Annotated in this window: 54 protein-coding genes and 3 tRNA genes (1 of these 57 only partly in view); 25 read left to right on the top strand and 32 right to left on the bottom strand. The window is 73.2% G+C overall.

Annotated elements, in window-relative coordinates; genetic code table 11:
- Positions 1-150: 150 nt before the first annotated feature.
- Positions 151-1,230 (bottom strand): AraC family transcriptional regulator, encoded by a 1,080-nt coding sequence (locus ACFPCY_RS32055; protein WP_378261419.1) that lies wholly within the window; start codon positions 1,228-1,230, stop codon positions 151-153.
- Between the two features lie 91 nt (positions 1,231-1,321).
- Here ACFPCY_RS32055 and ACFPCY_RS32050 point away from each other — a divergent pair, with 91 nt between their 5' ends.
- A complete protein-coding gene (locus ACFPCY_RS32050; protein WP_378261417.1) occupies positions 1,322-2,488 on the top strand; it encodes an MFS transporter in 1,167 nt (388 codons plus the stop codon).
- Positions 2,489-2,550: 62 nt separating this feature from the next.
- Positions 2,551-2,790, top strand: a complete 240-nt coding sequence (locus ACFPCY_RS32045) for a sigma factor-like helix-turn-helix DNA-binding protein (RefSeq protein ID WP_378261415.1) — start codon at positions 2,551-2,553, stop codon at positions 2,788-2,790.
- An 11-nt stretch (positions 2,791-2,801) separates the two neighbouring features.
- On the opposite strand, the gene ACFPCY_RS32040 is transcribed toward ACFPCY_RS32045, so the two are convergent.
- Positions 2,802-3,674: a LysR family transcriptional regulator gene (locus tag ACFPCY_RS32040; protein WP_378261412.1), complete on the bottom strand. Its 873-nt coding sequence runs from the start codon at positions 3,672-3,674 to the stop codon at positions 2,802-2,804.
- Positions 3,675-3,756: 82 nt separating this feature from the next.
- On the opposite strand from ACFPCY_RS32040, the gene ACFPCY_RS32035 reads away from it, so the two are divergent.
- The 6 genes from ACFPCY_RS32035 to ACFPCY_RS32010 all read left to right on the top strand — a co-directional run bounded on the left by ACFPCY_RS32035 (position 3,757) and on the right by ACFPCY_RS32010 (position 10,066).
- On the top strand, positions 3,757-4,596 hold the full coding sequence (locus ACFPCY_RS32035) for an oxidoreductase (RefSeq protein ID WP_378261410.1): 840 nt from the start codon (positions 3,757-3,759) through the stop codon (positions 4,594-4,596).
- A gap of 140 nt (positions 4,597-4,736) precedes the next feature.
- On the top strand, positions 4,737-6,617 hold the full coding sequence (locus ACFPCY_RS32030; RefSeq protein ID WP_378261408.1) for a glycoside hydrolase family 3 protein: 1,881 nt from the start codon (positions 4,737-4,739) through the stop codon (positions 6,615-6,617).
- 645 nt (positions 6,618-7,262) lie between these two features.
- Positions 7,263-7,347, top strand: a tRNA-Ser gene (locus tag ACFPCY_RS32025).
- Positions 7,348-7,352: 5 nt separating this feature from the next.
- Positions 7,353-7,425 (top strand) — tRNA-Ile (locus ACFPCY_RS32020).
- Positions 7,426-7,472: 47 nt separating this feature from the next.
- Positions 7,473-7,545 (top strand) — tRNA-Arg (locus ACFPCY_RS32015).
- A 541-nt stretch (positions 7,546-8,086) separates the two neighbouring features.
- Positions 8,087-10,066: a tetratricopeptide repeat protein gene (locus ACFPCY_RS32010; protein WP_378261406.1), complete on the top strand. Its 1,980-nt coding sequence runs from the start codon at positions 8,087-8,089 to the stop codon at positions 10,064-10,066.
- Positions 10,067-10,248: 182 nt separating this feature from the next.
- On the opposite strand, the gene ACFPCY_RS32005 is transcribed toward ACFPCY_RS32010, so the two are convergent.
- A complete protein-coding gene (locus ACFPCY_RS32005; protein ID WP_378261404.1) occupies positions 10,249-11,208 on the bottom strand; it encodes a prenyltransferase/squalene oxidase repeat-containing protein in 960 nt (319 codons plus the stop codon).
- 47 nt (positions 11,209-11,255) lie between these two features.
- Positions 11,256-11,708, bottom strand: a complete 453-nt coding sequence (locus ACFPCY_RS32000; protein ID WP_378261402.1) for a pyridoxamine 5'-phosphate oxidase family protein — start codon at positions 11,706-11,708, stop codon at positions 11,256-11,258.
- 103 nt (positions 11,709-11,811) lie between these two features.
- On the opposite strand from ACFPCY_RS32000, the gene ACFPCY_RS31995 reads away from it, so the two are divergent.
- Both ACFPCY_RS31995 and ACFPCY_RS31990 read left to right on the top strand, forming a co-directional pair.
- The gene (locus ACFPCY_RS31995) at positions 11,812-13,461 is read left to right on the top strand and encodes a protein kinase domain-containing protein (RefSeq protein ID WP_378261400.1); all 1,650 of its coding nucleotides are present in this window, start codon (positions 11,812-11,814) and stop codon (positions 13,459-13,461) included.
- Positions 13,462-13,521: 60 nt separating this feature from the next.
- Positions 13,522-13,731 carry a hypothetical protein gene (locus ACFPCY_RS31990; RefSeq protein ID WP_378261398.1) on the top strand — a complete coding sequence of 70 codons (210 nt, stop codon included), beginning with the start codon at positions 13,522-13,524 and terminating at the stop codon, positions 13,729-13,731.
- Positions 13,732-13,865: 134 nt separating this feature from the next.
- Here the strand turns inward: ACFPCY_RS31990 and ACFPCY_RS31985 are convergent, their stop codons facing one another.
- The 3 genes from ACFPCY_RS31985 to pdhA are packed head-to-tail and all read right to left on the bottom strand — an operon-like array spanning position 13,866 to position 17,415.
- Positions 13,866-15,248 carry a dihydrolipoamide acetyltransferase family protein gene (locus ACFPCY_RS31985; protein ID WP_378261396.1) on the bottom strand — a complete coding sequence of 461 codons (1,383 nt, stop codon included), beginning with the start codon at positions 15,246-15,248 and terminating at the stop codon, positions 13,866-13,868.
- Complete coding sequence (locus ACFPCY_RS31980) at positions 15,245-16,261, bottom strand: alpha-ketoacid dehydrogenase subunit beta (protein ID WP_378261394.1); 1,017 nt, start codon at positions 16,259-16,261, stop codon at positions 15,245-15,247. The genes ACFPCY_RS31985 and ACFPCY_RS31980 overlap by 4 nt, the downstream gene beginning before the upstream one ends.
- 14 nt (positions 16,262-16,275) lie before the next feature.
- Positions 16,276-17,415 carry a pyruvate dehydrogenase (acetyl-transferring) E1 component subunit alpha gene (gene pdhA / locus ACFPCY_RS31975; protein ID WP_378261392.1) on the bottom strand — a complete coding sequence of 380 codons (1,140 nt, stop codon included), beginning with the start codon at positions 17,413-17,415 and terminating at the stop codon, positions 16,276-16,278.
- 156 nt (positions 17,416-17,571) lie between these two features.
- Here pdhA and ACFPCY_RS31970 point away from each other — a divergent pair, with 156 nt between their 5' ends.
- Entirely contained in the window at positions 17,572-18,249 is a 678-nt protein-coding gene (locus tag ACFPCY_RS31970) for a GntR family transcriptional regulator (RefSeq protein ID WP_378261390.1), read from the top strand.
- Positions 18,250-18,262: 13 nt separating this feature from the next.
- Here ACFPCY_RS31970 and ACFPCY_RS31965 read toward each other — a convergent pair whose 3' ends face one another.
- The 17 genes from ACFPCY_RS31965 to ACFPCY_RS31885 all read right to left on the bottom strand — a co-directional run bounded on the left by ACFPCY_RS31965 (position 18,263) and on the right by ACFPCY_RS31885 (position 39,360).
- A complete protein-coding gene (locus tag ACFPCY_RS31965; protein ID WP_378261388.1) occupies positions 18,263-20,104 on the bottom strand; it encodes a caspase, EACC1-associated type in 1,842 nt (613 codons plus the stop codon).
- Positions 20,097-20,447: an effector-associated constant component EACC1 gene (locus ACFPCY_RS31960; protein WP_378261386.1), complete on the bottom strand. Its 351-nt coding sequence runs from the start codon at positions 20,445-20,447 to the stop codon at positions 20,097-20,099. The genes ACFPCY_RS31965 and ACFPCY_RS31960 overlap by 8 nt, the downstream gene beginning before the upstream one ends.
- A 76-nt stretch (positions 20,448-20,523) precedes the next feature.
- The gene (locus tag ACFPCY_RS31955) at positions 20,524-22,251 is read right to left on the bottom strand and encodes an ATP-binding cassette domain-containing protein (RefSeq protein ID WP_378261384.1); all 1,728 of its coding nucleotides are present in this window, start codon (positions 22,249-22,251) and stop codon (positions 20,524-20,526) included.
- Positions 22,248-23,198: a Nif11-like leader peptide family natural product precursor gene (locus ACFPCY_RS31950; protein WP_378261382.1), complete on the bottom strand. Its 951-nt coding sequence runs from the start codon at positions 23,196-23,198 to the stop codon at positions 22,248-22,250. Before ACFPCY_RS31950 ends, ACFPCY_RS31955 begins: the two co-directional genes overlap by 4 nt.
- A 7-nt stretch (positions 23,199-23,205) precedes the next feature.
- Complete coding sequence (locus ACFPCY_RS31945) at positions 23,206-26,379, bottom strand: type 2 lanthipeptide synthetase LanM family protein (RefSeq protein ID WP_378261380.1); 3,174 nt, start codon at positions 26,377-26,379, stop codon at positions 23,206-23,208.
- Positions 26,380-26,679: 300 nt separating this feature from the next.
- Positions 26,680-26,919: a cinnamycin family lantibiotic gene (locus ACFPCY_RS31940; protein ID WP_378261378.1), complete on the bottom strand. Its 240-nt coding sequence runs from the start codon at positions 26,917-26,919 to the stop codon at positions 26,680-26,682.
- 27 nt (positions 26,920-26,946) lie between these two features.
- On the bottom strand, positions 26,947-27,387 hold the full coding sequence (locus ACFPCY_RS31935; RefSeq protein WP_378261376.1) for a DurN family substrate-assisted peptide maturase: 441 nt from the start codon (positions 27,385-27,387) through the stop codon (positions 26,947-26,949).
- Positions 27,388-27,672: 285 nt separating this feature from the next.
- Positions 27,673-28,683: a LacI family DNA-binding transcriptional regulator gene (locus ACFPCY_RS31930; protein WP_378261472.1), complete on the bottom strand. Its 1,011-nt coding sequence runs from the start codon at positions 28,681-28,683 to the stop codon at positions 27,673-27,675.
- 39 nt (positions 28,684-28,722) lie between these two features.
- Positions 28,723-30,102, bottom strand: a complete 1,380-nt coding sequence (locus ACFPCY_RS31925; protein WP_378261374.1) for a GH1 family beta-glucosidase — start codon at positions 30,100-30,102, stop codon at positions 28,723-28,725.
- A complete protein-coding gene (locus tag ACFPCY_RS31920; protein ID WP_378261372.1) occupies positions 30,099-30,968 on the bottom strand; it encodes a carbohydrate ABC transporter permease in 870 nt (289 codons plus the stop codon). The genes ACFPCY_RS31925 and ACFPCY_RS31920 overlap by 4 nt, the downstream gene beginning before the upstream one ends.
- Positions 30,965-31,930: a carbohydrate ABC transporter permease gene (locus ACFPCY_RS31915; RefSeq protein ID WP_378261370.1), complete on the bottom strand. Its 966-nt coding sequence runs from the start codon at positions 31,928-31,930 to the stop codon at positions 30,965-30,967. The genes ACFPCY_RS31920 and ACFPCY_RS31915 overlap by 4 nt, the downstream gene beginning before the upstream one ends.
- 55 nt (positions 31,931-31,985) lie before the next feature.
- Positions 31,986-33,275, bottom strand: a complete 1,290-nt coding sequence (locus ACFPCY_RS31910) for an ABC transporter substrate-binding protein (protein WP_378261368.1) — start codon at positions 33,273-33,275, stop codon at positions 31,986-31,988.
- A gap of 176 nt (positions 33,276-33,451) precedes the next feature.
- Positions 33,452-34,495: a LacI family DNA-binding transcriptional regulator gene (locus ACFPCY_RS31905; RefSeq protein ID WP_378261366.1), complete on the bottom strand. Its 1,044-nt coding sequence runs from the start codon at positions 34,493-34,495 to the stop codon at positions 33,452-33,454.
- Positions 34,492-36,090 carry a glycoside hydrolase family 13 protein gene (locus ACFPCY_RS31900; RefSeq protein ID WP_378261364.1) on the bottom strand — a complete coding sequence of 533 codons (1,599 nt, stop codon included), beginning with the start codon at positions 36,088-36,090 and terminating at the stop codon, positions 34,492-34,494. The genes ACFPCY_RS31905 and ACFPCY_RS31900 overlap by 4 nt, the downstream gene beginning before the upstream one ends.
- 92 nt (positions 36,091-36,182) lie before the next feature.
- Complete coding sequence (locus ACFPCY_RS31895; RefSeq protein WP_378261362.1) at positions 36,183-36,998, bottom strand: carbohydrate ABC transporter permease; 816 nt, start codon at positions 36,996-36,998, stop codon at positions 36,183-36,185.
- Positions 36,995-38,065 (bottom strand): carbohydrate ABC transporter permease, encoded by a 1,071-nt coding sequence (locus ACFPCY_RS31890; protein ID WP_378261360.1) that lies wholly within the window; start codon positions 38,063-38,065, stop codon positions 36,995-36,997. The genes ACFPCY_RS31895 and ACFPCY_RS31890 overlap by 4 nt, the downstream gene beginning before the upstream one ends.
- Entirely contained in the window at positions 38,062-39,360 is a 1,299-nt protein-coding gene (locus ACFPCY_RS31885) for an ABC transporter substrate-binding protein (protein ID WP_378261358.1), read from the bottom strand. The genes ACFPCY_RS31890 and ACFPCY_RS31885 overlap by 4 nt, the downstream gene beginning before the upstream one ends.
- A 181-nt stretch (positions 39,361-39,541) precedes the next feature.
- Here ACFPCY_RS31885 and ACFPCY_RS31880 point away from each other — a divergent pair, with 181 nt between their 5' ends.
- The 5 genes from ACFPCY_RS31880 (at position 39,542) to ACFPCY_RS31860 (ending at position 42,393) form a co-directional block, all read left to right on the top strand.
- Positions 39,542-40,216: a nucleotidyltransferase domain-containing protein gene (locus ACFPCY_RS31880; protein ID WP_378261356.1), complete on the top strand. Its 675-nt coding sequence runs from the start codon at positions 39,542-39,544 to the stop codon at positions 40,214-40,216.
- Positions 40,213-40,974, top strand: a complete 762-nt coding sequence (locus ACFPCY_RS31875) for a nucleotidyltransferase domain-containing protein (RefSeq protein ID WP_378261354.1) — start codon at positions 40,213-40,215, stop codon at positions 40,972-40,974. Before ACFPCY_RS31880 ends, ACFPCY_RS31875 begins: the two co-directional genes overlap by 4 nt.
- Positions 40,975-41,040: 66 nt before the next feature.
- The gene (locus tag ACFPCY_RS31870; RefSeq protein ID WP_378261352.1) at positions 41,041-41,313 is read left to right on the top strand and encodes a hypothetical protein; all 273 of its coding nucleotides are present in this window, start codon (positions 41,041-41,043) and stop codon (positions 41,311-41,313) included.
- Positions 41,310-41,597 carry a hypothetical protein gene (locus tag ACFPCY_RS31865; RefSeq protein ID WP_378261350.1) on the top strand — a complete coding sequence of 96 codons (288 nt, stop codon included), beginning with the start codon at positions 41,310-41,312 and terminating at the stop codon, positions 41,595-41,597. Before ACFPCY_RS31870 ends, ACFPCY_RS31865 begins: the two co-directional genes overlap by 4 nt.
- An 85-nt stretch (positions 41,598-41,682) precedes the next feature.
- Complete coding sequence (locus ACFPCY_RS31860) at positions 41,683-42,393, top strand: Uma2 family endonuclease (protein ID WP_378261348.1); 711 nt, start codon at positions 41,683-41,685, stop codon at positions 42,391-42,393.
- A gap of 284 nt (positions 42,394-42,677) precedes the next feature.
- On the opposite strand, the gene ACFPCY_RS31855 is transcribed toward ACFPCY_RS31860, so the two are convergent.
- Complete coding sequence (locus tag ACFPCY_RS31855; RefSeq protein ID WP_378261346.1) at positions 42,678-43,136, bottom strand: ATP-binding protein; 459 nt, start codon at positions 43,134-43,136, stop codon at positions 42,678-42,680.
- Positions 43,137-43,238: 102 nt separating this feature from the next.
- On the opposite strand from ACFPCY_RS31855, the gene ACFPCY_RS31850 reads away from it, so the two are divergent.
- The 8 genes from ACFPCY_RS31850 (at position 43,239) to ACFPCY_RS31815 (ending at position 49,015) form a co-directional block, all read left to right on the top strand.
- Positions 43,239-44,063: a helix-turn-helix domain-containing protein gene (locus ACFPCY_RS31850; RefSeq protein ID WP_378261344.1), complete on the top strand. Its 825-nt coding sequence runs from the start codon at positions 43,239-43,241 to the stop codon at positions 44,061-44,063.
- Positions 44,060-44,248, top strand: coding sequence for a DUF397 domain-containing protein (locus tag ACFPCY_RS31845; RefSeq protein ID WP_378261342.1), 189 nt, complete (start codon positions 44,060-44,062; stop codon positions 44,246-44,248). Before ACFPCY_RS31850 ends, ACFPCY_RS31845 begins: the two co-directional genes overlap by 4 nt.
- An 8-nt stretch (positions 44,249-44,256) precedes the next feature.
- Positions 44,257-44,445 carry a DUF397 domain-containing protein gene (locus ACFPCY_RS31840; protein ID WP_378261340.1) on the top strand — a complete coding sequence of 63 codons (189 nt, stop codon included), beginning with the start codon at positions 44,257-44,259 and terminating at the stop codon, positions 44,443-44,445.
- A gap of 96 nt (positions 44,446-44,541) precedes the next feature.
- Positions 44,542-44,730 carry a DUF397 domain-containing protein gene (locus tag ACFPCY_RS31835; protein ID WP_378261338.1) on the top strand — a complete coding sequence of 63 codons (189 nt, stop codon included), beginning with the start codon at positions 44,542-44,544 and terminating at the stop codon, positions 44,728-44,730.
- A 137-nt stretch (positions 44,731-44,867) separates the two neighbouring features.
- The gene (locus ACFPCY_RS31830) at positions 44,868-45,851 is read left to right on the top strand and encodes a glycoside hydrolase family 6 protein (protein WP_378261336.1); all 984 of its coding nucleotides are present in this window, start codon (positions 44,868-44,870) and stop codon (positions 45,849-45,851) included.
- Positions 45,852-46,514, top strand: coding sequence for a response regulator transcription factor (locus tag ACFPCY_RS31825; RefSeq protein ID WP_378261334.1), 663 nt, complete (start codon positions 45,852-45,854; stop codon positions 46,512-46,514).
- Between the two features lie 6 nt (positions 46,515-46,520).
- Entirely contained in the window at positions 46,521-48,041 is a 1,521-nt protein-coding gene (locus ACFPCY_RS31820; RefSeq protein ID WP_378261332.1) for a sensor histidine kinase, read from the top strand.
- Positions 48,038-49,015: a TAXI family TRAP transporter solute-binding subunit gene (locus tag ACFPCY_RS31815; RefSeq protein ID WP_378261330.1), complete on the top strand. Its 978-nt coding sequence runs from the start codon at positions 48,038-48,040 to the stop codon at positions 49,013-49,015. The genes ACFPCY_RS31820 and ACFPCY_RS31815 overlap by 4 nt, the downstream gene beginning before the upstream one ends.
- A gap of 468 nt (positions 49,016-49,483) precedes the next feature.
- On the opposite strand, the gene ACFPCY_RS31810 is transcribed toward ACFPCY_RS31815, so the two are convergent.
- On the bottom strand, positions 49,484-50,080 hold the full coding sequence (locus ACFPCY_RS31810; protein WP_378261328.1) for a TetR/AcrR family transcriptional regulator: 597 nt from the start codon (positions 50,078-50,080) through the stop codon (positions 49,484-49,486).
- A gap of 91 nt (positions 50,081-50,171) precedes the next feature.
- On the opposite strand from ACFPCY_RS31810, the gene ACFPCY_RS31805 reads away from it, so the two are divergent.
- A complete protein-coding gene (locus tag ACFPCY_RS31805) occupies positions 50,172-50,960 on the top strand; it encodes an SDR family oxidoreductase (RefSeq protein WP_378261326.1) in 789 nt (262 codons plus the stop codon).
- 89 nt (positions 50,961-51,049) lie between these two features.
- Here the strand turns inward: ACFPCY_RS31805 and ACFPCY_RS31800 are convergent, their stop codons facing one another.
- The 6 genes from ACFPCY_RS31800 to ACFPCY_RS31775 all read right to left on the bottom strand — a co-directional run.
- Positions 51,050-51,718, bottom strand: coding sequence for an SAM-dependent methyltransferase (locus ACFPCY_RS31800; protein ID WP_378261324.1), 669 nt, complete (start codon positions 51,716-51,718; stop codon positions 51,050-51,052).
- Positions 51,719-51,792: 74 nt separating this feature from the next.
- The gene (locus ACFPCY_RS31795; RefSeq protein WP_378261322.1) at positions 51,793-52,272 is read right to left on the bottom strand and encodes a hypothetical protein; all 480 of its coding nucleotides are present in this window, start codon (positions 52,270-52,272) and stop codon (positions 51,793-51,795) included.
- Positions 52,265-53,269 (bottom strand): WXG100 family type VII secretion target, encoded by a 1,005-nt coding sequence (locus tag ACFPCY_RS31790; protein WP_378261320.1) that lies wholly within the window; start codon positions 53,267-53,269, stop codon positions 52,265-52,267. Before ACFPCY_RS31790 ends, ACFPCY_RS31795 begins: the two co-directional genes overlap by 8 nt.
- 7 nt (positions 53,270-53,276) lie before the next feature.
- On the bottom strand, positions 53,277-53,630 hold the full coding sequence (locus ACFPCY_RS31785) for a hypothetical protein (RefSeq protein WP_378261318.1): 354 nt from the start codon (positions 53,628-53,630) through the stop codon (positions 53,277-53,279).
- Positions 53,627-54,013 (bottom strand): YbaB/EbfC family nucleoid-associated protein, encoded by a 387-nt coding sequence (locus ACFPCY_RS31780; protein WP_378261316.1) that lies wholly within the window; start codon positions 54,011-54,013, stop codon positions 53,627-53,629. The genes ACFPCY_RS31785 and ACFPCY_RS31780 overlap by 4 nt, the downstream gene beginning before the upstream one ends.
- Before the next feature lie 144 nt (positions 54,014-54,157).
- Positions 54,158-55,092, bottom strand: partial view of an ROK family transcriptional regulator gene (locus ACFPCY_RS31775; protein ID WP_378261314.1) — the 3' portion only. Its footprint extends 199 nt past the window's final position; 935 of the gene's 1,134 nt are visible here — the last part of the coding sequence; its start codon lies beyond the right edge, outside the window — the gene reads right to left on this strand; the stop codon is at positions 54,158-54,160.

Below are 55,092 nucleotides of genomic sequence, written 5' to 3'. Positions count from 1 at the left end.
GTGCGCGCGCGGCCGGGCGGCGGGGGTCGGGGGAGCATGATCGCCCCTGCTGCCGACCCATAGAGTGCGGTCAGTTCGGACGCCTGTCAATACCATTTTCAGGTATTTTTCAGGCGATTCAGAAAATGCAGGTCAGAGCGGGTGAAAGTCCTATCTCGGCCAGCCGTCCCGGCGGGCCGCGCCGGGGGTGTGGCCGAAGGTGCGGCGGTAGGCGTCGATGAACGCGCTCGCCGACGCCCAGCCGCAACGATGCGCGACGGCGGTGACCGGCTCGCCCTCCGCGAGCAGGATCAGCGCGTGGTGCAGGCGCAGCGCCGCCCGCCAGCGCGGGAAGCTCATCCCCAGCTCGCGCGCGAACAGGCGCGACAGCGTCCGCTCCCCGGCGCCGACGCGCCTGCCCAGCTCGGCGAGCCCGGCGGGTTCGGCCGGGTCGTCCAGCAGGATCCGGCAGGCGGCGACGAGCCGGGGATCGCGTGCCGCGGGGACGTAGTGTCCCGCCAGCCGGGGCGCGCGCCGCAGCCGATCCAGCAGGACGGCCATCAGGCGACTCCGCTCCCCGCCTTCCACCGCGCCTCCCACCTTCGCCTCGGGCCCGCCTTCATGCCCGGCCGCGGTTTCGTGCCCGGCCGCGGTTTCGTGCCCGGCCGCGGCTTCAGGTTCGGCTGCGGCTTCGTGCCCGGCTGGGGCTTCAGGTTCGGCTGCGGCTTCAGGTTCGGCTGCGGCTTCAGGTTCGGCTGGGGGTTCGAGCCCGGCTGGGGGTTCGAGCCCGGCTGCGGGTCCGGGCTCGGCCGTGATGGCGAGGATCAGTTCGCGGAGCAGCGGATCGACGCTGAGGACGGCGGGCGACGACGTGCCGATCGGGTCGTCCGCGGCGGCGACTCCGACCAGGCGCAGGTCGGCGACGCCGAACGAGCGGTGTTCGTGGACGATCCCGCCGGGCACCCACAGCGCCCGTCCGGGGAAGGCCAGCCAACTCCCCGCGTCGGTCGTCACCGCGTCCACGCCCGTCCGTGCGTAGATGAGCTGCGGGTTGTCGTGCCGGTGCGCGCTCAGCCCGCCGCCGGGCACCAGCGCGCGGATGCCGGTCGCCGCCTCGGGCAGGTACCGCGTCGCCGTAGCAGACGGGTGCCGCGTCGCCGGAACGGATGGGTGCCGCGTCGCAGGAGCGGACGGCTGTCGCCTCGCCGGAGCGGATGGGTGCCGCGTCGCAGGAGTGGACGGGTGCGGCACGCGAGTCTCCTGAGCCGTTTGGCGGGTTTCCGATACATGATGGCGTGATGCCGGAAGCGCGACAAGCGGGCGGCGGGCGACGCTGGCGGGCATGAAGCGGTCGGTCCTCCTCCTGTCCACCGGGCACGCCTGCGTGGACGTGTACCAGGGCGCGGTGCCCGCGCTCGTCCCGTTCCTGGTGTCCGAGCGGCACTACAGCTACGCGGCGGCGTCGGCGGTGGTGCTCGCGGCGACGCTGCTGTCGTCGGTCGTCCAGCCGGTGTTCGGGCTGCTCACCGACCGGTGGCGGATGCCGTGGCTGATCCCGGTGTCGATGCTGCTCGCGGGGCTCGGCATCGCGGCGGCCGGGACGTCCGGGGACCGCGCGCTGGTCTGGGCGGTCGTCGCGGTGTCCGGGCTCGGCGTCGCGGCGTACCATCCGGCGTCCGCGCGGCTCGCGCGGGCCGTCACGCGCGGCGACCACACCGCGATGAGCTGGTTCTCGCTGGGCGGCAACGTCGGGTTCGCGGCGGCTCCGCTGCTGGTCACGCCGCTGCTGGCGGCGGGCGGGCTCGGCGCGACGCCCTGGCTCGCGGTCCCGGCCGTCGCGGGCGCGCTGATGACCGTCCTGGTGACGCGGGAGCCGGCGCCCGCGCGGTCCTCGTCCGGCGCGTCCGGCGGACGGCGCGACGACTGGCGCATGTTCGCGCGGCTGTCGCTCGTCGTGACGTTCCGGTCGATCGCGTTCTTCGGGGTGAGCACGCTGCTCGCCGTGGTCGCGAAGCAGCGGATGGACGGCGGCTCGGAGGCGGGGGCGGCGGCGCTGTTCCTGCTGTTCGCGGGCGGCGCGGCCGGGACCGTCCTCGGCGGGCGGCTCGCCGGGCGCTTCGGCCGCGTCCGCTGCACCCGCGCCGCGTACGCGCTCGCCGTGCCGTCCGTCGCGGGCGTCGCGTTCCTGCCCGGCCCGCTGGTGTTCCTCGGCGTCGCGGCGACGGCGGCGACCCTGTACGTGCCGTTCTCGCTCCAGATCACCCTCGGCCAGGACTACCTGCCCGGACGCGTCGGAACCGCGGGCGGCGTCACGCTGGGCCTCGCGGTCAGCGTAGGCGGCGTCGTCAGTCCGGCGCTCGGCGCGCTGGCCGACGCGACCTCGCCGTCCGCCGCGCTCATCCCGGTGATCGCCGCGCCCGCCCTCGCCTGGGCCCTCGCGCGGACGCTCCGCGAACCCCGCCCGATCGAGACCGCCGCCGTCCCGCCACGCACCGAAGCCAGGGCTTAGCCGACGGTTAAGGGCGGCATAAAGGGCTGCCGGACGCCGACGGGGGCTGCGAGGTTCGGATCGTGGCTGTGCGATGTGGCGAACACCCCGATGCCTCCCCGTCCGGCGGCGGACGGCGTCCGGCCGCCGTGGCGCGGGCGTTCCGGTCGCTGCCCGTGGCGCATCGGGAGATCCTGACCGAGACCTACGTGCGGCGGCGGACGGTCGACCAGGCCGCCGCCGTCCTCGGACTGCCCGTCGAGGTGGTCAAGCTCCGCGTCTACCGGGCCCTCCGCGCCCTGGCCGACACGCTCGCCGGGTGACGGTCACCCGATCACCCGGCCAGGGCGCGGACGACCCGCACGAAGTCGTCCACCAGCGGCGCGGACGCGGCCCACGCCAGGGCGACGCGGAGCGGCTCGACGTCGGTGAGCGGGATCCAGGTCAGGTCGGGGCGGGTGTAGTAGTGGCCCATGCTGGCGGGCGCGAAGCAGATCGCGGCGCCCTCGGCGACCTGTTCGAGCATCTCCTCGACGTTGTCGTTGGTGGGCCCCCAGACCGGGGCCGAGCCGTCCGGGCGGGGGTTGACCGCCCACCAGTCGACCCAGGCGCGGGGCGCGCGCTCGGTCCACATGAGGGGCTCGTCCGCGACGTCCATGATCGACAGGCCGGAGCGGGACGCCAGCGGGTGCGCGACGGGCAGGCCGACCACGCGCGGCTCGGTGTGGACGATCTCCGAGCGCAGCCCGGTCAGGTCGGCGGGCAGCCAGGCGAACGCGACGTCCACGCGGCCGTCGCGGAGGGCGGGCACCTCGCCGCCCCAGTCGAAGCGTTTCGGCTCGACCCGGACGCCCGGGTGGCGGCGCGCGAACTCGGCGCGGGCGCGGGTGGTGAGCTCGCCCGCCCCGGTCGCCTCGAACCCGACGCGCAGCACGCCCGAAACGGCCCGCCGGTGCCGCTCGGCGGCGGCGAGGACCCCGTCGGCGGCGGCGAGCGTCCGGCGCGCCTCGGCGACCACGTCGCGTCCGGCGGCGGTCGCGGTCACGCCGCCCGGATGCCGGTCGAACAGCCGGACGCCGAGCTCGGACTCCAGCCGGCGCAGCGCGTAGGAGAGCGCGGGCTGGCTCACGTACAGGGACGCGGCGGCGCGTCCGACGTTGCCCGCGTCCGCGATCGCGACCAGGTAGCGCAGCTCACGCAGTTCCACGCTGGGATGATAAACGCTCTTTATGCCGTGAGTGATCTTCTGTCTTGGACGCCGGGTCCGGTCCGGGTGGATAACTCTGGGCATGAGCGAACAGCGAGTGTGGTTGATCACGGGAGCGACGTCGGGGTTCGGCCGGGCGATCGCGGAGGCGGCGCTCGCGGCGGGCGACGTCGTGGTGGCGGCGGCGCGCCGTCCCGAGGCATTGGACGACCTGGTGGCCGCGCACCCCGACCGGGTGCGCGCGATCGGGCTGGACGTCACCGACCAGGCCGCGATCACGGCCGCGGTCGCCGAGGCGGTGCTGTGGCACGGCCGCGTGGACGTCCTGGTGAACAACGCGGGGCGCGGCCTGGTCGGCGCGGTCGAGGAGACGACCGACCGGGAGCTGCGCGAGCAGATGGAGCTGCACTTCTTCGGCCCGGCGGCGCTCGTCCGCGCCGTGCTCCCGCACATGCGGCGGCAGGGGACGGGCGCGATCGTGCAGATGAGCAGCATGGGCGGCCGGTTGTCGTTCCCGGGCGTCGGTGCCTACTCGGCGAGCAAGCACGCGCTGGAGGGGCTGACGCTGGCGCTGGCGGGCGAGGTCGCGGGGTTCGGCATCCGGACGCTGATCGTCGAGCCGGGCAGCTTCCGCACCTCGTTCGCGGGGTCCGGGGCGCTGGCGCAGACGGCCGAGCTGCCCGAGTACGCGGAGCTGGTCGGACCGGTGCGGAGGGACCTGCCCGAGAGCGACGGCAAGCAGCCGGGCGACCCGGCGAAGGCCGCCGCCGCGATCCTCGCCGCCCTGGACGCGGACGAGACGCCGCTGCGCCTCCCGCTCGGCAACGACGCGGTGGACGCGATCGAGGCGTCTCTGGCCCGCGACCGCGCCGACGCCGCCGTCTGGGAGAAGGTCTCGCGCAGCACCGACTTCGAGGAATGACGGTTCGTCCCTTACCGGTGCCTCCCTCCCCGGCCGTCCGGATGTGGACGGGTGGGGAGGGAGGGGTTGCCGGGGTGCGTGGGCGGGCTTAACGTGCGCTTGTTGTCGGGGGCAACAAATCGAACCGCGCGGAGGTCTCTGTGCGCAGCTTCCCACCCCGAACCCTCGTCCTCGGCCTCGCGACGGCGCTCGGCGCCCTCGGGGCCGCAACCCTCCCGGCGCAGGCCACGACGGTCCCCGGACGGCTCCACGAGCGGCCCGCACCGTCGAACGCGCCCTACCTCGACGCTCGACGGCCTGTTCGAGAACGCGTCGAGGACCTGCTCAAGCGGATGACGCTCGACGACAAGCTCGGCCAGATGACGCAGGCCGAACGCGGCGGCGCCACCCCGCAGGACGTCACCACCTACCGGCTCGGCTCGATCCTGTCCGGCGGCGGGTCGGTGCCCGCCGAGAACACCCCGCAGGGCTGGGCCGACATGGTGGACGGCTACCAGCGCGGCGCCCTCGCGAGCCCGCTCCGGATCCCGATGATCTACGGCGCGGACGCCGTCCACGGGCACAACAACGTGTACGGGGCGACGATCTTCCCGCACAACATCGGGCTCGGCGCGACCCGCGACCCCCGGCTCGTCCAGCGGATCGGGCGTGCGGTCGCCGAGGAGGTCGCGGGCACCGGCGTGCAGTGGACGTTCGCGCCCTGCCTGTGCGTCGCGCGCAACGACCGCTGGGGCCGCACGTACGAGTCGTTCGGCGAGGTGCCCGAACTGCCGTCCGCGATGACGACCGAGATCGTCGGGTTCCAGGGCCGGCGGCTCGGGTCCGGCCCGGCGTCCATCCTGGCGACGGCGAAGCACTACGTCGGGGACGGCGGGACGACCGGCGGCAAGGACCAGGGCGACACCCAGGTCTCCGAGGCCGAGCTGAGGAAGATCCACCTGCCGCCGTTCCGGGAGGCGGTGCGGCGCGGCGTCGGCTCGGTGATGATCTCCTACAGCTCGTGGAACGGCGTCAAGATGCACGGCAACAAGTACCTGATCACCGACGTGCTCAAGGGCGAGCTCGGGTTCAAGGGCTTCGTCGTCAGCGACTACAACGGCATCGACCAGATCGGCGGCGGCACGCCCGGCCTCACGCCGGAGCGCGTCACGGCGGCGGTCAACGCGGGCATCGACATGTTCATGCAGCCGTGGGACTGGAAGCAGTTCATCGACATGCTGCGCGGTGAGGTCGCGAACGGGCACGTCCCGATGTCGCGCATCGACGACGCGAACCGCCGCATCCTGACGGTGAAGTTCCAGATGGGGCTGTTCGAGCACCCGTTCGCCGACCGCTCGTTCCAGCGCACCTTCGGGTCGGACCAGCACCGCGCGCTGGCGCGGCGGGCCGTCGCCGAGTCGCAGGTCGTGCTGAAGAACGCGGGGAACGTGCTGCCGCTCTCGCGGTCCGCCGGGAAGATCTTCGTGGCGGGCAAGAACGCCGACGACATCGGCAACCAGACCGGCGGGTGGACGCTGACCTGGCAGGGCTCGTCCGGGCCGATCACGAAGGGCACCACGATCCTGCAGGGGATCAGGCAGGCCGTCCGGCCGGGCACGAGCGTCACCTACAGCAAGGACGGCACGGGCATCGACAGGTCGTACAAGGTCGCGGTCGCGGTGGTCGGCGAGACCCCGTACGCCGAGTACATGGGCGACCGGCCGGACGGCATGGGCCTGGACGACCAGGACCTGAGCACCCTCGCGAACCTGCGCGCGTCCGGCGTCCCGGTCGTGGTGGTGCTGGTGTCGGGGCGTCCGCTGGACATCGCGGCGCAGCTCCCGCAGTGGAACGGGCTGGTCGAGTCGTGGCTGCCGGGCACCGAGGGGCAGGGCGTCGCGGACGTGCTGTTCGGGACCGTCCGGCCGACCGGGCGGCTGCCGGTCAGCTGGCCGCGCAGCGCCTCCCAGGAGCCGGTGAACAGGGGCGACGGCAAGTCGCCGCTCTTCCCTTACGGGTTCGGGCTCACTTATCGCCACTGACTGGCCTATAAAGGTCATATGTCCGCATGGCCGTGGCCCCGGGGAGAGGCCGCCGGTGATAGTGGAACGGTCAAGCACATTTGTTGCCGAAGGGGCGGGTGAGATGAAGAAAGTCGTCATCCACAAGACGGGACCGGTCGCGCTGCGCGGCGCGGCGAGCGCCAAGCACGCGGGCTGACACCGCGCGGCGGTACCGGCCGGAACCGGTACCGGCCGGAACCGGTACTGGCGAAGATCGGCACCGGCGAGAATTGGCACCGGCGGCCCGCTGGACGCGAAGGGCGTCCGGCGGGCCGCCGCCCTTCCGAAGCGGCGAATGCACGGGAAACACGAGAAAGTGCGGGGAAGCGCTGGGAAGCGCGGGGAGGCGGGGGGAGGCGCGGGGAAGTGCGGGGAAGCTTGCCGGAAAAAGAGTTGCGGCGGCGGATGCCGCCCGGCAGAGTGGCCATTGTCAGCGACGGACGGACCGTCCCGGCGGGAAAGGAGAGCAGGACCATGCGACGTCATAGCCGAATGCCGCACAGTCGTCATCTCTCCGGTTCCGGGAGCGGTGCCCGACGGACGTGAAACGCGCGTCCTGACGTCCATCGCCGCCCGCGGGCCCGGAGGCCCGGCGGGCGGTTTCGCTTTTCAGAGGCCGCCCGGGGAGGGTTGGCCGAGTGGAAAGGCAGCGGCTTGCTAAGCCGTGGTCGGGGAATTCCCCGCGCGAGTTCGAATCTCGCACCCTCCGCGCCCGGCGGATAGGAGAGCTGGTGCTCTCGGCGGCCTCATGAACCGTTCCAGGCGGGTTCGATTCCCGCATCCGCCACGCGGACACCGCATCGAGGAAACGATTCACGCACGACCGGAAAACGAGTCTCCGTGGCGCAGGGGAGAGCGCGTCGGGTTGCGGACCCGAAGGCCGCAGGTTCGAATCCTGCCGGAGACACGGCCTCCATGGTGTGGCGGTCCGCACACCAGGTCGTGGCCCTGGAGGGTCCGGTTCGACTCCGGATGGGGGCCCGCGGGACGAGTGGCCGGGCGGCACCCGCCGTCCGGCCACTCGCGTGTCCCGGACCGCACGGGCCACTACACCCGCACGCGGAACGCAAGAGGGGACGGCGATGTCCGGCTGTCCGTTTCAGGTCACGGAGCGTCGGGGCGTTGTGAAGGACGTGCCGCGCGAGATACGGATTGAAGACGACGGCTAACACCGAGTGAGGGGCGGACGATGAAGCGGATCCTCGTGCACAGAACCGGGCCGGTCGCGCTGCGCGGCGAGGCCAGTTCCAGGCACGTCGCCCTGTGACCCCACGTCTGTCCGCCTCCCGGACGCGGCGGACGGGTCGCCCATGAACACCCCGGACCGGTCACCCGGGAACACTGCGGACGGGCCGCCCAGGAACACTGCGGACGGGTCGCCCGGGAACGTTGCCGACGGGTCGCCCGGGAACATCGCGGACGGGGCGCCCGGGAACACCGCCGACGAGGTGCGGATCTCGGCGGACCGGCGGATCGGCGGGCCGTACACGGCCGGCGCCGCGCTGCTCGGCGTACTGGTGCCGGAGGCCGCGGCCGAACGGCCCGACCTGACGGCCGCCTACGACATCGAGCTGCGCGCCGTCGCGCCCGACCTCGGGGACCTGGTCCCGGCGCGGCGCGTCCCGCTGGTGGACCGGGTCGGACGGCAAGAGCGCGTCCTCGTCCCCGCCGCCCGCCGGACGCTGCGCGTCGCGAACGGAGTGGCCGAGTTCGTCCGCGAGTGGCTGCGGGCCTCGGGACGTCCGCGCACGGTCGTGCTCGAAGGGTTCGCCGAGGCCGACCCCGCCGACGCCGAACTGTTCGCCGTGCTGCGCCGCCGCGTCGACTCGGGGCTCCTCGCCGTCCGGATCGACGACGGGCCGGTGCCCGAGCCGTCCGGCGACGACCTCGACCCGTCCGCGCACGCCGCCCGCGCGGACGAGCTGGAGGCGTCCGGGCTGGTCGGGCCGCGCCTCGGCGCCGTCCTGCGGCACCGGGACCGGGCGGGCGACCCGGCGCGCGCCGCCGCCTCCTACGCCTACGCCGTCGCCTGGTGCCTCGACCACGGATGCCACGACGCCGCCGTCGAGCTCGGCCGCCGCGGCCTCGACCACGCCACCCCCCACCCCGCCACGGCCTCCCGCTTGGCCGCCTCCGCGCCCCCGGAGGCGGAGGCGGAGGCGAGCACGGACGTGGAGGCGGAGGCGGGCGCTGAGGCGGGCGCGGAGTCGGGCACGGACGTGGAGGCGGAGGCGGGTGCTGAGGCGGGCGCGAAGACGGGTGCTGAGGCGGGCGCGGAGGCGGGGGTTTGGTGGGAGCTCGTGCACGCGACCGCCATGGCGCTGGCCGCGCTGCGGCGCGAGGACGAGGCCGAGCGGCTGCTGCACCACGCCCGCGCGACCACCGACTCGCCCGTCTGGCACTCCACGATCGCGTACTCGCTGGCGATGCTCGCCGTCCGCCACCACGACCCCGGACGCCGCGACCTCACCGCCGCGCTGGCCTGGACGAACACCGCGATCGCGCTGTGCGGGCTGCTGCCCGACCGGGCCGAGCGCGCGGTCAAGCTCGGCTTCGACCTGAACGGGCGGGCGCTGGTCGAGTCCCGCCTCGGCCGGGACGGGACGGCGCTGCGGCTCGTCCAGGAGGCGATCGACCTCGCCGAACGCGACCTGCCGCCGGGCGCCCAGCCCGTCCACCGGATGGTCCTGCTCGCCAACCGCGCCACGGTCCTGGACCGGCTCGGCCGCACCGCCGACGCGCTCCGCGACTGGACGGCCGTGATCGACGCCGACCCCGTCCATCCCGACTACTACATCGACCGGGGCAACCTGCTGCTGCGCCTCGGCCGCGCGGACGAGGCCGTCGCCGACTACGAGACCGCGATGCGCGTCGGCCCGCCGTTCCCCGAGCCGTACTTCAACCGCTCGGAGGTCCGGTTCGCCGCCGGCGACCACGAGGGCGCGCTCGCCGACCTCGACCGCGCGCTGGAGCTGGACCCCGCCTTCGCCGAGGCCCGGACGAACCGGGCGGGCCTGCTCGTCGCGCTCGGCCGCACCGCCGAGGCCCGCGCGGACTGCGCCGCCGGCCTCGCCCACCATCCCGGCGACGCGCACCTGCTCAGCGTCCTCGGCCAGATCGAGGCGGCCGAGGGGCACGGCGACCGGGCCCGCGCCGCGTTCGACCAGGCCCTGGGCAGCGATCCGACGCTGGCCGCCGCGTGGGCGAGCCGGGGCGTCCTGTTCTACGAGATCGGCGACGCGGAGGCGGCGGCCCGCGACCTCACCCGCGCGCTGGAACTGGCCGATGACCCGGCCGTCCTGTTCAACCGCGCCGTCGTCCTGCTCGCCCTCGGACGCCCCGACCAGGCCCGCGCCGACCTCGTGCGCGCGCGGGACCTCGCGCCCGGCGACCCCGACATCGAGAAGGCCCTGGCCGACTTCGGCTAGCCCGCGATCCGGCCCGTGAGCTAGCCGGCGATCCGGCCCGCGAGCCCGCCCGCGATCCAGCCTGCGATCCTGACCGCGTTCGGTCCAGCGATCCGGCTCAGCGATCCGGCTCAGCGATCCGGCCCAGCGATCCGGCCCAGCGATCCGGCCCAGTGATCTGGCTCAGCGATCCGGCTCGCGATTTAGTCGGTGGTCCGGCGCGCGAGTTCGCCCGCCTCGCGGAGGGCGGTGAGGACGCGGAGGGTCTCGTAGCCGCGCCAGTCCATCGCGCCGGCGGGCGAGATCCTGGCGTACTCGACCGTCCAGCCGCCGTCCTCGCGCTGGCCGGACGCGAGCTCGGCGAGGTCCGCCCGGACGATCTCGGGCGCGAACAGGCCGGCCGGCGGGCGGCCCGGCACGGCCGCGAAGTCCAGCGGGCGCAGGAACTCGTTCTCGGTGCCGCCCTCGACCCGCACCCGCCCGTCGCCGGGAACCTGCTCGGCGAGGCGCTCGAGCAGCGCGGACGCCTCCGGATGATCGTCGCGCAGCGAGTCCAGGACGCGGACGGAGAACGCCAGGACGTACGCGTGCGGCCGTCCGTCCAGGGAGCCGATCGCGTCCAGGCAGTACCGGGCCGCGCGTTCGAGCCACCGATGCGCGGCGACCGCCGGGTCCACCCGAGCCGCCCGGCGGGCCGCGACCAGCGTGAACGCGGTGATCTGGAGCGACGAGACGGACGTGTCGGCCTCGGCCCACCACGGCGCGTTCCCGGCCTCGCCCGTCGCCGGCAGCGCGAACGGGACGCCGCCGTCCGGCAGCGTCACCGAGTCGAGCCAGTCGCAGAGCCGCGCCGCGTGCGGATGCCCTCCGACCTCCGCGAACACCTCGAACGCGTGCGCGGCGGTGGCGGGCTGGCTCTCGGGGGAGCGCAGGTCGGGCTCCAGCCCCCAGCCGTAGCCGCCGTCCGGGTTGCGGTACCCGTCGAGCGCCGCGACGACGCCCTCCCGGACCCCGTCGAGAACGCCGTGCCTGGCGGGTCGGCCGAAGAGGAGTTCGAAGCGCCGCCGGTCCAGGACGCGCGCGTGCGTCGCCATGAAGTCGGCGGCCTTGTCCATGTCGATGTTCAGGTCAGCGTTCAGGTCAGTGTGCAGGTCAGTGGCCATGACGCCATCCTGGGCGCGTGCCGGGCCGCCCGTCTTGTAGCTTTCGGTCACCCGTGCCCGAGCCGGCGGCCGGTGATGTCCATCGCGGTGAGCCGGATCCGGGCCGGACGCGGGTCCGCGGGCCACGGCTTGACGTGCGCGGCGGACTCGTCGTCGTCCAGCTGGCGGGCGCCGCCGCGCACCAGGACGCTCCAGCCCTCCTGCCGGTCGGTGTCGAAGTCGTCCACCTCGAACGCGATCCGGACCTCCGCGCCCGACAGCAGGCCGGCGAGGTTCTGGTTCAGCCGTCCGGCCAGCGAGGTGCGGAACACGATCGTCTCGCCGTCCAGGACGTAGTTGACCGGTGTCACCGTCGGCCCCTCGCCGTCGTCGTAGGCGACCCGGCCCACGCCGCCCGGAGCGATCAGCCGGAGACACTCGTCGCGGTCGAGTTCCGACAGCGTCGAAGATCCCTGCGGTTCGGTCATGCCGGTGCCTTTCTGCTGGTGGGTCTCGATCACACCCTTCCCCGTTCCCGCCCGCGCCACCCCGCGACCTTGATCGCGCCGGCGGGGCGGCCCCGGTAGGGTCAAGGGCGTCCCAAGGGAGAGGTGGGAGCGCCCGGTGGACGATCCGCTGCGCCCCGGACTGCTGCTCGGCGGCAGGTACCGGCTGGAGGCCCGCGTCGGCGACGGCGGCATGGCGTCGGTCTGGCGCGCCTTCGACGGCGTGCTGTCGCGTCCGGTCGCGGTGAAGGTCCCGCGCGCGGACGGTCCGGGCCGGTCGGCGCGGCGGCTGCGGCGGGAGGCCACCGCCGCGGCCCGCCTCACCCATCCCGGCATCACCGGCGTCTACGACTACGGCGAGGCCGAGCTGCCCGGCGGCGGACGCGTCCCGTACGTGGTCATGGAGCTGCTGGACGGCGAGACCCTCGCCGCGCGCCTGGCCCGCGACCCGCTGGCTCCGCAGGAGGCCGCCGCCGTCGGCGCTCAGATTGCCCGCGCGCTGGCCGCGGCGCACGCGGCCGGCGTCGTCCACCGGGACGTCAAGCCCGCCAACGTCATGCTCACCCCGACCGGGGTGAAGGTCGTGGACTTCGGGCTGGCCTTCGGAGCCCGCACGTCCGGCGGCGCGCTGCTCGGCACGCCCGCCTACGTCGCGCCCGAGCTCCTCGCCGGGGACGACCCGACCCCCGCCGCCGACGTCTACGCCCTGGGCGTCCTGCTTCGCGAAACGCTCCCGGCACCCGTCCCGCCCGGCCTGGCGGCGCTGGTCGACCGCTGCCTGGACGCCGATCCCGGCCGCCGTCCCGGCGCGACCGAAGTAGCCGACAAGCTGGAGCAATCCGGGCATCTCGCCCCGATCCCGCCGGTCCCCTCCGCGCCCGCCGCACCAGCCGGACCGCCCGTCGACCCGACGCGAATCCTGGACGACCCCGTCCCCCCGCCCCCCGCCGCCGACACGCCCCCCGCCGCAGGCGCACCGCCCGCCGCTGCCACGCCCCCCGCCGCGGATGCGCCGCCCGCCGGGGATGCGCCGTCTGCCGCGGATGCGTCGCCCGCCGCGGGCGCGCTGCCTGGCGCGGGTGCGTCGCCCGCCGCGGGTGCACGATCTGCCGCGGATGCGCTGCCCGCCGCGGGTGCGCTGCCTGGCGCGGGCGCGCTGCCTGGCGCGGGTGCGCCTTCTGCCGGGGCTGCACGGTCTGCCGCGGATGCGCTGGCTGCCGCGGGTGGGCCGGCCGCGGGTGTGGCGCCTGGCGCGGGGGTGTCGCGGCGGGGGCTGCTGATCGGCGGGGGAGTGGCCGCCGTGGTGCTCCTGCTGCTGGTGCTGGTCGCGGCGCTGTCCGATCAGCGGCGGCCTGCGGCGTCGTCCGGCCCTGGGCCGACGTCCGCGCCCGTGTCCCCGTCTTCGGCTCCGTCCGGCAGCCCGTCCACGCCCGCCGGCAGGACGTCGTGTGCGGTCGCGTACGCCGTCACGGGGCAGTGGCCCGGCGGGTTCCAGGCGCAGGTGCGGATCACCAACCTCGGCCCGGACGCGCTGGACGGCTGGCGTCTGAGCTGGTCCTTCCGGCGCGGCGAGCGGATCACCCAGCTCTGGAACGGCAGCCGCGAGCAGGGCGGCCCGGACGTCACGGTCGTCGCCGCCGACTACAACCGGCGCATCGCGCCGAACGGCAGCGTCGAGTTCGGCTTCCTCGGGACGGCCTCCGGCGGCGCCCCCGAGCCCCGTCCGGACGCCTTCACCCTCGACGGGACGCCGTGCAAGCAGGCATGAACCGGTGCGTACGGGGCCCCGCCCTTGTGGGCACCGCCCCCGGACCTGCACCATGAGCCCATGCGGATCTCTTCGATCGTGCTGATCCTCTGGCTCCTCATCGGCGCCATCGCAGCGGGCCAGCGCCACTACTACGACAAACCCGTCAAGGACCAGCTGAAGGACTGCAGCCGCAGCGGCACGATCGCGGTGACGGTGATCGCCGGGCCGCTCAACTACCTCGGCCTCAACCCCAAGATCTCCTGCAAGATGCCCGAACCCAGCAGGTAGCCGGGAAGCGAGCGACCCCGCGCCCGCACCGGGGTCACCGGATGCGGGCACGGGGCCGGTGCCGTCCCACGGGGTGCGCCATGGACGGCAGCTCAGGGGCGCGCCGCGGGCGGCGCGCTCGGCGGGGACCGGCGCTACGCGACGATCAGGAGCGGGTTCTCCAGCAGCTCGGCGAGCCGGGCCAGGAACTGCGCGGCGGTCGCGCCGTCGGCGGCGCGGTGGTCCACCGAGAGCGTGATCGACATCCGCTGGCCGGGGACGACCTGGCCGTCCTTGACCACCGGCTCCGCCCGGACCGCGCCGACCGCGAGGATCGCCGCCTCCGGCGGGTTGATCACCGCGGAGAACGAGTCCACGCCGAACATGCCGAGGTTGCTGACCGAGAACGTGCCGCCGGTCATCTCGGCGGGGGACAGCTTGCCGTCCCGGGCCTTGGCGGCCAGCTCGCGGGTCTCGGCGCCGATCTGGGACACCGACTTGCGGTCCGCGTCCCTGATCACCGGGACCAGCAGGCCGTCCTCGACCGCGACGGCCACGCCGACGTGCACGCGCTTGTGCACGAGCAGCGCGTCCTCGGTGTAGGACGTGTTGACCTGCGGGTGCTCGCGCAGCGCCCGCGCGGACGCCTTGACGATCAGGTCGTTGACGCTGACCTTGGCCGGGGCGAGCGCCTCGTTCAGGGTCTTGCGGAAGGCGACCAGGGCCTCGGCGTCCACGTCGCGGGTGAGGTAGAAGTGCGGCGCGTTCTGCTTGCTCTCGACCAGGCGGCGCGCGGCGACCTTGCGGAAGCGGTTCAGCGGGACGCGCTCGACGTCCTCGTCGGCGACCTGGGGCGCGGACGCGGCGGCGGCCTTCGGCGCGGACGCCGCGGCCGGAGCCGGAGCCGCGGCCGGGGAGGCCGGCGCGGCGGCCGGGGCCTGCGCGGGCTGGGCCCCGCCGCGGATCGCGGCCTCGATGTCGGCGCGGATGATCCGTCCGCCCGGGCCGGTGCCGGTGATCGAGCGCAGGTCGAGGCCGTGGTCGCGGGCCAGGCGGCGCGCCAGCGGGGACGACGGCGGGCGCGTGCCCGAGACGCCGTTCGCCGACGGGCGCTCGTCAGCGCCGACCGTCGCCGGAACCTTCTCCGGCTCCCCGGCGGCGGGCGCCGAAGCCTCCCCGGCGGCGGGCGCCGAAGCCTCGGCGGGGGCCTCGGCAAGGGCTTCGGCGGGCGCCTCCGCCTCCGCCTTCGCCTCCGCCGGCGCGGAAGCCCCGGCCCCGGCCCCGGACGGCGCCGGAGCGTCGCCCTCGCCGCCGATGATCGCGATCGGCGCGCCGATCGCCGCCGTCTCGCCCTCGCCGACGAGGATCTCCGTCAGGACGCCGGCCTCGTAGGCCTCGTACTCCATGACGGCCTTGTCGGTCTCGATCTCGCAGAGCACGTCGCCGACGGCCACCTCGTCCCCCGGCTTCTTCTGCCAGGCGGCGATGACGCCCTCCTCCATCGTGTCGGAGAGGCGGGGCATCAGGATCTCGGTCATCGGACGGTCTCCAGGGTGGGACGGCCGGTCGCGCGGAGCGTTTCGCGAACGGCGGTGAGCAGGGAGTCGGCGGACGGCAGCGCGGCCAGCTCCAGCGGCTTGCTGTAGGGCAGCGGAACCTCGGCCATGGCGACCCGGCGGACCGGGGCGTCGAGCCAGTCGAAGGCGCCCTCCTGGATCGTCGCGGCGATCTCCGCGCCGATCCCGTAGGTCAGCCAGTCGTCCTCGGCGACGACGGCCGAGCCGGTCTTGCGGACCGACGCCACGATCGTCTCGCGGTCCAGCGGGCGCAGGCTGCGCAGGTCCACGACCTCGGCGGACACGCCCTCGGCGGCCAGCTTCTCGGCCACCTCGGCGGCGACGTGCGCCATCCGCGAGTAGCCGATGATCGTGATGTCGGTGCCCTCGCGGGTCACGGCCGCGCGGCCGATCTCGGCGGGCGCCACGTCGGCGATGTCGTCCGGGACCTCGCCCTTGGTGTTGTAGAGCGCGAGGTTCTCCAGGAACAGCACCGGGTCGTCGTCCCGGATCGCGGCCTTGAGCAGCGCGGCGGCGTCCAGCGGCGTGGACGGCGCGACGACCTTCAGGCCCGGCACGAACGAGTAGTACAGCTCGACGTTCTGCGAGTGGGTCGCGCCGAGCTGCTGCCCGCCGCCGCCGGGCGTGCGGATGACCATCGGGACGGGCTTCTGCCCGCCGAACATCCCGTAGATCTTGGCGGCGTGGTTGACGATCTGGTCCAGCGCCAGCAGCGAGAAGTTGATCGTCATGATCTCCACGACCGGGCGCAGGCCCAGCATGGCCGCGCCGATCGCGGCGCCGACGAAGCCCTCCTCGGCGATCGGGGTGTCGCGCACGCGGCGCTCCCCGAACTCCTTCAGCAGCCCTTCGGTGATCTTGTAGGAGCCCTCGAAGACGCCGATCTCCTCGCCCATGAGGAGGACGTCGTCGTCGCGGAGCATCTCGGCCCGCAGCGTGTCGCGCAGGGCCTGGCGGTAGGTGATGGTTGCCATGGGGTCTCGGTCTCTCAGACGCGGAAGAGCGGGTCGGCGGGCAGCCGGTGGGAGTCGTTCGGCACCGGGGTGGCGTAGGTGTAGTCGAACAGCGTCGACACCTCGGGGTGCGGGGACTCGTCGGCGAACGCCGCGGCGTCCGCCACGGTCTCGGCGACCTCGGCCTCCAGGCGCTCGACGTCCTCGGCGGTCAGCAGCCCGGCGTCCTCCAGTTCCAGCCGCGCCTTGGCCAGGGGGTCGGCGGCCTTGAGGGCCTCCTTCTCCTCCTTGGTGCGGTACTTGGCCGGGTCGACGACCGAGTGGCCGCGCAGCCGCGGGCTCGTGCACTCCAGCAGGTACGGGCGGCTCTCCGCGCGGGCGCGCTCGACGGCCTCGCGGGCCGCGTCCCGGACGGCGACGACGTCCGTGCCGTCCACCCGGGCGCTGGCCATCCGGTACGCCGCGCCGCGCTTGTACAGCTCGGGCTCGGCGGCGGAGTGCTCGACCGTGGTGCCCATGCCCAGGCCGTTGTTGATGATCACGAAGACGATCGGCAGGTTCCACAGCGCGGCGATGTTCAGCGACTCGTGGAACGCGCCGATCGCGGCCGTCCCCTCGCCCATCTGGACCATCACCACGTCGTCGCCGCCCCGGTAGGAGACGGCCATCGCGGCGCCGGTCGCGAGCGGCAGCTGGCCGCCGACGATGCCGTAGCCGCCGAGCAGCCGGGCCTCGGTGTCGAACATGTGCATCGACCCGCCCCAGCCCTTGGACACGCCGGTGGAGCGCCCGTAGAGCTCGGCCATCACGCGGCGCGGCTCGATGCCCTTGGCGATCGCGTAGCCGTGCTCGCGGTAGTTGGTGAACAGGTAGTCGGTGGGGCGCAGCGCCGCCATCAGCCCGACGACCGTGGCCTCCTCGCCGAGGTTCAGGTGGCAGTAGCCGCCGATCTTGGCCTCGGTGTAGGCCCGGGCGGTCCGCTCCTCGAACCGGCGCACCAGCAGCATCTGCCGGAAGTACTCAACCCGCGCGTCGTCGTCGGCCCGGCGGCGGGCGACGGCGCTGGCGCGGTTGTCGGCGGGCTTGGGGGTGCCCTTGCCCGCCGTGCCCCGTCCGCTCGCGGCGCGCGTGGTGCGGCGGGCGCGGCCCGGGGCTGCCTTCGTGGTCTCAGCCATCGGCGTTCTTCCTCCGTACGTGGAGCGTGCCGCGGGGTCGCCGCGCCACTCATCACCGATCATCATTGATCAATGATCGATCATATGCCCTCGGTCAAGAGGTCTGGACCAGTGCCGCACCGGTGGCCATTCCGGTACTCCCCGTACGATGGGGGCGTGAACGCCCCGTCCGTCGCCCCGTCCGAGGACCAGCCCGCGCCGCTGCGCCGCACCGGCCTGGTCGACCAGATCCGCGAGTTCATCGTGGACGGCATCTCCAGCGGCCGCTGGCAGCCCGGCGAGCGCATCGTCGAGCGCCGCGTGGCCGCCGAGCTCGGCGTCAGCCAGGGCCCGGTCCGCGAGGCGTTGCGCCTGCTGGAGACGTTGCGGCTGATCGAGACGCTGCCCAACCGCGGTGCCCGCGTCCGCCCGTTCGGCGAGCGCGACCTGGCCGAGATCTTCCCCGTCCGCGCGGGTCTGGAACGTACCGCCGTCGAGCTGGCCCTGCCCCGCCTGGCCGACCACCTGGACGAGCTGGAGGCCCAGAACGCCCGCCTCGCCGAGGCCGCCACCGCCGGGGACCTGGACGAGCAGATCCGCGAAAGCATCCACTTTCACCGTCTCGTGGTGAGCTACAGCGGTAACCAGTTGCTTACCTCGGTCTGGGAGGGCCTCGGCATCGAGGTCTGGACGACCCTCTCCCTCCGCCTCCACCGCACGGAGATCTACTCCAAGTCCGCCGAGCACGCCCGCATCATCGAGGCCTTCCGCCAGCACGACCCGTCCGCCGCCCAGATGCTGCACGACCACGTCATGAACTACGCCCCCCTGACCTGCCGCCCCGGCCCCGCCTGAGCAGGCCCGCCGCCTAGCCCGGACGCCACAACCGCACCGCCCACTCGGCGTCCCCCACGACGAGCGACGCACCGTCCGGCGCGAACGCGACCGCCTTCGTCTGCCCGCTGAACGGCATCGGCGCTCCGACCTGCTCCAAGGTGTGGAGATCCCACACCCGCAACGGCTCGCCCGGCGCCCACATCGCCGCCACGCGTCCCTCCGGCCCGACGACCACGGACGTGGCGTTCGTGCGCGGGCCCAGGACCGCCTTCCCCGGAAAGCCGTCCTCGGTCGCGTGCCAGATCCAGGTCCAGCCGGGGCTGGTGGTGACGACCGTCCGACCGTCGGGGGAGAAGGCGGCGGATTCGAACCCGGTGATGGTGCCGGTGTCGGCCGGCGGCGCGTCGATCAGGGCGTCGCCGTCGTCGCCGGGCCGGTACGTCGTGACCCCGGTGCGCGAGCCGCCGTGCTGGAAGACCTGGAGCCGCCCGTCCGGCAGGAACACGAGGGCGTGCTCGTTGGGGTGCGTCAGCGGCCCCCGTCCGGTCTCGGGAGGTTCCGCGAGCGTCTCGAGGCGCCGTCCGTCCCGCGTGTTCCAGACGTGGCACCTCCCGACCACCGATTCCCAATGGGAGTGGCCGGCCGCGAGGAGGCGTCCGTCCGGGCTGAAGGCGAGCGAAACGACGTTGAGGCGTCCCAGCGACGAAACGGAGTGGTTGCTCAGGAACCGGTGCCCGGGAGTCCCGCCGTCCAGGGACCAGAGCCCCACGTCCCGCTTGGCCGCCGCGTAGGCCACCTGCCGTGCGCCGGACGTGACGGCGATCGCGGTCACCGCGACCGGCCCGCGGTCCCGGTCGTCCTCCGGTGGCGTGTAGGGCGCCGGAGGAAGGGGCGTCACGCCTCGGAGAAGGCGGTTCCAGAGGCGGACCGTGCCGTCCGAGTGCCCGGTGGCCAGCACGGCGCCGTCCGGGCTGAACGCCACGGCCGTCGCGCCCGCGCTCTCCTCGGACAGCAGCATGGGGAGGCCCGGAGCCACGGACCACGGTCCGTGCGGTTCGGCGGGCGTGAACCGGGGCCGGTCGGCCGCGAGGCCGGGTTGCGGGCGCAGTCGCGGGGACGGGGAGGGCTCGGGTTCGCGCCGGTGGGCGGGGTTGCGGGTGAAGGGGTGGCGGTCGGCGGTGTCGGTGCCTCGCTGGTTGGGGGACGGGAGGCCGTGCGCGGTCAGGCGGCGGCGCAGGTGCAGGTACAGGTCGCCCAGGGTGAGGGTTTCCGGGCCGTCCTTGACGCCCTCGCGGATCAGGGTGAGGAACGCGCCGGTGAAGGACGTCGGGACCTCGGCCTGCTCGGCGAGCGGGACGACGTGGGCGGTGTGGTCGCTGGCGGTGAGCGTGTAGACGCCGCGCACGTCGGTGGTGTCGGCGACGTTGTCCAGGGCCGCGAGGGTCTCGATCGCGCGGCCGGAGTAGCAGCAGTCCAGCATGACGATCTTGGTGGCGGCGGGGCTGTCGCGGAGCAGGTCGCGGACGCGGCGGTATTCCAAGCCGGTCAGGTCCGGGTCGGCCGGGTCGGTGTCGGACACCGCGAGGCACAGTTCGCCGTTCGGGAGCAGCACGCCGTGCCCGACGAAGTACAGGAGCAGGACGTCGTCGGTCTCGCGGGCGAGCGCGCGCAGGCGGCGCGCCAGGCCCCGCCAGTCGGACGGGTCGGACTCGACGGTCACGCGCTCGTCCGGCCACCCGCACAGGGCCGGGTCGGTGAGGACGGCCCGCATTCCGGCCAGGCTGTTCGCGGCGGCCGGGAGCTGGGGGAACGCGGCGTCCTCGTACTTCGCCGTGCCGATCAGGACGGCGCGGGAGCGGGGCGGCTCAGGCATCGTCCTCGTGCAGCGCCTCGCGGAGCAGGGGGAGGACGGCGTCGGCGGGCAGGTCCTTGGTGTCGATCTTGACGCTCGCCTTCGCGGTGGTCACCGTGACGCTGACGTCGGGACGCCGCGACTTCACCCAGGCCACCAGGACGTTCGTCAGCGCCGCCGCCGCGCCGCCGGAGCCGAGCGCGACGACCAGCACCTCCGTCGCGCCGCCGAGCTCGCCGTCGCGGGGCGGCGCGGGCTCGGCGCGGACGCGCGCGGCCAGCGTGCGGTCACCGCGCAGCCACTCGTACAGACCGGCCGTCTCCTGGACGGGGTCCCCGCCGCTGACCTTGATGCGTGCGTCCATGGCCAACATGGGAGCACGGAACGTCCGCGAGAGCGAGGTATTTGGACGGGTTGAAGATTTTCGGCGCGGCGCCGGGTCAGTCGTTGCGGGAGAAGCGGCGGGCGGACCAGACCAGCGGGACGGTCGCCAGGAGCGCGAGCAGCGTCCACTCGGCGGCGAGCGGCGGGTGCCAGGAGCCGACGGCGAGCGGCTGGAACAGGTGCGGCGGCGGGGCCGCCAGCCGGGACGCGACCGTGCGGCGCAGCGCGTCCACCGCGTAGGTGAGCGGGTCGGCCAGCGCGACCGTGGAGAGCCAGGCGGGCGCGCCGGCCAGCGGGAACATCGCGCCGGACAGGAAGGTCAGCGGGGCCATCATCACCGCCAGGGCCGTCCCGTAGGTCTGCGGGCGGCGGACGAACGTCGCGATGAGCACGCCGAGCGCCGTCATCGCCAGGGACGCGAGCGCGAGCTGCGCGGCGAGCAGGACGAGCAGCACCGGGTCGGCCGGGACGCCGATCAGCGGCCCGGCGGCCAGCAGCAGCGTCCCCTGGACGGTCGCGACGGTCGCGCCGCCCAGGCACTTGCCGAGCAGCAGCGACTCGCGCCGCACGGGGCCGGCCAGCATCTCCCGCAGGAACCCGTTCTGCCGTTCCCACAGCAGGGACGCGCCGACCGCGACGGCCGGTCCCAGGGCGGCCGTGACGAGCGCGCCGGAGAACACGAAGAGCTGGTAGGAGCCGCGCCCGATGCCGGGCATCAGCCCCGACAGCCCGACGCCGAGGACGAACAGGAAAAGCAGCGGCTGCACCATCGACAGCGTCGCGCCCATCCGGTCGCGCCGGAAGTGCAGCAGGTCGCGCCGCCACACCATCCGGACGGCCCGCAGTTCCGCCGCGAGCCGCCGCGCCCGGACGGATTCCGCGCCGCCGTCCGGGCCGTCCGGGCCGTCCGGGCCGTCCGGGCCGTCCGGGCCGTCCGGGGCCTCCGGCCGGGAGGCGGGCGCCGCGTCGGGCGGGGCCAGTTCCGGATTGTCGTGCAACGGACGCCCGGTGTGGTGCAGGAACACCTCGTCCAGGCTCGGCGGCGCGGCGTCCGGCCCGGTCAGCTCGGCCTTCAGCGCGGCGGGCGCGCCCTCGGCGACGATGCGCCCGGCGTCGATGATCGCGATCCGGTCGCACTGCTCGGCCTCGTCCAGGTAGTGCGTGGTGAGGAAGATCGTGACGGCCTCCCGCTCCCGGACGGCCCGCAGGTGCTCCCAGACGCGGGCGCGCGCGTGCGGGTCGAGGCCGAGCGTCGGCTCGTCCAGGACGAGCAGGCGCGGCCGGTGCAGCAGCGCGCGGGCGATCTCCAGCCGGCGCCGCATGCCGCCGGAGAACGTCCCGGCGATCCGGTCGCGCTGCCCGGCGAGCCCGACGAGGTCGAGCGCGTGGTCGATGCGTCCGGGCACCAGCTCCGGCGGGACGTCGTAGAGGTCGGCGTGGAAGCGCAGGTTCTCGGCGGCGGTCAGGCCGAGGTCGAGCGTGGATTCCTGGAACACCAGGCCGATGTGGCGGCGCGCCTCCAGCGGGTCGGCGCGGGTGTCGTGCCCGGCGATCGCGACCCGCCCGGCGGACGGCACGGCCAGCGCGCACAGCATCGCGATCGTCGTGGACTTGCCCGCGCCGTTCGGGCCGAGGAACGCGAAGCACTCCCCGGCCGCGACGGAGAGGTCCACGCCGTCCACGGCGACCACGTCGCCGTACCGCTTGCGCAGCCCGGACGCGGCGATGGCGGGGGGCGGGGCGGCGGGGCTCGGCGCGTCCGGGACGGCGTGGGCCGCGGTCACGCCGCCGCCTCCAGCGCGGCCTGCCAGTCGTCCGGGACGACGAAGCCGAAGCTCCACCGGTGCCGGTCGGTCGGGTTGACGATGCAGTGCCAGAACAGCTTCGCCGGGTCCTGCTCGATCCGGAAGAAGCGCGCGATGCGGGGCCGCTCCCGGAGCGTGACCAGCTCCTCCGAGCCGGGCCGCTGGTACCGGAAGAACGAGGTCCGGGACGGGTCGTCGAAGTCGCCGTCGAAGTCGATGAGGTACATCCGCCAGCCGGGGTGCTCCTCGTTGGTGTGCCAGAGCCGGTACCCCGACGGCGGGTACCACATGCTCCCGGAGAACCGGACCTCCGGCCCGAACACGCCCTCCAGCTCGCGGACGAGCGAGGTCTTGGCGTCCAGGTAGTCGTCGTAGCCGGGGTAGGCGACGTGGTCGTCCAGGTTGACGAGGTGGAAGTCGCGGCGGGCGGCGCGCGGCTCGCCCGCCGTCCCCTCCTTCCAGCGCCGGTACTCCGGGCCGCTCGGCGCGAGGCCGGTGGACGCCAGGTCGGACGGGCTGAACGCCGCCGCGAACCGGCCCATGTCCACCGTCGGCGGCTGCACCTTCACCCGCTGGAGCAGCTCGGCGACGCGTCCGAAACCGGGCAGGTCGTCCAGGGAGTACTCGAAGTGCAGGATGCTCGTCTCACCCGCCGTCCCGGAACCCGGGCGAGCCGGTTCCGCGGCACTCGCCGCACTCGCCGCGGCCGGCGTGCCCGGCGCGGCCGGTGTGCCCGGCGCGGCCGGCGCTCCGGGCTCGGCGGACGCGGCGGAGACCGCCGCCAGATCGGGCACGGAGAACTCGTAGCCCCGGGTCCGGCCGAGCCGGACCAGCTCCGCCACTCCGGTCATCGCCCGGATCCGCAGCCGCAGCTCGGGATCGTCGTCGGCGGCGCGCAGGAACTCGGCGCAGGCGTCCACGGACATCGGGTCATCACTCCTTCGGTCGGGCGGGCGGGTCGAGCAGCAGCACGGAGGGGACGCGTTCGGGACGGGCCAGCCGCAGGAAGTGCATGCCGAAGCCCGCCATGCCGAGCATGAGCCCCGGGAAGAACCCCGACTCGGGCCCCGGCCGGGCCTCGTCGAGGTTCCGCCACTGGTTCTGGACGTGCAGGTTGGCCTCCACCCGGAACGCCGGCTCCTCGCGCAGCAGCGCGTACCGCAGCAGCAGCTCGGCGTTCCCGGACCGGCCGTGGCAGAGCGTGTCGTTCATCAGGCGGGGGAAGTTGCGGACGGTCGCGGTCAGCCCGCGCCGCGCGTCGCGCAGCAGGTCGTCGTCGGCGCGGCCGAGCAGGTCCCAGGTGGCGAGGCGGGCGAGGCCGATCCCGGCGGCGCCGTTGCACCAGGCGTTGGCGAAGTGCCGCCCGTTCCAGATCGGGCCGCCGGGGGAGGCGCGCAGGTCGTACCAGTCCTGGAGGTCCTCGTCGAAGTGGCGCATCTCGTAGGCGAACGCGCGGTGCGCCGCGTCCACGTACCGGTGGCGGCCGAGGCGGTGACCGAGCGTCGCGAGCGCCCAGCCGATGCCGCCGGAGCCGTGCGCGAAGCCGGTGAGGTCGGCGAGCGCGGCGCCCGCCTCGTCGCCGGGCCAGGACATCGCGTCGTCGTCGGCGTTGGCGCGGGCGAGCAGGTGCTCGCCGCAGCGGCCGGCGAGGTCGGCGCCGCGCCCGCCGGTCGCGTCGGCGAGGTCGAGCAGGACGGGGATCAGCCCGGCGACGCCCTGGTGGACGTCCAGGTGCCGGTCCTCCGGGATGCGGGCGGCGAGCCCGTCGGCGAGCGCGGCGGCCCGGTCGAGCAGCGCCCGCTCGCCCCACAGGGCGTGCAGGTGGACGAGCGTGTAGATCATGCCGCCGACGCCGGTGTAGGCGCCGATCCGGTCCCGGTCGAAGGACTCCAGGGCGTGCGCGAGGGCCGTCCGGGCGGTGCGCTCGAACTCCGGGCGCGGGCTCACCTCGTTCAGGTACGCCAGGAACAGCGCGACGCCCGCCGACCCGTTGTAGAGGTCGCCCTCGATGTCCATCGACTCGGGGCCGTCGGGGGTGATCAGGTAGGACGTCCAGGGCGCGCCGTCCGGCCGGGCCTCGCCGCACAGCCGCAGCGCGACCGCCTCGGCCTGCTGGACGCAGGTCGCGGCGAGGTCGGCGCTGGCGACGTCGCCGCCGGCGAGCCCGGCCGCGATGTACTGCCGCTGGCGGCGGCGGTTCTCCTCGGTCAGCGCGGCGATCCGCTCGGCCGCGACGTCCAGGGGGCTCGCCGCCAGCCGCATCGCGACCGGCGCGCGGTGGTCGTGCGTGAGGGTCGTGCCGTCCGCCGGGGCGTTGAACAGCGGGACGTCCATCCGCCACAGCGACTCGGCCTCGCGGTCGGGCAGCACGAGCTCGCCGTCCCAGGTGCGCGGGAAGTGCCGGACGGTGTCGATGAGCAGGTCCACCTCGATCGGGTCCATCAGGCAGCGCGGGTGCCGTGCGGCGACCAGCAGCTGCGCGTAGACCTGGGTGCTCCAGTTGATGAACCGGACGCGCGCGCCCGCGAAGAGCGTCCGCAGCAGCGCCGTCGCCTCGTCGCCCTTCTTGGCGAACCATCCGTACACCTTGTCGAACCCGGCGCCGATGTCGGCGGCGAAGTCCTCCGCGCCGGTCAGCTCGTCGCCGACGAACACGCGGTTCGCCGCGCCCGGATCGACCCGGACGCCCGACACGTGCCGGACGGCGGCGGTGAACGACAGCCGCTCGCCGTCCATGCGCGGCACGCGCAGCGGCAGCTCGTACTCGCCGCCGCCCGCGTAGCCGCTGAGCCGCAGCGAGCCGGCGTCGGCGCGGGAGGTCGGCCACTCGATCAGGCCGGTCCGGAACACCGAGTCCATCAGCGTGCCGGACGCGTCCGGGCGCTCGCCCGGCACCGCGCCGAGGATCGTCTCGCCGTCGCAGACGTACGCGTGCCCGTCCGCGACCAGGATGTTCTCGAAGTGCAGGTCGCCGCCGCCGAGCACGTAGAACAGCGCGAGGTAGCCGCCGAGCTCGGCGTACACGGCGGCAGCGGCGGCGCGGTCCGCGACCCGGTTCCGGCCGGGCGGGATCATCTCCTCGTACCCGTAGCCGTCCTTCGGCAGGACGGTCCTGGGCGCGAACCCGAGCACGCCGTCGTCGCGGAGCCGCGCGAGCAGCCCCTGGAGGGCGGCCTCGCCCTGGACGCTGCGCGGCTTGTAGACCAGCTTCCGCGGGCCGGCCGCGGTCGCGACGTCGAGGATCACCACGCTGCGCGCCCCGGCGTGGTCGTCGCCCCGGCCGAGGGACGCGCGCTCGACGGCCGTGATCGGCTCGCCGAACAGGGCCGTCCCGACGTCCGCGGCGTCGGCGCGCAGCCGCGTCACCAGCTCGCGGCCGTGGTCGGCGAGCAGCGCGGTCACGTGCGCGAGCCAGCGCGCGAGCACCGGGAAGTCGAGGAAGAACCGGTGGTAGCCCTCCGCGTCGGCGAACGTCTTGTCCAGGTAGGCGGTGAACTCGGCGGCGGACGCGGCGTCCGGGTCGATGCCGTTCGCGGCGCAGTGCGCCTTCGCGTCGGTCTCGACCGCCCAGGCGAGGGCCAGCGCGAACCGGTCGAGCAGCCGCCGCTGGAAGTCGGCCACGAGCCCGCGGCCGAACGCGGGACCGCCGGCGTCCTCGGCCAGGACGGCGTCGAGGCGGCGGCCGAGCTCGGCGAGGAACGGGGCGCAGACGATCGCGCGCCGCCCGTAGTAGACGTCGTCCTCGCGCCACCAGGCGTCGGCGTCGTCGCCGGCGGGCAGGGCGTCCAGCGCGGCCCGGTAGGCGGGCAGCCACTCGGCGTGCAGCTCCTCCAGCATCCGGCCGAACGGGTCGTCCGGGCCGGTGAGGCGCAGCTCGTGCTGCCGGTAGGCGGTCAGCAGCGCGGCGGGGACGGCGCACTCGGACGACTCGGCCCGCCGCCCGCGGGCCGCGCGCTCGGCCAGCCGCGCCGCCTGCCGCCCGATCCGCCATGCGTCGAACCGCGACAGGTCGGGCGGGTCGGGCGGCGGTCCGAGCGCGTCCACCACCTGCCGCCGTTCGGCCCGGTCGGCGGCGCGGGCGGCGAGGTCGAGACGGTGCGGGTTCACGGGCGTGGCACTCCTCGGGAAGTCGAGGGCCGCGTCGAGAGGACGCGGCGCGGGTCGGCGAGGCGAGGCGAGGCGAGGCGGGGCGGGGCGCAGTACGGGACACGAACGGTGCGGGTCGGCGCGGGCGAGGAGCAGGGCGAGGCGTTGAGGCGGGACGTCGAGGCGGGACGTTGAGACGGGACGTTGAGACGGGGCGCGGGGACGGTGGGCCGAGCAGGGTCGACCCACCGTCGTGTCACATCGGTCCGCTCAGCGGGACGCGGGCCGTGCCGGATGACCCGGCGCTAGGCCGGGACCTCGTCAGAACGGCTTGGTGCCGCCGTCGCAGACGATGGTGAACGGTCCGGCGCTGCACGAGGTGCCGCAGGCGTACACGTCCACGGCGGCGACGCCCTCGGTCCAGTAGCCGAGGGTCTCGGTGTCGGGCTGCTCGACCGTCGAGGGGACGGCTGCCACGCCGAAGTCGGCGGGGCTCTCGAGCAGTTCCGCGCGGAAGTCGGCGTCGGCCGCGGCCTGCCGGAGAATGCTGGTGGGAGACATTTTTATTCCTCCTGTATAGGGCTTCGGCTAATCGCACAGTTCCGTGGTCAGCCGTATTCCGATAAGCTTTTCTATGGCGTGGATCTCGTCGATGGCGACGAGGATTTCAGCGGGATTGTTCTGCCAGGCGACCACCTCCATCTCGTCGGCGGTGAGAGTGGCCGGGTCCCACATGGACTCCAGCCAGGCTTTGGTGACCTGCGGGTGCAGGTCGGGCACCGCGGCGGCGCGCTCGGCGAGCGGCAGCGGGTCGACGGCCAGCGCCTTGGCCAGCACCCGGGCGAGCGAACCGTCCGGACGCAGCATCCAGCACAGCACCATGAGGTGCTGGATGCGGCGGACGGTGTCGATTTCTCTGTGCTTGGTCAGATCACTGGGCGGTTTCGGCCCGGTACTCCACATCGCGACTCCCGTGTCTTCCGGAGCGGTTTTCCCGCTGCCCGGGCCGCCAGGATAACCAGCGGTCATGACAGGAGTGAAGACGCGTGTGGGCGACGAATCCATCACTGGACGGAAATGTTTCGGCCGCGTTTTGTCCGGCCGCAGAGGTATTTGCGCTTCGCTCGGAAGCTTCCGATTTCGCCGCCGCTTTTCGACCCGCCACGAATCGTCCGGCGGGCCGTCCGGCGGGCCGTCCGGCGGGTCCGCTCGGCGGCCCGCCCGCGGCCCGGCCGACGGCCCGCCGAAGGCTCCGGACGGCGGGGCGGCGCGAGGGGGCGGCGCGAGGGGCCGGCGCGCGGGCCGGCTCGCGGGTCAGCTGGACGCGCGGACGACCAGGTGCGGCGGCAGGATCACGACCGGCTCGGCCAGCGGTTCCCCGTTGATCCGGGCGAGCAGCAGCCGGGCCATCTCGCGGCCCATCTCCTCGGCCGACTGGTGGACGGTGGTGAGCGGCGGGTCGGCGAGCGCGGCGGACGGCGAGTCCTCGAAACCGACCACCGCGACGTCGCCCGGCACGTTCCGTCCGTGCCGCCGCAGCACCCGCATCGCGGCGAGCGCCATCGGGTCGTCCGCCGCGAAGATCGCGTCGATCGCCGGGTCGCGGGCGAGCAGCTCCTCGGCCGCCTCGATGCCGCTGGCCTCGCTGAAGTCGCCGTAGGCGACCAGCTCGGGCAGCCCGGCCTCGGCGAGCGCAGCGCGGTAGCCGGTCAGCCGGTCGATGCCGACGCCCATGTCCTGCGGCCCGGCGATGGTCGCGATGCGGCGGCGGCCCCGGTCGACCAGGTGCTCGACCGCCTGCCGCGCGCCGCTGCGGTTGTCGACGTCCACGTACGACACCGGCTCGACGCCGGGGGGACGGCCGCCGAGGACGGTCGGCACGCCGCTCGCCTCCAGCCGTCCGGGCAGCGGGTCCTCGGCGTGCAGGGAGGTGAGCAGCACGCCGTCCACGTGCTGCGCGGTGAGGTACTGCTCCAGCCGCGCGTACTCGGCGGGGGAGCGGGCGAGCGCGAGCAGCAGCTGCAGCCCGGTCTCGGCCAGCGCCGCGCTGACCCCGCGGATCATGCCCGCGAAGAACGGCTCGTCGAACAGCCGCAGCTCGGATTCGGCGACGACGAGCGCGACCGTCTCGGTGCGCCGGGTGACCAGGGTGCGGGCGGCGCGGTTCGGGACGTACCCGAGCTCGTCGATCGCCGCCAGCACCGCGTCCCGGGCCCGCGGGCTCACCCGCGGCGAGCCGTTGATCACCCGGGAGACGGTGCCGCGGCCGACCCCGGCCAGGGCGGCGACCTCCTCCAGCGTGGGGCGTGTTCCCCGTCCGGCCATCCGCCCGCCCTCCCGCTCGACTGCCACCCGCGCCACCCGTTACTCGGACGCGCCGGGCCCGCCCCTGCGGATCACCTCGGCGTACCAGCGCGCGCTGTCCTTGGGCGCGCGGCGCAGCGTGGCGTAGTCCACGTGGACCAGCCCGAAGCGCCGTGAGTACCCCCACGCCCACTCGAAATTATCCAGCAGCGACCAGGTGAAGTAGCCGCGAAGCGGCGCACCCGCGTCGATCGCGTCCCGGCACGCGCGCAGGTGCCCGTCGAGGTACCTGATCCGCTCCGCGTCGTGGACCGTTCCGTTCGCGGGTTCCTCCTGGTAGCCCGCCCCGTTCTCGGTGACGTACAGGTCCACCGCGGGGTACTCGCGGTGCAGCCTGACCAGCACCTCCGTCAGCCCGGACGGGTCGATCTCCCATCCCATCCCGGTCGTCGGGCGGCCGGTGGACGGGAACCGCACGTGCTCGCTGCCCACCCACGGCGAGTGCTCGGCGAACGGCGACGACGCCGCCTGCGGCGCCGAGTCGGGGTCGCCGCTGACCGTGTGCCGCGAGTAGTAGTTGACGCCGAGGTGCTCGATCGGCTGCCGGATGGTCGCGAGGTCGGCGTCGGACGGCGCGAACCCGTACCGCTCCACGTCGGCCAGCACGTCCTCCGGGTAGCGGCCGAGCAGCAGCGGGTCCAGGAAGAACCGGTTCTGGAGGCCGTCCACCCGGCGCGCGGCGTCCACGTCGGCCTCGGCGTCCGAGGCGGGCGACACCGCGTACAGGTTCACGGCCGCGCCGAACCGGTTGTCCGGCCGCTGCGCCCGCATCGCCTGGACGGCCATCCCGTGCCCGAGCATCAGGTGGTGGGCCGCGCGCAGCGCCGCCGCAGGTTCGCGGCGTCCCGGCGCGTGGTCCCCGGACGCGTACCCGAGGAACGCCGCGCACCACGGCTCGTTCACCGTCAGCCAGTTCCGCACCCGGTCGCCGAGGACGGCGTGCACCTCGGCCGCGTAGTCGGCGAACCGGTGCGCCGTGTCGCGCTCGGGCCAGCCGCCCGCGTCCTCCAGCGTCTGCGGCAGGTCCCAGTGGTACAGCGTCGGCCACGGCTCGACGCCGGCGTCCAGCAGCGCGTCCACCAGCCGGTCGTAGAACCCGAGGCCGCGCCCGCCGGGCGCCTGCGCGCGCGGCCACGACACCGAGAACCGGTAGGACGTCAGCCCGAGGTCGCGCATGATCGCCACGTCCTCGCGGAACCGGTGGTAGTGGTCCACCGCGACGTCGCCGGTGTCGCCGCCCAGCACCGCGCCGGGCCGCCGGACGAAGGTGTCCCACACCGAGGGCGCCCGCCCGTCCGCGTCGGTGGCCCCTTCCACCTGGTAGGCGGCCGTGGCCGCGCCCCACCGGAACCCGTCGGGGAACCTCGCCTGCTCGCTCACGCCTTGACCGCGCCTTCCATGATTCCTCCGATGATCTGGCGGCCGAACACCACGAAGACGACCAGCAGCGGGAGCACCGCGACCGAGGTCCCGGCGAACATCAGCGTGTAGTCGTCGAAGTGGCCGTTGGCCAGGTTGTTGATGGACAGCTGGACGGTCGGGTTCTCCGGGTTGAGCACCGCCAGCGGCCACATGAAGTCGTTCCAGGTCTGCATGAACGTGAACAGGCCGAGCACGCCCGCGGCGGGGCGCAGGGCCGGCAGGACGACCCGCCAGTACACGCCGAAGGTCGTGCAGCCGTCCACGCGGGCGGCCTCGACCAGCTCGTCCGGGACGGCCTGCGCCGCGTACTGCCGCATCATGAACACGCCGAACCCGGTGACCATGAACGGGACGATGACCGCCTGCAGGTGGTTCTGCCAGCCGAGCCTCACCATGATCATGTAGAGCGGGATGATGCCCATCTGGACCGGGATCATCATCGTCGCCACGATCGTCAGCAGCAGCGCGTTGCGGCCGCGGAAGCGGAGCTTGGCGAAGGCGAACCCCGCGAGCGAGGCGAAGAACACCGTCGAGACCGTCACGCAGGACGCGACGATCGCCGAGTTCAGCAGGCCCTTGGCGAAGTAGGCGTCCTGGTTGGCGAACAGCCGGTGCACGTTGGAGCCGAGGTGGCCGCCCGGCAGCACCGGCGGCGGGACGTCGGCGACCACGTCGTTGGTGCGGGTGGCCACCACGAACATCCAGTAGATCGGCGCGATCGACAGCGCCGCCGCCACGATCAGGGTCAGGTAGGTCAGCGGACTGGCCTCCCAGAGCCCGTGCAGCCGCTTGGCGGGCCGGGCCAGGGGAGCGGGGATCGTCATCGGGTGCCTCCCGCGCGCCGGACGAACAGGAAGTTCAGCAGCGAGAAGGCGATGATGAGCAGGAACAGCGCCCAGGCGACCGTTGCGCCGTAGCCGTACCGGTCGTGCCCGAACGCGCTGTCGTACATGTACATCGTCAGCGTCTGGAACTGGTGCGTCGCGCCGCCGTCCATCTTGTTGGACGTCCCGCTGCCGAACAGCACCGGCTCGGTGAACAGCTGCAGCCCGCCGATGGTGGAGATGATCACCGTGAACAGGATCGTCGGGCGGAGCAGGGGAACGGTGATCTGCCAGAACTGCCGGAACCGGGACGCGCCGTCGATCGAAGCGGCCTCGTAGAGGTCCTTCGGGATCGCCTGCATCGCGGCGAGGAAGATCAGCGCGTTGTAGCCCGTCCAGCGCCAGTCGACCATCACCGAGATGGCCGTCCACGACCAGGCGCGGTTCGCGTGCCAGTCGATGTGGCTGTGCAGGATCCAGTTCACGAACCCGTAGTCGGTGTCGAAGAGCTGGCCGAACACGATCGCCACGGCCGCCATCGACGTGATCAGCGGCGCGACCACCGCGATCCGGAACGCGGTCGCGGCGCGCATCCGCCGGTTCAGCGTGTTGGCGAGCACCAGCGCCAGCAGCAGCTGCGGGACGGTCGAGAGAACGAAGATCCCGACCGTGTTCACCAGCGCGTGCCAGAACTGGTCGTCGCCGAACAGGTAGCTGTAGTTGCCGAACCCGGCCCACTTGCGCGTCCCGGACGCCAGGCCCCAGTCGTGCAGCGACACCCACAGCGTGTAGACGAGCGGGTAGCCGCCGAACACCAGGAACACGACGAAGAACGGCGCGACGAACGCGTAGGGGCTGGCCTTGAGGTCGAGCCGCGCGAGCCGCGAGCGCCAGCGGCTCGGCGGCGGCGCCCCGCCCGTCCCGGTGGCGGGACGGGCGGGACGCGTGTCCACGCTGGTCATCGGGGGGCTGCCTTCCACCGGACGCGCGCCTCCCCGCGGGGATGGGCCGGCACGGTCATCGGGCGGCCTTCTTCGCGGCGTCCACGGCCTTGGACCAGGCGTCCTCCGGCTTGACCTTGCCCTGGCCGACCGCGAGCAGGACGTTCTCCACGGCCTGGCGGACGTCCTCGTTCTTCGGGCCGAGGTAGACCGGCTTCACCGACGAGACGAGCTGGCCGAAGATCTTCCCGGTGGGCGCGTTGTTGAAGTAGTCGTTCACCGCGCCGGAGACGGCCGGGTCCTGCTCGGCCTTCACGTTCGCGGGGAAGGGGTTCTGCGCCTTGAACGCGCCGACCTCGCCCTGCGCGCTGGTCAGGAACTTCGCCAGCTCGGCGGCCTCCTTGGCGTGCTTGCTCTGCTTGGGCACCGCCAGCCACGAGCCGCCCCAGTAGCCGGCGCCGCCGGGCGTGGTCGCGACGTCCCACTTGTCCTTGCCGAAGTCGCCGGAGAACTGCTTGATGCCGCCGAGCATCCAGGACGGGCAGGGGACGGTCGCGAACGTGTCGCGCTTCAGCGCCGTCTGCCACGGCGGCGTGAAGATCGACATGTCGGCGGTCATCTTGTTCTGCTCGAACTTCAGCGTCGTGTCGAACGCCTGCCTGACGGCCGGGTTCGTGTCGAAGACGAGGTTGTTGTTCTTGTCGAAGTAGCTGTAGCCGGGGCCCGAGCCCGCGTTCTGCAGGACGGTCGCGCGGAGGATGGCGGTCGGGCCGTCCAGCCACTTGGAACCGGGCACCTTGCTCTGGAACTTCTGGCCGGTCGCGAGGAACTGGTCCCAGGTCGGCCAGAGCTTGCCGACCTGGTCGCGGTCGGTGGGCAGCCCGGCCTTCTTGAACAGGTCCTTGCGGTAGCACATGGCGAGCGGGCCCACGTCGGTGCCGAGGCCGACGAGCTGGCTGCCGTCCGGGCTGACGCCGAGCTGCCACTTCCAGGGCAGGAAGTCGCCCTGGAGGCCGCGCGCGCCGTAGTCGAAGAGGTTGACGAACTTCGTCCGCTGCTGCATGTAGGTGGGCAGGATGCCCTCCTCCAGCGCGACCACGTCGCCCGCGCCGCTGCCGGTGGCGATCCACTGCTGGAGCCGCGGCTTGTAGTCGTCCAGGGACGAGACCTTGCGCTGCCGGACCGTCACGCCGGGGTGCGACTGCTCGAACTGCTGGTAGAGCCCTTCGTAGCCGAACTCGCCGAACACGTCGACGGTCAGCTGGATCTTCTTGTCGGACTTGGAGTCGCCTCCGCCTCCGCATGCCGCCGCGAGCACGCCGGCCGCCGCGAGTACGGCGACGGCCCTCAGCCGGTTACCCCTCATCGTGGGTCCCTCTCGTTGGGGTGGAGTCTGGGTGGGGAGTGGATCGAGCAGGTGTGTGGGAGCGCTCCCACGAAGGAAAGAACGTGAGCCCGCTCACTGTCAATCCTCCGCAACGCAACCGTTACCAAGACGGGCGCCCCGATCCGCGCGGACCGGGGCGCCCGGACGGCCCCCTCCTACCGCGCGGCGGGCACCGGAGCCGGGGCCGTCGAACGGCGGACGACCAGCTCAGGACGGTACAGCAGCTCGGTGCGCGGCGGCCGGCCGCCCCCGATCTCCTCCAGCACGGTGCTCACCGCGGCCAGCGCCATCTCCCGCACCGACTGCCGGATCGTGGACAGCGGCGGATCCAGGTAGGCGGTCAGCGGCGAGTCGTCGAACCCGACCACCGACACGTCCTCCGGCACCCGCAGCCCGCGCTGCCGGACGGCCCGGATCGCGCCGAGCGCCATGATGTCGTTGCCGCAGCAGATCGCCGTGCAGCCCCGGTCGAGCAGCCGCTGCGCGGCGGCCTGCCCGCCCTCGACCGTGTACATCGTGTTGACGACGAACTCGTCCGCGGCGTCGGCGGGCGGCCCGTCGGAGGACTCGGCGAGGAGCGTCCGCAGGCCGCGCAGGAAGCCCTCGGTCTTGCGCCGCGTCGGGACGTACACGTCCTGCCCGATCGCGAGCCCGATCCGCCGGTGCCCGAGCGAGCCGAGGTGCGCGACCGCGGCCTCCAGCGAGGCGACGTCGTCGTTGGAGATGAACGGCGCGTCGATGTCCGGACGGTAGCCGTTGACCAGCACGATCGGCAGGCCCTGCTCGGTCAGCCGCGCGTACCGGGCCCGGTCGGAGTTGGCGTTGGCGTGCAGGCCGTTGACGAAGATGATCCCCGCGACGCCGCGCTCCAGCAGCATCTCCAGGTAGTCGTCCTCGGCGACGCCGCCGGGCGTCTGCGAGCAGAGCACCGCCATGTAGCCGTGCCGCGCGAGGGCGCTCTCGATCACCTCGGCGAACGCCGGGAAGATCGGGTTGGTCAGCTCGGGGATGATCAGGCCGATCAGCCCGGCGCGCTGCTGCCGCAGCCGCGCCGGACGCTCGTACCCGAGCACGTCCAGCGCGGCGAGCACCGCCTGCCGGGTCGTCGCCGACACCCCCGGACGGCCGTTCAGCACCCGGCTGACCGTCGCCTCGCTGACCCCCGCGTGCTCGGCGATGTCGGCCAGACGCGTCGTCATGACCACGAATTTACCTTCCACCAGACGGTCGTGTCGGGCGGTACGACGAGGGTTCCGTCGTCCGCGCGCTCCACGGTCCCGCTGGCCAGGATCGGCTCGTCATCGGCAGGGAGGTTTACGGGCTCGTCGCCGGTGTTGACGGCGCACGCGACGGCCGTCCCGTCGTCCGCCGGCCGGACGAACGCGAGCGTGCCGTCCGGGACGTCCAGCCAGGTCAGAGGCCCGTCGCCCAGCGCGGGCTCGGCGCGCCGGACGCGCAGCGCGGCCTTGTAGAGCGCGAGCATCGAGTCCGGGTCGGCCTGCTCGGCGGCGACGGTCAGGGTGCGCCAGGCGGACGGCATCGGCAGCCACGAGGACGGTCCGTCCGAGAACCCGAAGGGCGGCTCGTCGCCGTCCCACGGGATCGGGACGCGGCAGCCGTCGCGGCCCGCGTCCTCGCCGCGTCCGGCCTGCGGGTCCTTGCGGAACTCGGCGGGCAGGTCGAGCACCTCGGGCAGGCCGAGCTCCTCGCCCTGGTAGACGTACGCCGAGCCGGGCAGCGCGAGCGTCAGCAGCGCGGCGGCGCGGGCCCGGCGCAGGCCGGTCTCGCCGCCGCCGAAGCGGGTGACGTGCCGCTTGACGTCGTGGTTCGACAGCACCCACGTCGCGGGCGCGGACTCGGCCGTGCGCAGCGTCTCCTCGATGACCGCGCGCAGTTCCGCCGCGTTCCACGGCGTGCCGAGGTAGTGGAAGTTGAACGCCTGGTGCAGCTCGTCCGGACGGGTGTAGGCGGCGAGGCGGGCGGTGCTCGGCGCCCACGCCTCGGCGACGCCCACGCGGTCGCCGGGGTAGGAGTCGAGCAGCTTGCGCCACGCGCGGTGGATCTCGTGGACGCCGTCCTGGTCGAAGTAGGGCAGCGGGGCCCGGCCGAGCATCTCCGCCTGGCGGTCGCGGCCGACGTCGGGCAGCCCGGCGGCTTTGACCATGCCGTGCGCGACGTCGATCCGGAAGCCGTCCACGCCGAGGTCGAGCCAGAACCGCAGGATGTCGTCGAACTCGGCGCGGACCTCCGGGCTCTCCCAGTTCAGGTCGGGCTGCTCGGGCGCGAACAGGTGCAGGTACCACTGGCCGTCCGGGACGCGCGTCCAGGCCGGGCCGCCGAACACCGACTCCCAGTCGTTCGGCGGCAGCTCCCCGCTCTCGCCGCGTCCGTCGCGGAAGACGTACCGGTCGCGCTCCGGCGATCCGGGCGCGGAGGCCAGGGCGGCCTGGAACCACGGATGCCGGTCGGACGTGTGGTTCGGCACGATGTCGACGATGACGCGCAGCTCGTGCGCGTGCGCGTCGGCGATGAGGGCGCGCGCGTCGTCGAGCGTGCCGAACAGCGGGTCCACGTCCCGGTAGTCCGCGACGTCGTAGCCGAAGTCGGCCATCGGTGAGACGTAGAACGGGGTGACCCACAGCGCGTCCACGCCGAGGTCGGCCAGGTACGGCAGGCGGGCGCGGATGCCCGCGAGGTCGCCCACGCCGTCGCCGTTCGCGTCGGCGAAGCTGCGCACGTAGACCTGGTAGATCACCGCGTCCCGCCACCAGCCGGTGGTCGGCGATTCGGTCATGGCTTCCTTTCGGATGGTCACTTGCCGGGTGGTCACTTGCCGGGTGGTCACTTGCCGGGTGGTCGCTTGCCGGGTGGTCGCTTGCTGGGTGGTCACTTGACGCCGCCGGCGGTGAGGCCCGCGACGATCCGGCGCTGGAAGACGAGCACGACGACGATGAGCGGGACGGTCACCACGGCGCCCGCCGCCATCTGCGTACCGAACGGCTGGTCGAAGCCGGACACGCCGGTGAACTTGGAGATCGCGACCGTCGCGGTCTGCATCTCCTTGCGGTTGACCATCGACAGCGCGATGAGGAACTCGTTCCACGCCGCGATGAACGTCAGGATCGCGGTGGTGAACACGCCGGGCGCGGCGAGCGGCACGATGATCTTCCGGAACGCCTGGCCGCGGGTGCAGCCGTCCACCATCGCGGCCTGCTCCAGCTCGAACGGGAGCTGCCGGAAGAACGCCGTCAGCAGCCACACCGACAGCGGCAGCGCGAAGCCGAGGCTCGGCACGACCATCGCCTGGTAGGTGTTGATCCAGCCGATGTCGGTGAACAGCTTCAGCAGCGGGACGAGCTGGGACACGCCCGGGAACATCGTCGTCGCGATCACCAGCCCGAGCACCGCGTTCTTGAACCGGAAGTCGAGCCGGGCGAGCGCGTAGGCGGTGAACACGCCGATGACGAGCGTGAGGGCCGTGGTCGTCCCGGCGACGATGACGCTGTTCAGCAGCGCGCGGCCGAAGCCGTTGTGCCCGCCGAACACCGCGCGGAAGTTCTCGGTCGAGACCGGGGACGGCACGGGCGAGTTGTCGAACTGGTCCTGCGGGCGGCGCAGCGCGGAGGCCAGCATCCAGTAGAACGGCGCGAGGCAGTACACCGCGACGGCCGCGAGGCCGAGGTAGGAGAGCGCGCGCTTCACCGTCCGGCCGCCTTCCCGGTCAGCCCGCGTGCGCCGGTCCTCCGCGCGCCTCGGGCGTCGCCCTTGCCGGATCGGCGCGCGTCGGTCTTGCCGGGTCGGCGCGCTCCGCCCTTGCGGGTGCGGCGGGCCTCGCCGATGATGTCGGCGCCGAGCAGCCGGACGAACAGGTAGGCGATGAGCGCGATGTAGGCGAACAGGATCGTCGCGTACGCCGCCGCCGAGCCGTACCGCAGGTTCGTCGCCTCGAACCAGGCGAGCATGGTCAGGGTCTCCACGGATCTCTGGTTGACGCCGACGAGGACGGCGGGCAGGTCGAACATGCGCAGCACGTCCAGCATCCGGAACAGGACGGCGACGAGCAGCGCGGGCTTGATCAGCGGCAGCGTCACGTAGGCGAACCGCTGGAGCGCGCTCGCGCCGTCCACCTTCGCGGCCTCGTGCACCTCGCGCGGGATCATCTGGAGCCCGGCGAGGACGAGCAGCCCGATGAACGGGGACGTCTTCCAGACCTCGGCGATGACGACCGCGACCTTCGCGGCGAACCCGTCGGCGGTCCACAGCACCTGGTGGCCGAGGACGGCGTTGGCCGCGCCGTCCGCCTGGAAGATCCAGCGCCACAGCAGTCCGGAGATCGCGGTGGGGATCGCCCACGGCACCAGGATGCTGGCCCGCACGAGCGCCCGGCCGCGGAACGCCTGCTGCATGATCAGCGCCATCCCGACGCCGATCACCGTCTCCAGCGTCACCGTCGTGACGGTGAAGAACGTGGTGTTGCCGAAGGCGTTCCAGAACGCGTCCGCGCGGTCGCCCTGGAAGACGGCCTTGTAGTTGTCGAGGCCGACGAACCGGTCGCCCTGGACGACGAAGCCGTCCGCGTCGAGGCCGTTGCCGCGCGCGTACAGCGACTCGCGGAGCCCGGCGAGCACCGGGTAGCCGACGACGAGCGCGAGGACGAGCAGCGTGGGAGACAGGAGCAGCGCCGCCATCCGCCGCTCCCCGCGCGCGCCGCCGGTGCCGCGGCGCTTGCGGAGGGGGCGGACGGCGGTGCTTTCGGAGACGGTGCTCATTGCGCGGCGGTCAGGGTGGTCAGCTTGCCCTGGAGGTCGGTGACGGCCTGGTCCACGGTCGTCCGGCCGTTGACCGCGTCGTACACCGCGCCCTGGATCGCGGCCGTGACGTCGCCGTACTTCACCACGACCGGCCGCGGCTTCGCCCCTGCGATCGCCTGCTTCAGCACCGGCAGGTACGGGAACCGCTTCGTCAGCGCCGGGTCGTCGTAGAGGGACGCGACGGTCGGGGCCTGCGACGTCGCGAGGAGGTTCGCGCGCTGCGCCTGCTCGCCGGTCAGGTACTTGATGAAGTCGAACGCGGTCGCCTTGTTCTTGGCGAACGCCGAGATGGCGAGGTTGTGCCCGCCGAGGTTCGCGACGCCGGGACCGTTCGGCCCGGGCAGCGGCGCGACGGCGAACTTGCCCGCCACCTTGGACGACCCGTCCGCCTTGTCGGCCAGCGCGTACTGGTACGGCCACTGCCGCTGGAACAGCAGCTTGCCGCCCTGGAAGTAGCGGCGCCCGCCCTCGGTGTCGAGGGTGACCGCCTCCTTCGGCATGTGGGCCTTGCGGGCGTCCGCGAGGAACTGGATCCCGGCCTTGACCTGCGGCGTCGTGACGGTCGGCTTGCCGCTCGCGTCGAGCAGCGACCCGCCCTGGCTGGAGACCGCCTCGACCGCGCTGATCGTGAGGCTCTCGGTCTTGTTGACCTCGGTGAAGTAGCAGTCGACGCCCTTGCCCTCGGGCAGCGCCTTCACCTTGTCGCAGTCGGCCCACATCTCGGCGTAGGTCTTCGGCGGCGCGGAGATCCCGGCCTTGTCGAGCAGGTCCTTGCGGTAGTAGAGCATCCCGGCGTCGGACGTGGACGGCACCGCGTACAGCTTGTCGCGGTACTCGCCGGTCGTGACCGTCGCGGGCAGCATCTTCGACAGGTCGATCTGGTCCTTGGGCAGCGGCGTCAGCCAGCGGTTCGCGGCGAACTCGGCCGTCCAGACGACGTCGAGGTTGAGCACGCCGTACGCGTCGGACTTCGTCTGCGCGTTCTGGATCATCTGCTGCCGCTGGTCGTTCGGCTCGTCCGGCAGCTCGACGACCCGGACCTGCTCCTTCGGGTGCGCCGAGTTCCAGCCGTCGATCTGCTTCTGCAGGTTGCCGGACCGGTCCTTGCCGGTGACGAAGGTGACCGGGCCGCGCCCGTCCAGCGCGCCGGACGGCGCTTTCTCCTTACCGCTGTCGCCGCCGCTGCCGCCGCAGGCGGTGAGCGCCGCGAGCGCCAGACAGGTCACCGCACCGGCCGTGATGGTACGCCGCATGGGGGGTCCTCCTCCGCGAAACGGGATGACGTGGAGAGCAGCCCGTTTCACCTGTTCCTCGTGGGGGTGGTGCGGTGACGCTAGCAACGAGCCGCAAGGACCGTAAAGACCTTGCAGAAACTTTCTGCAAGCCGACAAACGGTTCGACGACCGGGCGGCGGCTGCGGCACCCTGCTGGGTTGTGACCGCATTCGACCGGCTCGTCCCCGACCACACCGTCCTCGCGGTGGTCGTCGGCTCGCGCGCCTACGGCCTGGACACCGCCGCCAGCGACACCGACCGGCGCGGCGTGTTCGTCGCGCCCACCGAGCTGTTCTGGCGCTTCGACAAACCGCCGACGCACCTGTCCGGGCCGCTGGACGAGCAGTTCTCCTGGGAGTTCGAGCGCTTCTGCGAGCTGGCGCTGGCCGCGAACCCGACCGTCCTCGAATGCCTCTGGTCACCGCTCGTCGAGCACGTCACCGAGATCGGCTCGGAGCTCCTGGAGGCCCGGGCCGCGTTCCTCTCGCGGCACGCGCACCGGACGTTCCTCCGCTACGCCGACGGCCAGTTCCGCAAGATGGAGAACCACGGCGCGCGCAACCCCAAGCACGTCATGCACATGCTGCGGCTCCTGCTCAGCGGGCTTCACCTGCTGGAACACGGCGAACCGATGGTCGAGGTCGGCGAGCACCGCGACCGGCTCCTGAGCGTCCGCCGCAACGAGATGCCGCTGGACGAGGTGGCGGCCTGGCGCGCGTCCCTCACCGCCCGCATGGACGGCGCGCTCGCCCGCTCGCCCCTCCCCGCCGAACCCGACCGCGCCCGCATCGACGCGCTGCTCCACTCCGTCCGCCGAAGGAGCCTGACCGCATGAACCTCCCCGAGGGCCTCATGGCGGACGTCGCCGCATGGCATCCGCACCCGCGCGCCTTCATCACGATCTCCGGCGCGCACCTCTACGGCTTCCCGTCGCGCGACTCCGACATCGACCTGCGCGGCCTGCACGTCCAGCCGCTGCGCGAGGTCGTGTCGCTCGAACCCGGCCGCGACACCCACTCGCGCATGTGGTTCCGCGACGGCCTCGAAGTGGACGTCGTCACCCACGACGTCGCCAAGTACTGCCGCCTGCTCCTCCGTTGCAGCGGCGAGATCCTCGAACAGCTCACCTCGCCCCTCATCGTCGAGACGTCCCCGCTGCACGACGAACTCCTCGCGCTGACGCCGTCCCTCGTGTGCACCGGCTACGCGCGCCACTACTTCGGCTTCAGCCGAGGCCAGTGGAACCAGTTCGGCAAGGAGAACCGCCTCAAGCCGCTGCTCTACACGTTCCGGACGCTGCTCACCGGCATCCACCTCATGCGCGCGGGCGAGGTCGAGACCGACCTGACGGTTCTCGCGGCCGAATACGGCCCCGCGTACCTCCCGGAGCTGATCGAGGCCAAGCGCAGCGCCGAGCACGGCGGCACGCCCGCCGACCTCCTCGACCGCGACCGCTTCACCGCCGACTTCGAGAAGCTGACCGCGCGCCTGGAAACCGAACGCGACACCTCGCCGCTGCCGGATGTTCCAACCTGCCGGGACGAGCTGAACGAACTGGTCATCCGAACCAGGCTCGCCGCCGTCCGGGAGTAGTGAAGAATGTCGGCGCCGTCCCGTAGCGTGGGGCACGTTCGTCACACGCGTCCCGGAGGGCTCCGCATGGCCGTGCCAGACCGTCCGCTCCTGCCCGGCCAGACCCGCGCGATCCCGCGCACGGTCAGCGCGATCGCCGACGCGCTCAGCCCGGACAAGCGCGCCCGGTTCATGGCCGAGACGTCCCGCGCCGACGACCTCGACGCCGTCCTCGACCGCTGGTGGAGGGACGCCATGCTCGACCAGGTCCCCGGCCGCGAGAAGCGCGTCACCGACGCCCTCGCCGGCCGCGGCCTGGTCTCCCTGGAGGATCTCGCCGCCGAGCGCAAGCCCCGGTGACCGACCCCGACCGCGGCTGGACCGTCTTCTGCCAGGAGGAGGCCGCCGCCGACCTGCACGCCATGCCCCGCCCCCTCTTCGACGCGGTCCTGCGCTACCTGATCCGCTTCGCCACCGAGGCCGGCGACGCCATCGACCTGGGCGCACCCCCGCCCGGCTCCCCCCGCGACCCCGAGCACCTCCGCTACGACCACACCATCCCCGGCCACCCCGTGATCATCGAGTACCTGGTCGTCCGCGACATCCGAGAATTCCGCATCACGACCGTCCTCTGGCTCGGCTGAGGCCCCCTCCGCCCGCCACTATCGCCGGACTCATGACAACGCCGCCGCCTAGAGTGATGCCTGCACGCGTGGAGGGGGAGTGCGGATGACGATCACCAAACCCGTCCCCGGCAAGCTCCGCCGGACAGCCGACGACATCGAGCGTGAAAGCGGCGGCACCTTGCGTGTTGAGATCATCGAAGGCGCCCCTCTGGCGACCCCCACCCCGAGCGGACGGCACGCTCTCACCACCGCCCGGATACGTGACGCGCTCAGCGCTCGTGCGGCGCAGCACGGCCTCACGACCGCCGACACGATCTCCATCCCGCTTCCTGACGACCCGGACGACTACGCGACCCCCGACCTGGCCGTGCTGCCTCCGTCCAGCCTGGACACCGATGAGCGGCTGATCCCGGGGGAGGAGTTCATTCTCGCGGTCAAAGTTGCGTCCCCGTCCGAGTCCAGGCCGTCAATCGAGGTGAGGAGCGCCTGGTATTCGCGTGCGCTGGTACCCGCCCTGCTGTACGTCTCGCCCGGTGCAGGCGAGTGGATGCTCAGCAGTGACCCGCGCGGCGACGGGACGTGGCTGACCACCTCGACCGGGGGGTACGGCGAGAAGATCACCCTGCCAGAGCCACTCGGCGTCCTGCTCACCGCCGACCTGCCCCGCTACGGCCGCGTGCTGGTGATCTCGATGGCCACGAGGACGTCCGCCGACGTCATCTTGCTGCCGCGCTCGATGCAGCGCAGCACGCTGAGGTCCGGTCGGCGTACCGTGAAGCGTTTGCGCTCGTCAGTGATGTGCGAGTTGACGTAGGCGTACTTCATGTCGGTGTCCTGGAACACCTGAATGCGCGGCTCGGCAGTTCGCGCATCCATGAGGGCGGCCTGAAGCCGGAACGCGACCATCCGACGTTCAGGGCTCGGCGCTTCGCAGAAGATGGCGTTGCCTTCGACGACTTCGATGCTGTGCGCGACGTCCTCGGGCAGCGCCTCGTATTGCTGCTCGGAGATGAGCAGGCTGGACGGGGCAACGGCCCACGGCGGATGAGACACGTGCTCCCCTGAGCGGCTGCCCGATGCGTGAGGTCAGCCTATGTGTCAGCGAGACCGGTGGCCGGGGTCTTCACGCGAGACGCCGTCTGGCCAAGGGTTCGCGGGCATCAGGGCCCAGACGACCTTGCCGCGGCCGTTGGCGGACGGACGGACGCCAGAGTTCTCGGCGTAGGCGGCAACGATCAGCAGTCCCCGGCCCGATTCGGCTTCCGCGGTGACACCGCGCTGGACGGGCAGCGCGGGGGACGGGTCCCAGCATTCGAGGAGCGGAGCGCCCTCGTAGACCGCCGTCCGGATGCAGATCTCCTTGCCGGGGGCGGCGTTGAGCGCGTTGGTGACGATCTCGCTCATGACGAGCGTGGCGTCCTCGATCACCGGCTTGCCGAACCCCCAGTTGACGAGCGCGTAACGGACCAGTTCCCGAGCGAGGACGACCGAGGTCGGCGTCGCCAGCAGCGCCATGCGGATCTCCGGGTGCCCCGGGGCCATCATCTGAGCGTCCATCGCCACCACCGTCCATGAGTTTCCGGAACCGGCTCCCAGGTTCACGCTCCGTGAGTTAGCGTGCACGCATTGACAGACATGCCATACACCTGTGGGTGAGCGATGAGTGTCAGAGAGTCGATCGACCCGAAGTCTTCGATCTGGGGCTGGCTGGCCTTTGACCTGTGGTTCTGGCGGACGCAGCGAGGGTTGTCACTCGCCCAGGTCGGCCTGATCGCCAAGGTGACGCGCGGGAGCGTATGTAACTGGGAAGCGGGCCGGGCCCGTCCCACCAAGGAGCACATGTGTCGGCTGGACGACGCATGGAAGACCGGCGGCCACTTCGAGCGGCTGCTCTTCTACGCCAAGACCGGCCACGACCCCGACTGGTTCAAGCAGTACCTCCAGTACGAGGCCGCCGCGACGATCATCAAGCTCTACCACGGCAAGATCATCCCGACGTTGCTCCAGACCGAGGACTACATTCGGGGCGTGCTGGCCGGTAGCGAGCCGGCGGTCGTCGAGGCGTCCATCAAGTCGAGGGCGGAGCGGCAGCGGCGGCTCGCCGGGGTGGACTGTCCCTACCTCTGGGTGCTCTTGGACCAGGAGGTGCTGGAGTGCCCGGTGGGATCGTCGAAGGTGATGATCGGTCAGTTGGACTACTTGCTCGACATCTCGTCCGACCCCAAGGTGAGTGTCCGGATTGTGCCGCGGGCGGCGGGGCATCACCCTGGACATGACGGGCCGATCCAGATCCTCAAGGTCGGTTCGGAGCGTCTCGGCAGTCGCGAGGTCGCCTATGTGGGGGCGCAGCTCGGCGGCCGGTTGATCGAAGGAGGGGACGAAATCGGAGCCCTGACGATACGCTCCGACCAGATCGGGGATCTTGCTCTTTCCAAGGGAGATTCCCGCTTGTTGATCTTGGAGACCAAGAGGGGTTACCAGTGATCCAGTGGCGTAAGAGCTCCCACAGCGGCGGATCGAGCGACGAGGCGTGCGTGGAGGTTGCGCGGTTGGGCGGCGAGGTCGGTGTGCGGGACTCGCGGGACCCGGACGGGCCGCGCCTGGCAGTGGCTCCCGCAGTGTTCGCCGGGTTGCTGGCCCGCGTCCGGCGCGACGAACTCGACCGGTAGCGGCCGAAATGAGTCGCTGGCGCAAGAGCCGTTATTCGGGCGGTGGGAACGACGACGCCTGTGTGGAGGTCGCGCGGGTGGTCGTGGGGGGCGGGGTTCGCGACTCCCGGGATCCGGATGGGCCGCGCCTCGCGGTGCCTCTCGCGTCTTTCGGTGGATTGCTGGCGCGGGTGCGGCGTGGTGAGCTCGACCTGTAACGGTCGGCTCTGACCTGCGGCCTCTGGGACTACGCGCGGTGCATGACTGACGGTCTCGGGCGCTGATGTCGCGGGGCTGGCTGGAAGGAGTTCCGGATGGTTCGGTGGCGTAAGAGCTCCTTTAGCGGCGGGGGAAGTGACGAGGCGTGCGTGGAGGTCGCGCGGCTGGGTGACGGGGTTGGGGTGCGGGATTCGCGGGATCCGGGCGGGGCGCGGTTGGTGGTCAGTTCGGCCGCGTTCGGGGGGCTGGTGGGGCGGGTTCGGCGGGGGGAGCTTGGCCGGTAATGGTCGGGGCGTTGCAGCCGGTCTCCGGGGTGTGGGGGCCGGCTGATCGGGTGATCTGGTGGTTCGGGGGACGGGGGTGGGGGGTTCGCGCCAGAATGTCGGCCGTTCGAGCCGATCATGCCGGGGCGAGGAGAGCGATGATGCGCGCGGTGATTCCGCTGGTGGTGGCTGTTGCGGTGGGGGCGGCGGGGTGCTCCTCGGGTGGGGCCAGCGCGGCCAGGGTGAGTGCGGATCAGGTCGAGGGGGCTGCGGCCAGTCCGTTTTACGTGGATCCGGGGACGCAGGCCGCCGCGTGGGTGAAGGCCCATCCGCGGGACGCTCGGGCTCCGAAGATCAAGACGGCCATCGTGGCGCGGCCGGGGGCCCGGTGGTTCGGGAACTGGAGCGGGGATATCTCGCGGGCGGTTTCCGGGTATGTCGGTGCCGCTAAGAGCAAAGGTAAGACGCCCGTTCTGGTGGCCTACAACATTACCGACCGGGATTGCGGTGGGGCTTCGCATGGCGGGGCGGGGTCTTCGGCGGCTTATAGGACGTGGATTTCCAAGTTCGCGGCGGCTGTCGGGAACCGTCCGGCGATCGTGGTGATCGAGCCGGACGCGGTCGCGCAGCTCGACTGCCTGCCCGCGGCGGCGCAGAAGACCCGGACGGCACTGCTCAAGTACGCGACCGAGCAGTTCAAGGCCAAGGCCCCGAAGGCGCGTGCTTACCTGGACGGCGGCAACGCGCATTGGGTGGCGCCCGCGACCATGGCGACGCGGTTGAACGCGGCCGGGGTGAAGAATGTGCGCGGGTTCTCGGTCAATGTGTCCAACTTCTTTACGACGGCCGAGTCTTCGGCTTATGCGAAGAAGGTTGATTCGGCGCTTTCGTCGAAGTACCGGTACACGCGCGGGTTCGTCATCGACACCAGCCGGAACGGGCATGGCGGGACGCCGGGCAAGTGGTGCAACCCGGCCGGGGCCAAGCTCGGGACCGTCCCGCAGGTCGGCGGGTCGGGCGCGGACGACCTGCTGTGGGTCAAGACGCCCGGCGAGTCGGACGGGCCGTGCGGCGTCGGTCCCGGCGTCCCGGCGGGGACGTTCAGCCCGGACCTCGCCATGCGGCTGATCAACGGGCGCTAGATGGCGCGGGCGCTGCTCGTCGAGGACGACCGCCGGTTCGCGGCGGCGCTGGTCAGGGCGCTGGGACGGTGCGGGTACGAGGTCGAGCACGCGCCGGACGCCGCCGCGGCGCTCGCCGCGCCGCCCTGCGACATCGTCCTGCTGGACCTCGGGCTGCCCGACCTGGACGGCCTGGAGGTCTGCCGCCGGCTGCGGGAGCGCGGCGAGGTCGGGATCATCGTGCTGACCGCGCGCAGCACCGAGCGGGACCGGGTCACCGGGCTGCGCGCGGGCGCGGACGACTACCTGGTCAAGCCGTTCGGCATGGCCGAGCTCCAGGCGCGCATGGAGGCCGTCCTGCGGCGGGCGCGGCCCCGGCCGGACGGCGGCGTGCGGGTGCTCGGCGCGCTCGCGGTGGACCTCGCCGCCCGCGTCCTCACCCTGGACGGCGTGCCGGTGCGGCTGACGCCGAAGGAGTTCACGCTGCTCGCGCGGCTGATCCGGGAGCCGGGCGCGGTGGTGGAGCGCGAGACGCTGCTGCGGGAGGTGTGGGGGACGTCCTGGCAGGGCCGGTCCCGGACGCTGGACGTCCACGTCTCGACGCTGCGCGCCAAGCTCGGCGGCGCGGCGCGGATCGAGACCGTGCACGGCGTCGGGTACCGGCTCGCGCCGGGCGGGGGCTGAGCCGGGATGCGGCGGCGGCTGTACCTCACCTACCTGCCGCTGCTCGCCGCCGCGCTGGTGGCGCTGGCGGTGCCGCTCGCGACCGGGTTCGCCGCCCGCGACTCGCAGGAGATGTACATCGACCGGGCCGGGGACACCGCCCGGTTCGCGTCGCTCGCCGAGACCGCGCTGCGCACCGGGCGCACCTCGGCGCTGCACTACGAGCTGGAGCAGTACGACGCGGTGTTCGGCATCCCGGCGGCGGTCGTGGACCGGGACGGCACGGTCGTGATCAGCTCCCGGTCGGACCTGGACCTGCGGTCCGGGCACGTCCGGGAGCGGGTGCGGGAGGCGCTGTCGGGGGAGGCGGCGCGCACCACGCCGACCGTGTGGCCGTGGCAGCGCGGCCCGATGGTGGTCGTCGAGCCGGTCGGGAGCGGCGGCGAGGTGATCGGCGTCGCGGTGACGGTGTCGCCGACCGGGCGGCTGCGGCAGGCCCTGCTGGACGCCTGGACGCGGCTGCTCGCGGGCCTGCTGCTGGTCGTCCTGGTCGGGGTCGTCGTGGTGGCGCTCGTCGCGCGCTGGGTGCTGCGTCCGGTCGCGGAGCTGGACCTCGCGGCGCACGCGCTCAGCGAGGGACGGTTCGACGAGCGGGTGGCGAGCGGCGCGGGACCGTCCGAGCTGCGCCGCCTCGCCGAGTCGTTCAACGCGATGGCCGTGCAGGTCGCGGTGCTGCTGGAGCGGCAGCGGTCGTTCGTGTCGTACGCCAGCCACCAGATGCGCACGCCGCTCGCCGCGCTCCGCCTGTGGCTGGAGAACCTGGAGCCGGCGGTCGGCCCGGACGGCCGGACCGACCATGCGATGGCGCTGGAGGAGGTCGACCGCATGGCGCACCTCTACGACGCGCTGCTCGCGTACGCCTCGGCGGAGGCGAGCGCGGTCAAGGCGGTGGACGTGGACCTCGCGGCGCTCGCGCGGGCCCGCGCGGACGGCTGGCGGGACGTCGCGGCCCGGCGCGGCGTCGAGCTGACCGGCCCGGACGGCGGGACGCTGTCCGCGCGCGCCGCGCTGGACGGCGGGACGTTGTCCGCGCGCGCCGCGCTGGACGGCGGGACGTTGTCCGCGCGCGCCGCGCCGGATGGTGGGTCGTTGTCCGCGCGCGCTGCGCTGGACGGTGGGTCGTTGCTCGCGCGCGCCGCGCCGGACGCGCTGGACCAGGCGCTCGACGCGATTATCGACAACGCGGTGAAGTTCTCCGGGGCGGGCGGACGCGTCCGGATCGACGTCCAGAACGTCCCGCCGGACCTCGCCGCGATCGTCGTCACCGACAGCGGGCCGGGCATGACCGAGCCGGAGGCCGCGGTCGCGCTCCAGCCGTTCTGGCGGCGTCCGGCCGACCAGAACGTCGAGGGCTCGGGCCTGGGCCTGACGATCGCGCACGCGCTGATCACGGCGTCCGGCGGACGCCTGGAGCTGTCGCCCGCCGAACCGTCCGGGCTGCGCGTCCGGATCGTCCTTCCGACGGCCGCACGGGAGGCCGAGCGGTGAGGCGGCGGCTGGCGGCGCTGGTGGTGCTGCTCGCGTGCGTGCCGTTCGGGGCGTCGGGGTGCCGCTCGGACCGGCCGTCGCTCCCGCCGGTCGTGATCGCGACCGGCGGCGAGGGCGGCGTCTACCACGCGCTCGGCGACGCGTTCGCCGCGACGCTGCACGACCGGTGGAAGGTGCGCGCGACGGTGCTGACGACAGCCGCGTCCATCGAGAACCTGCGGCTGCTCGCCGCCCACAAGGCCGATCTCGCGTTCACGACGGTCGACTCGGCGGATCTCGCGACGCGCGGCGCGGGGCCGTTCGCGGGGAATGTCCGGATCGCCGCGCTGTCCGGGCTGTACGACGACTACCTCCACATCGTCGTCCGCGCGGACGGGCCGATCAGATCCGTCGCGGACCTGCGCGGACGGCGCGTCTCCACCGGCGCGGCCGGATCCGGGACCGAGGTCCTCGCGGGCCGCGTGCTGGCGGCGGCGGGCGTGAGGGTGAGCGGGCGCGACGCGATCGTCCGGTCACGGCTGTCGGCGAGCGCGTCGGGCGAAGCGCTCCGCGCGGGACGCATCGACGCGTTCTTCTTCAACGGCGGCCTGCCGACGCCCGCCGTCACCGACCTCGCCCGGACGGTCCGGGTGCGGCTGCTGCCGGTCGGGTCGCTCGTCGCCGGCCTCCAGCGCTCGTTCGGGGAGGTGTACCTCGCCCGCTCGATCCCGGCCACGACGTACGGGATGGGGCGGGAGGTGCCGACGGTCGCGACGCCGAACGTCCTGGTCGTCCGCGCCGACATGCCGGCCGCGGAGGCACGGGAGCTGACCGCGCTGCTCTTCGCGAGCAGGTCCCGGCTGGCGGCGGTGCACGCCCAGGCGCGGCGGCTGGACCGGCGGGCCGCGCTGGTGACCTACCCGCTGCCGCTCCATCCGGGCGCGGCGCTGTACTTCCGCGAGACCAAACCCTGGGCGGACGCGAAGGGCGGCTGAAACCGCGAAGCGAAGCCACCGGGCGGCGGGGCTGAGGCCGGGCGGCGGGGTTGAGGCTCGGACGCGGGGTTGAGGCTGGGACGCGGGGTTGAGGCTGGGACGCGGGGGTGAGGCTGGGACGCGGGGAGGCCGGGACGCGGGGACGCGGGGAGGCGGGGGTGAGGCACGGCGGCGAAGGGGAGGACCGGGAGGCGTCCTGAGGGAAGGACGCCTCCCGGCCTTCGGGCCGTCGGCGGGGGTGAACGGGCCCGGGGGAGCGGGACGGCCTCGGGGGCGAAGCGTCCCTGGGACGGTCGGCGGGGCTTCCTCCGCTGTGCCTCGCCGGCCGGGATCGGCACGGTCGCGCGTGCCGGAGTCGCCCCACCAAGGTAGGAAGGCCGGGCGCGGGCGGGCGAGCGTCCCCGGCTTTCCCTTACAAATCATTTACATGTCGGCGCCAGCCGACCGGGAACTGAAATACCGGCGGCGTCAGCGGGCCGCGGCGAGCGCCTTGACGGTCTGGACGACGACCTCGCGGCGGCGGGCGAGCGCGGCCTTCGCGTCCGGCTCGTCCAGGACCAGGGCGCGCATCTGCGGGACGCAGAAGTTCCAGGCGACCAGGCCGAGCACGGTGAACAGCCAGTCCTGGGCGGCGCGGATCCGGGCGTCCTCGTCCGGCTCGCCGGCCGCGTAGCCGCCCTCGGTCATCTCGGACGCGTAGGCGCGGTAGGTCCGCCGCCGCTCGTCCGCGGCGAGCGGCTCGTCGGGGCTGAGCTCCAGCGCCTCCCACATCAGCAGCCGGACGAGCTCCGGGTGCTCGTGGTACCAGTCGAAAAGCTGGCCCACGCTCTCGCCCATCGCGTGCGGGTCGAGCGGGCCCTCGTGGCAGACCTCCTCCATCTTCGCCTTCAGCACCGCGCCGAAGAGCTGCTGCTTGTTGCCGAAGTAGAGGTAGATGGCCTGCTTGTTCGCCCGGGCGGCGGTGGCGATCCGCTCGATCCTGGCCCCGGCGAGACCGCGCTCGGCGAACTCGTCGGCGGCCGCCTCGAAGATCCTGCGCCGGGTGGCGTCCGCGTCGTAGCTCATGCAAGAAATTAAACCATCCGGTTGACAAGCCCGCCCGGCGCGCTCCATGATCTAAACCAACCGGATGGTTTATTTCGAACGGAGCCCCACCATGTCCCAGGTCACTTCCGCGCCCCTGCCCGTCCGCTCGCCGCTGCCCGCGAGCCTCGCCGGATCGAGCGTGCTCATCATCGGCGGCTCGTCCGGCATCGGCCTCGGGGCCGCCCGGCTGCTGCACAGTCTCGACGTCCGCGTCGTCATCGCCGGGCGCGACAAGGCCCGCCTGGACGCCGCCGTCGCCGACATCCGCTCGGGCGACGGCGACGCCGAGGTCCTCGGGACGGTCGTCGACGCCGCCGACGAGGACTCCATCCGCGCCGCCGTCGAGTTCACCGGGACGCTCGACCACGTCCTGCTCACCGCGGGCGGCTACGTCGGGGCCGGGCCGATCGAGTCGATCGACCCGAAGGACGCCCGCACCGCCTACGAGCAGCGGGTCTGGGCGGCGCTCGCGATCGCCCGCGCGTCCGTCGGGCGGCTGCCCGCCGGCGGCTCGATCACCCTCACGTCCGGGCTGCTCGTCACCCGGCCGCGCCCGGCGACGGCGGGCGCGATCGCCGTCGCCGGCGGGGTCGAGACGCTCGTCGGCTCGCTCGCCGTCGAGCTCGCGCCGCGCCGGCTGCGGGTCAACGGCGTCCGCTACGGGCAGTTCGACACGCCGCTGCTGCGCGGCGTGGGCGGGCTCCCCACGGACGAGGCGGTCGCGGCGGCCGGGGCGAACGCACCGCTCGGCCGGTTCGGCACCCCGGAGGAGGCGGGCGCCGCGTCGGTGGTCCTGATGGCCAACCCCTACTTCAACGGCCAGGTGATCACCATCGACGGCGGCCAGTCGCTCGTCTGACCCGGCTCCTCACGCTCGTCTGACCCGGCTCCTCGCGCACGGCTGACCCGGCTCCTCACGCGGACGGCACCCGCCGGTCACTCCGCGGGTCACTCCGCGGGGCGCCGGCGGGCCTTCACGGTGCAGTCGAGGCGGGTCATGACGGTGCCGTCCGGCGCGGTCTGCCGCCGGTCGTGCTCCTCGGCGCGCAGCACCTCCCACTCGTCCGGGTCGAGGTCGAGGGACACCACGACCTCGGCCGCCGTGGGCAGGACGTAGCCGGACTCCGGCTCCCACGGCGGCGGGCCCGCGTGCCCCTCGACCAGCAGCGTGCCGCCCGGCGCGACCGCGTCCCGCGCGGCGCGCAGGATCCGCTCGGAGATCGGCTCGGCCGGCGAGTGCAGGAACTGCGAGGTCACGAGGTCGTAGGAGCCGTCCGGGAACGACTCCGACAGGTCGCGGCGCTGGAAGTCGATCGCGTCCGCCAGCCCGGCCTCGGCCGCGTGCTCCACGGCGCGGCCGATGGCGACGCCCGAGACGTCCACGGCCGTGACCTTCCAGCCCTGCCGGGCCAGCCACACCGCGTCCGCGCCCTCGCCGCAGCCGAGGTCCAGCGCCGTCCCGGGGGTCAGCCCGGAGACCTCCTCGACCAGGGCCGCGTTCGGTTTGCCGCTCCAGATGTGGCCGTGACCGTGGCCGCTCCCGTCCCCGCTTTCGTTCCCGTCCGCGTGCTTGGGGCCGCTCGTGTAGCGCAGGTCCCAGAACTCTTCGTTCGTCATTCCCTCTTCCATGGGACCAGCATCGGCACCGCGCCCCGGAAAAGGCAAACCCTGTTGCCGGTTCGGCAACAGGGTCAGTGAGCTGCGGCTTCCTCGTCCTCGTAGGCCATCGGATCGGCCCCGCTCGCCCGCGTCACGGCGTCCCGGACCGTCCGGACGATCCGCTCGTGCTCGCGTCCGAGGCTCCACGTCCGGCACGTCCGCCCGCCCGTGTCGCGGATCAGCAGCTTCGGCCACTGCGGACCGATCCCGCCCGGCCGGTTCTCCTGAAGGAAGCCGATCTCGCTCAGGCGGAACGCGGCCGTGCCGAACGTCCGGTGGACGATCAGCTCGTCCGCCGTGAGCACGATCCGGCGATGGAACGCCGCCCGCACCGGCAGCCCCACCAGCACCAGCGCCCACAGCGCCAAGGCGGCGGCGGGAACCGGCTCGGTGAAGTCGACGCCCAGATTGACCGACTCGGCGACGACCGCGAGGAAGAGCGCGGTCGCGAAAAGCGGGCCCTGCCTGAAGCCGGTCCAGGCGTGGAGAGGAGCGTCGGGAGGCTCAGGCACCGAGGTTCAGCTTCCGGTTGATCTCGCCGGGCGGCGGGACGTTGTCGTTGTCGTCCTCGCCGGACTGGGCGAGGCCCGAGCCGAGCTTGGTCCCGGCCGCGACGGCCGGGTCCTTCGGGTCGTACTCGAAGGGTTTGGTGGCGCCGTTGCGTCCGCCGAGGGCGCGGCGCGCGTCCCGGCCGTCCGAGACCAGGTCGCGGCCGAGGCCGCCGGGGCCGAGGCTGCGGTTGCCGCCCTTGCCGGTCAGCCGCCACACCGCGGTGTCGCGCATCGCCTTGATCTTGGTGATGATCCGGCGGACCACGGCGGCGAGCTTCTTGAAGACCTGCACGACCTTCTGGACGATCCGCGCGCCGCGGGTGGTCGCGACCGCCGCCTCGGCCTCGGTCGCGGCCGCGGCGGCGGCCTCGCTGCCGCCGAGGGTGGGGATCGCGGCGGCCTGCGCGGCCAGCCAGGTGATGATCAGCCACTCCACGAACTGCGAGATCAGGTCCTTGAGCGTGGACATCGCGGTGTCGCAGAGCGCGGCGGTGAGCGCGAGCAGGCCCTTGATGTCGCCGATCGCGTTGGCGGTGTCGCGGGTGCCCTGGATGAACTCGGCGATCCGCGCCTTGCCCTGCTCGCTGGCCGGGCCGAGCCAGTCGGTGAGGTCGTGCTCCAGGTCGGTGGACATCTGGTCGGCCAGGCCGTTCAGGTCCTTGGCGACCTTGTCCCACTCGTCCCGGTGGTCGCTGATCGCGCCGTCGTCGCCGGTGACCCAGGTGAGCATGTCGTGCAGCGGCTTGATCACGTCGATGAGGAAGCCGACGCCCGCCGAGACGAGCGCGCCGAGCGGGTCCATCCAGGCGGTGAAGCCGGTGTAGCCGATGTCGGCGACGTCGCCCGCGAGCGAGCTGAAGTCCTCGTTCTCGTAGTGCTTGACGCCCTTGGCGACCTGGCTCCAGCCGGGGACGTTGCCCTCGCCGGCCTTGTACGGGTCGCTGAAGATCTCGACCATCGCCGCCTCAGCCCTTCTCGCCCGGCTTGCTCGGCGCCGGCCCCATCTCGACCGCGTCCTTCTCCAGCGCGTTGATCTTGGCGAGGATGGCCTGGTTCGCGCCCGCGTAGTTGCGCGCGGTCTGCTCGATCCCGCTCTCGATCCCGGTCAGCGACTTGACCATCAGGTCCAGGTGCTCGTTGATGTCCTTGGACGCCGAGTCGTAGTGCACGCTGAAGACCATTCCGACCAGGCCCCACTCGTGCCCGGTGACGTTGATCGCCTGCGCCGCGGACTTGATCGCCTGCGCCCGGTCGTTCAGCCGGTCCACGCTCTCGGCGGCGCTGACCAGCTTGGTGACGTCGTGCCCGGTCTCGGTCATCGGCGCGGTCCCTCGTCCTCGCGGGGCGGGGCGGGCAGCCGGGACTCCACCAGCGCCTGGACGTCCATTCCGGCGGGGGCGAGCGGCGCGACGACCGCGGCCATCCGGCGGGACGCGTCGGCGCTCGCGGCGGTGATGGTGCTCATCAGCGTCGCCGACAGCTGCGCCGCGCTCTGCCGCATCGCGCGCTCGCTCAGGTGGATGTCGGTGATGGCGCCGCCGGGGGCGACGGTGACGGTGACGTTGCCGTCGGCGGACTGTGCGGTGCTGCGCATCGAGGCGAGCTGCTCGCGCATCTCCGCGTACCGCTCCAGCTTCTCCTTGGCGTCCTTGGTCAGGTTCTCCAAAGCCTTCTCGATGGCTTCGGGAGACTGATCGAGCACAGTTCGCCCCCGGTGGGAAGTATGCATTTGAGAGGTTTGCGTAAGGCGTGAGAGCGTAAACGATGCGTTTACCGCGCCGCAAGGGAACGCAGATGTTCTCCTGGACGTCCGGATTTGACTTTTCGGTCTTTTCCGTGCGGGGCGTCAGGCGGAGCTGAGGGCGGCGTCGACGGCCTCGGGCGCGAGCGTGTGGTCGAGGACCATGGCGGCGCATCCGGTGAGGCCCGCCAGCTCGCCGAGGCGGCTCGGCTCGATGCGCAGCGTGCGGGTGGCGAGCGCGGTCGCGCGCCGGTAGACCACCTCGCGGACGCCCGCGACCAGCGGCTCGTACGCGGCGGTGAGGTCGCCCCCGAGGATGACGACGGCCGGGTTCAGGAGGTTCACGGCGGCGGCGATGACCTCGCCGAGGCGGCGTCCCGCGTCCCGGACGAGCAGGACGGCCTCCGCGTCGCCGTCCTGCGCGCGCGAGACCAGCGTCGGCAGGTCGGGCGCGCTGGACAGGGCGACCAGGGCCGCGCCTCCCGCGACCGCCTCCACGCAGTCGAGGTTGCCGCAGCGGCAGGTGACGCCCGGGCCGTCCGCGACCGGGATGTGGCCGAGCTCGCCGGCCGCGCCCTGCGCGCCGCGCTGGATGCGCCCGCCGGAGATGAGGCCCGCGCCGATGCCGGTGGAGATCTTGACGAGCAGCAGGTCCGCGACGTCCGGGTGGTGGACCCGGTGCTCGCCGAGCGCGGCGACGTTGACCTCGTTGTCCAGCAGGACGGGCACGCCGAACCGCTCGGCGATCGGGCCGGTGTCCCACAGGTCGAAGTCGGCCGGGTCGGGCGCGCCGATCCCGACGCCGCGCACCGCCGACTCGGGCAGGCCGCAGCCCGCGAGCAGGTCCGTCCACTGCCGGACGAGCGCGGGCAGCGCGACCTCGGGCAGCCGTCCGGGCGGCAGGTCGGCGTCGGCGCGGCGCAGCATCGTCCCGGCGAGGTCGCAGACGGCGAGCTGGCCCCGGGACTGGCCGAGATTGGCCACCAGCACCGCGCCGCCCGCGGCGTCGAAGGCGAGGCGGGCGGGCGGCCGTCCGCCGG

Origin of the sequence: Actinomadura gamaensis (assembly GCF_042652125.1) — a bacterium.
In the GTDB taxonomy this organism is placed as follows: Bacteria; Actinomycetota; Actinomycetes; order Streptosporangiales; family Streptosporangiaceae; genus Spirillospora; species Spirillospora gamaensis.
This window is presented reverse-complemented; position numbering and strand designations above follow the sequence as displayed.

What these genes read in the sequence shown, in the direction of transcription:
- ACFPCY_RS31930 (WP_378261472.1), bottom strand. Translation starts at nt 28,683, where the DNA reads ATGGCCGGACGGGGAACACGCCCCACGCTGGAGGAGGTCGCCGCCCTG.
- ACFPCY_RS31885 (WP_378261358.1), bottom strand. Translation starts at nt 39,360, where the DNA reads ATGCGGCGTACCATCACGGCCGGTGCGGTGACCTGTCTGGCGCTCGCG.
- ACFPCY_RS31800 (WP_378261324.1), bottom strand. Translation starts at nt 51,718, where the DNA reads ATGACGAACGAAGAGTTCTGGGACCTGCGCTACACGAGCGGCCCCAAG.
- ACFPCY_RS32050 (WP_378261417.1), top strand. Translation starts at nt 1,322, where the DNA reads ATGAAGCGGTCGGTCCTCCTCCTGTCCACCGGGCACGCCTGCGTGGAC.
- ACFPCY_RS31910 (WP_378261368.1), bottom strand. Translation starts at nt 33,275, where the DNA reads ATGAGGGGTAACCGGCTGAGGGCCGTCGCCGTACTCGCGGCGGCCGGC.
- ACFPCY_RS31900 (WP_378261364.1), bottom strand. Translation starts at nt 36,090, where the DNA reads ATGACCGAATCGCCGACCACCGGCTGGTGGCGGGACGCGGTGATCTAC.
- ACFPCY_RS31890 (WP_378261360.1), bottom strand. Translation starts at nt 38,065, where the DNA reads ATGAGCACCGTCTCCGAAAGCACCGCCGTCCGCCCCCTCCGCAAGCGC.
- ACFPCY_RS31980 (WP_378261394.1), bottom strand. Translation starts at nt 16,261, where the DNA reads ATGGCAACCATCACCTACCGCCAGGCCCTGCGCGACACGCTGCGGGCC.
- ACFPCY_RS31905 (WP_378261366.1), bottom strand. Translation starts at nt 34,495, where the DNA reads ATGACGACGCGTCTGGCCGACATCGCCGAGCACGCGGGGGTCAGCGAG.
- ACFPCY_RS31950 (WP_378261382.1), bottom strand. Translation starts at nt 23,198, where the DNA reads ATGTCCGTGGACGCCTGCGCCGAGTTCCTGCGCGCCGCCGACGACGAT.
- ACFPCY_RS32005 (WP_378261404.1), bottom strand. Translation starts at nt 11,208, where the DNA reads ATGGCCACTGACCTGCACACTGACCTGAACGCTGACCTGAACATCGAC.
- ACFPCY_RS31875 (WP_378261354.1), top strand. Translation starts at nt 40,213, where the DNA reads ATGAACCTCCCCGAGGGCCTCATGGCGGACGTCGCCGCATGGCATCCG.
- ACFPCY_RS31790 (WP_378261320.1), bottom strand. Translation starts at nt 53,269, where the DNA reads ATGGTCGAGATCTTCAGCGACCCGTACAAGGCCGGCGAGGGCAACGTC.
- ACFPCY_RS31810 (WP_378261328.1), bottom strand. Translation starts at nt 50,080, where the DNA reads ATGAGCTACGACGCGGACGCCACCCGGCGCAGGATCTTCGAGGCGGCC.
- ACFPCY_RS32035 (WP_378261410.1), top strand. Translation starts at nt 3,757, where the DNA reads ATGAGCGAACAGCGAGTGTGGTTGATCACGGGAGCGACGTCGGGGTTC.
- ACFPCY_RS31985 (WP_378261396.1), bottom strand. Translation starts at nt 15,248, where the DNA reads ATGACCGAGATCCTGATGCCCCGCCTCTCCGACACGATGGAGGAGGGC.
- ACFPCY_RS31960 (WP_378261386.1), bottom strand. Translation starts at nt 20,447, where the DNA reads ATGGACGCACGCATCAAGGTCAGCGGCGGGGACCCCGTCCAGGAGACG.
- ACFPCY_RS31825 (WP_378261334.1), top strand. Translation starts at nt 45,852, where the DNA reads ATGGCGCGGGCGCTGCTCGTCGAGGACGACCGCCGGTTCGCGGCGGCG.
- ACFPCY_RS31940 (WP_378261378.1), bottom strand. Translation starts at nt 26,919, where the DNA reads ATGTCTCCCACCAGCATTCTCCGGCAGGCCGCGGCCGACGCCGACTTC.
- ACFPCY_RS31870 (WP_378261352.1), top strand. Translation starts at nt 41,041, where the DNA reads ATGGCCGTGCCAGACCGTCCGCTCCTGCCCGGCCAGACCCGCGCGATC.
- ACFPCY_RS31855 (WP_378261346.1), bottom strand. Translation starts at nt 43,136, where the DNA reads ATGGACGCTCAGATGATGGCCCCGGGGCACCCGGAGATCCGCATGGCG.
- ACFPCY_RS31850 (WP_378261344.1), top strand. Translation starts at nt 43,239, where the DNA reads ATGAGTGTCAGAGAGTCGATCGACCCGAAGTCTTCGATCTGGGGCTGG.
- ACFPCY_RS31785 (WP_378261318.1), bottom strand. Translation starts at nt 53,630, where the DNA reads ATGACCGAGACCGGGCACGACGTCACCAAGCTGGTCAGCGCCGCCGAG.
- ACFPCY_RS31840 (WP_378261340.1), top strand. Translation starts at nt 44,257, where the DNA reads ATGAGTCGCTGGCGCAAGAGCCGTTATTCGGGCGGTGGGAACGACGAC.
- ACFPCY_RS31830 (WP_378261336.1), top strand. Translation starts at nt 44,868, where the DNA reads ATGATGCGCGCGGTGATTCCGCTGGTGGTGGCTGTTGCGGTGGGGGCG.
- ACFPCY_RS31915 (WP_378261370.1), bottom strand. Translation starts at nt 31,930, where the DNA reads ATGACCAGCGTGGACACGCGTCCCGCCCGTCCCGCCACCGGGACGGGC.
- pdhA (WP_378261392.1), bottom strand. Translation starts at nt 17,415, where the DNA reads ATGGCTGAGACCACGAAGGCAGCCCCGGGCCGCGCCCGCCGCACCACG.
- ACFPCY_RS31860 (WP_378261348.1), top strand. Translation starts at nt 41,683, where the DNA reads ATGACGATCACCAAACCCGTCCCCGGCAAGCTCCGCCGGACAGCCGAC.
- ACFPCY_RS31965 (WP_378261388.1), bottom strand. Translation starts at nt 20,104, where the DNA reads ATGCCTGAGCCGCCCCGCTCCCGCGCCGTCCTGATCGGCACGGCGAAG.
- ACFPCY_RS31920 (WP_378261372.1), bottom strand. Translation starts at nt 30,968, where the DNA reads ATGACGATCCCCGCTCCCCTGGCCCGGCCCGCCAAGCGGCTGCACGGG.
- ACFPCY_RS31990 (WP_378261398.1), top strand. Translation starts at nt 13,522, where the DNA reads ATGCGGATCTCTTCGATCGTGCTGATCCTCTGGCTCCTCATCGGCGCC.
- ACFPCY_RS31835 (WP_378261338.1), top strand. Translation starts at nt 44,542, where the DNA reads ATGGTTCGGTGGCGTAAGAGCTCCTTTAGCGGCGGGGGAAGTGACGAG.
- ACFPCY_RS31805 (WP_378261326.1), top strand. Translation starts at nt 50,172, where the DNA reads ATGTCCCAGGTCACTTCCGCGCCCCTGCCCGTCCGCTCGCCGCTGCCC.
- ACFPCY_RS31935 (WP_378261376.1), bottom strand. Translation starts at nt 27,387, where the DNA reads ATGACCGCTGGTTATCCTGGCGGCCCGGGCAGCGGGAAAACCGCTCCG.
- ACFPCY_RS31820 (WP_378261332.1), top strand. Translation starts at nt 46,521, where the DNA reads ATGCGGCGGCGGCTGTACCTCACCTACCTGCCGCTGCTCGCCGCCGCG.